We start from the raw sequence: 55,751 nt of genomic DNA, 5'->3' as shown, positions 1-55,751 counted from the left end.
GCTCCAGATACGGCATCGAGGAATTCACCGAGATCAAATATGTCTGCCTCGGCGGCGTTGCGTAAGACAGAGACGACAAGGAAAAAACCGCGGAGCCTAAACTCCGCGGTCTTTTGAGAGAACGGCAGGCGCTGCAGTTTTCACACGTTCCTGTCGAGCAGCCTCGTTGCGCGGGCCTCGATGCCTTTCGCGTCGAGTTCATAGTGTGCGTAGAGGTGAGTGGGCGGTGCGATCAGGCTGTACTCATCGTAGATGCCGTGACGGGTCAGCTTGACGGCTAGACCTTCACTCGCCAGCACCTCTGCAACCGCACCACCCAAGCCCCCAAGCACATTGTGCTCCTCGATCGTCAGGATCCGCGGACTTTGCGCCGCCGCTTCAAGAATGGCATCGCGGTCGATCGGTTTTACCGTCGCCATGTCGAGGAAGCCGACGCTGGCACCCGCAGCCCGCAGCGCGCGCGTCGCTTCGAGAGCGGGGTGCACGGTGGAACCGGTGGCAATGATCGTAAGGTCGGTTCCCGAATAATGAGAAATCGCCTTACCGATCGTGAACGGCTGGCGGTTGGCATAGACTTCGGGATCGCGCCCGCGCTGGATGCGCATATAGATCGGATGCGGATAGTCGTTCGCCGCCTTTATCACCTCCTTGAGCTGATTGCCGTCGGCGGGCGCGATTACCGTCAGGTTGGCGATCGACCGCATGATGGCGAGGTCCTCCGTCGCATGATGCGAGGTGCCGTAGAAGCCGAGCGAGATGCCGGCGTGGTGGCCGATCAGCCGAACCGGCAGCTTGGAATAGGCGACATCCATGCGGATCTGCTCGCAGCAGAGAAGCGCGAGGAACGATGCGAAAGTTGCGACATAGGGCTTCATGCCGACGGCAGCCATCCCGGCTGCGGCCGACACCATGTTCTGTTCGGAGATCCCGAACTGAATGAAGCGATCGGGATGGAGCGCATGAAATTTCGCAAGCCCGTTCGAGTATTGCAGATCGGCCGTGCCGGCCACGATCGGTTCGCCTGCGGCAACGAGTTCGATGAGGGCGTCAGAGAGCGCATCGAGGCCGGGCGTCACGGCGTTGAGCTGGCGGTATTGCCAGGACTTGTCGGAAAGCGGCTTGCTCATCTCAGATCTCCATCGCTTCGATTTCGGCAATTGCGCGCGCAGCATCCGAAGGATCGAGATAGCCGAGGTGCCAGCCCGGTTCGGTCTCCATGTAGGAGACGCCCTTGCCCTTGACCGTCTCGGCAACGATCATCACCGGACGGGTCCGCTCGCGATCGGACTTGAGCGTGCGAAACAGGGTTGCGACAGCAGCGACATCGTGGCCGTCAACGACATGGGTTTCCCAGCCAAACGCCTGCCATTTTTCGACGATCGGCTCGACGCCGATTATGTCGTCAACCGAGCCGTCGAGCTGGTAGCCGTTGCGATCGATGATGCCGATCAGCTTTCCGAGTCTGTTGTGGGCGCCGAAAAGGGCAGCCTCCCAGACCTGGCCTTCCTGCAGTTCCCCGTCGCCGATCATCACGTAAGTGCAAAAGTCCTTGCCCAGCATCCGGCCGGCGAGCGCCATTCCGCAACCGGCCGAAAGTGCGTGGCCGATCGAACCCGAGCTGAAATCGATACCGGGCACCTTTGTCATATCAGGATGGTCGCCGAGCGGATTGCCGAGGCGGGTGTAACCGTCAAGGACGTCGCGATCGATGAAATCGAGGTCGGCGAGAATGGGAAAGAGCCCGACGGCAGCGTGCCCCTTGCCCATCATGAAACGGTCGCGATCCTCCCATTTCGGTTCACCGCGCCTCAGGTCCATGGCGTCGTAGTAGAGTGCCGAGAACAGCTCCGCCGCGGAGAAGACGGAGGTGTAGTGCCCGACCTTCGCGATTTCGATCAGCCTAATTGTCTCGAGGCGACAGAATTTGGCGCGGTCCTTGAGGAATGCAATCTCCTCGTCATTCGGTCTGAGGCTGTTTCGGCCCCCGGTTGTTTCGATCCTGCTTGGTTGGGTCACGTGCTGTCCTCGTCCTCAAGGTGGGTCGCCCCACGGGATGCTTGATCACGAGGTCTGTTTTAGCTGGAGAAACGCGCGGCCGCCCGCACGATTAGCTGAAAACAATCTTCAACTATTCCAAAGAAATGAACGGGTTGGCTCATGTTACTTAGAGAGGGACGCAAGTGAAGGCGGCGGTTTTCTCAAGGAGGTAAGCAATGAAAGACGGGATGTTTGTTTTCGACGCGGCGGTCCATACGCAGGACTTCGGCGACAACCAGATCAAGCCGGGAAGCGATGGCAGGCGCGTCAAACTGCTGCGCTCGCAGATCGCCGGATTCATTAACCTGACAGGTCGCCGCGGTCCGCCACCGGAAACCGAAACCTTCTCGAACCCCGATCTCGAATGGGGCAACAAGATGCTGTTTGAGAACTCTGATACCGACATGGCGAGCGCCTGCTCCGTGCCATTGTTTTCGCACTGGCGGGCGGGGCTCGGCCCGGTCGAACTTAGCGATGCCTTCGCGAAATCGAATCCGAAGCGCGTGGTGCTGACCGGCGGCGTCGACCCGGCCTATCATGGTCTTGATTTCGCGCTCGAAGAGATGGAGCGCCAGGTCAAGGAACTCGGCGCAGTCAGCATGAAGTTTTATCAGTATCAACGCCGCGGCTGTTCCTGGCGCGCGGATGATCGCGATATTGCCTATCCCCTTTGGGAGAAGGCGATCGAGCTTGGCATCAAGATGGTGCAATTCCACAAGGGCTTCCCGCTGGAACTGGGGCCTGTCGAAGCCTTCAAACCCAACGACATTCAATATGCTGCGGCGGATTTTCCCGAGCTCAACTTCGGAATTCACCATCTTGGCGATCCCTACGTCGACGAGACGATCTCGATCGCCAGCCGTTTCGACAACATCTACCTGATCCTGCCTCTCTGGTTTAACCAGTACTACCTTCAGCCCTGGAAGATGTTGGCGCGGCTTGGAGAAGCGCTGCTCTACGTCGGCTCTGATCGTATCTGCTACGGCTCGGAGGCCTTCATCTGGCCGCACATGCAGACCTATATCGATACGCTCGCCAACCTCGAAATGCCGGAGGAACTGCAGGAACGCTACGGCTATCCGGAAATCACCCGCGAGATGAAGGAAAACATCCTCGGCAAGGCGTTTGCCCGCGGCATGGGCATCGATATCGAAGCCAAGAAGATCGAGCTGGGGCTGGTCGCATGACTGCCCGGCCCACCATATCACCGGACGCGCTTGAGGCCGCCTTCGCGCGCATCCGGCCGCTGATCCTTGGCCACGGCGGCGATATCGAAATCGCCGATATCAGCCCGGAGGGCGTCGTCAGCATCAAGCTCGTCGGCGCGTGCAAGGCCTGCCCCAACATGGCGATGACCTATGTCGGTCCGATCCGCACCTATCTCATGGAAGTGGACGGCGTGGCGGAGGTCCGCTGCGAGCAGGTCAATGCGAGCCTCAAGACGCTGGATCGACTGGCGCGTCGACTGGGATCGAGACCGCTCATCGTCTGACAAGGCAAGGAATTGTGGAAAGACTGAAACCGCGTTTCGCAAGGAGCGCGGTTTTTCTGTGTCCTTCGCCGCTTGCTTGATGTTCCAACCGCCAAACGCAAAACGGCGCGCCCGGGGGCGCGCCTTGGAGTTTTTCGAGTTGGCTCTGTGCTCAGGGAATGATGCGTTCGGCGCGCAGCCGGTCGAACACGTCGACGAAGGAGCGCTCCGTGTCCTGCGTTTCAGTGAAGCCGAGCGCCCTGGCCTTTGCCATCGAGTGGACGCATTCCATCGGGCGACCGAGGTCGAGGTCGGTGTGCCATGCGGAGGCGAGGCGGTCGAGCTTGTTCGGCTGAAGGCCGTGGTCGCCGACAAGGCGGGCCCAATCGTTGCCGAGATCTTTCATCTGTTCGGCAAGGCAGTTGTACTGCCCAGGGTACTCCGCCACCGGGATCTCGAAGTAGTCGGCGATCGTCTGCCAGAGCTGTTCCCAACGAAAGACATCACCATTGACCGCGTTGAATGCTTCGTTGCGGGCGTTCGGCTCGGTGCCGGCCCAAACGATCTGCTTGGCGAGGATACGCGCATCGGTAATGTCGTTGAGGCCGCGATAAGCTGTCGGGCTTCCGGGGAAGCGGAACGGCCTGCCGGTCGCCTTGCAGATGGAAGCGTGTGTGGCAAGCGTCGCGCCGATGTTCATCAGGTTGCCGACCGCATAGCCGATGATCGTATGGGAGCGATGTACAGACCAGCCGAAGTCGTACTCGGCGGCATAGGCCATGACGATGTCTTCGAGCTCGTAGTAGAAGTTCTTCTTCGGCAACCGCGGCGCCGTTTCACGGAATGGTGTGACCGGCTGGACCTTGCCGTAGTCCTCGAAAGGGCCGAGATAATGCTTCGTGCCGGTGACGACGCCGACGTGCTGCAGGCAACCCTTGTCCTTGAAGGCGTCGAGAACATTCTTCAGCATGTCGCCGTTGAGGCGAATGTTTTCGTCCTCGTTCGACCCCAGCGTCCAGGAGCAATAGAAGACATGCGTCGGTGCAAGGTGCGAAAGGGCGGCAATCGCCTCGTCCCGCTTCAACAGATCAACCGCGTGCGGCTTGATGTACGACGATCCCAGCGGTGGCCGGCGTGAGGCGCCGTGGATCTCCCAGCCGCCGAGGTCTCTGAGATGTTCGGCAACGTTCAGCCCGACGATTCCCGTTGCACCGACGATCAATGCGCGTTTTTGATACATGGATTCCTCCCTTTGTGATGTGTGGGCGAGAGGATGACGCTTTACCCTCTGGTCAGGTAGGCTGGCTTGGGGAATAACTGAAGTGAATAGAATTCACGAATGGTATTTGGGATGCAAAACCGCGCTCTCGAGATGGAAGTCTTCGTGACGATCGTCGATGCTGGTAGCTTCTCGGCGGCGGCCCGCATCTTTTCGATGTCGCCATCGGCCATCAGCAAGCTGGTCACGCGGCTTGAAAAGCGTCTCGGCGTTCAGCTCGTTGTCCGCTCGACCCGCAGCTTTCGACTGACCATTGAGGGCAGCGATTTCTACACGACGTCACGGGCCATCGTACAGGAAATCGCCGAGGCCGAGGCAAAGATCGCGCGCAAGGCCGAGGCCATCGGCGGGCTTCTGAAGGTCAGCACCAACCTGCCGTTCGGCACGCATGTGCTCTCGCCTTTGGTCGTCCGGTTTCTCGACGAAAACCCGGGCATGCGCATCGATCTCGAACTCAGCGACGAACCCGTCGACCTGATTGCGGAGAAGACAGATATCGCGATCCGGACGGGCGTTCTGCGCGATTCTTCGTTACGTTCCCGTCGGTTGCTGGATTCACAAAGGCACATCGTCGCCTCGCCAGACTATCTGGCCCGGCATGGCGAACCGGCCCGGCCTGAGGAATTGCGTCAGCACGCGTGCCTGACCTTCGGTGGCCGTCCGCACCTCAGCACCTGGCAGTTCAAGGACCCTGCGGATGGTGCCTCGGTTCATGTCGACGTTGGCGGCCGGCTGCTCGTCAACAACGGCGAGTCCATGCGGCTGTTCGCGCTGCAGGGGGCCGGCATCGCCCGGCTTTCTGCGTTTCACATCGGTCGGGATCTTGCGGAAGGACGTCTCGTCCGGCTGCTCGTTTCCTGGGATGCCGGAGAGACCGAGCCGATCTCCGCGATCTATTCGGCTCAGACGCATGTGCCGCAGAGAATTCGCAGGTTCCTCGATTTCCTAGCACGGTCGATATAGGAAATTATCAATTGATAAATTATCACTTGATCAGTTTTGGTGATGGTGTTACCTCTTATGTCAGCTCAGGGAGAGAGCATGGGAGGTTCCCGGCCGTCGTTCGGGTCGGAGCCAAGTCTGATTTTCAAAGCATTAGGACTGACACCACTTATGTGTCAGAGCGATAGGCTATGGCAAAAGCAGCACGAAAATACCTCGACGCGGCTGACCGCGAGCAGCAGATCCTCGAGTTTGCGATCGATTTCGTCGCCCAGAGAGGACTACGGTTTACGACGCGGGAACTGGCCGATGCGCTCGGCGTCTCACAGCCGCTGCTCTACCGGTATTTCAAGAACCGCGACGACCTGCTCCAGAAGATCTACGACGAAGTGTATCTGAAGCGCTGGGATCCGGGCTGGAACGAGCTGCTCGCCGATCGTTCGATTTCGATCCGTGAACGCCTCGTCCTTTACCTGCGGGCCTATACGGCTGCGATCCTCGACGAGCGCTGGATCCGGATTTTCATCGCATCGGCGCTTGAAGACCCGCAGATCACACAGAAATATCTCGGGCTGCTGCACGAAACGACCTTTCCGCTGATCTTCGCCGAGATTGCCGCGGAAGCTGGCGTTGCCGTTCCGTCCGGTCCGAAGGCTGACGAACTGGTGCTTGAGATCGTCTGGGGCTTTCACTCGAGCTTCTTCTACATGGGCGTGCGCAAATACGTCTACCGCAACAAGATACCGGATGATCTCGACCCGATCATCCGCGCGCGCGTCGAAGTGTTTGTTACTGGCCTTGCCGCGAGCATGGGCAATCTCGGACAGTTCCTGCCCGAGGTGGAGGCGGGCCAATGAATAGTATCCAGGACCTCCGCGTCTTCTCGGAAATCGTCAAGTCGAACAGCTTTTCGCTCGCCGCCTCGAAGCTTGGCCTGTCGCCGGCAACCATGAGTGGGCGGCTGAAGGCACTCGAATGTCACTTCGGCGTCGCCCTCCTGAAGCGGACAACGCGCTCGCTTTGCCTGACGGAGGAGGGGCGCTACCTCTTCGAAACATCGCAGGGGATCCTCGAGGACTTCGAGCGGCTCGACAAGACAATGCGTCAGCGCAAGAAAAACCCGAACGGAACGGTGACCATCGCCGCGCCAACGGAATTCGGACGGAAGTACCTGATCCCATTGACCAGCGAGTTCGGCGCCGCGCATCCCGAAATCGGCTTCCGCCTCATCCTTGGTGATGACGACGTCAATCTGGTCGACGACGATTGCGATATCGTCATTCGCTTCGGTACGGTGCCAGATAGCGCACTGACCACCCGCAAGCTCGGCGAAAACCCGATGGTGATCTGTGCAGCGCCCGACTATTTGGCGCGTATGGGGGCACCGGATGCGCCGTCCGATCTCGTTGTCCATAACTGTCTGGTCTATCTCGACGGCAAGACCGCTGCTGACAAATGGGGTTTTGCCGTCGAAGGTGAACCGACGCTCGTGCGGGTCAGCGGCAACCGCATCGTCTCCGACCGGCAGGCGCTGATCGATCTCGCCAAGGCCGGACAGGGCCTCATTCGCGTGTCGTCCTGGGATGTCGCGCGCGAACTGGAAGAAGGAACGCTGGTCGCAGTCCTCAGGGATTTCGACTGCGACCCCGAGATCATCCATCTCCTGTCTGAACCGAGACATCGCCTGCCTCTGCGGACGGCCGAGTTCATCGATTTTCTCCTGCAGCGCGTGAAGCGCCTGAGCCGTAGCGCCGAGCTTTGCAGGACCGAGTATCCAAGGCTGCGCGGCGCCGCCTGATCGCGTTCCACATCATCCTAACTTCCGACGGTGCGCCTTCCTGGCCACCGAACGACGACGCATGGAGATTTTTTAGAATGGATTATGGTCTTACCGGCAAACACGTGTTGGTGACGGGCGGTGCCACGGGCATCGGACGCGCTATTGCCTCGGTCTTTCTTGCCGAAGGCGCGGATGTCACCGTGAGCGGCATCAGCGCCGCGGAGGTTGGGGATACCATCGCGGCTCTTGGCCAGCGCTGCCGTGGGATCGCCGGGGATCTGACGGTCGAGGGGGAGGCCGAGCGCCTATATGCCTTCGCCTCCTCCCATCGCCCTGTCGATATCCTCGTCAACAGCATCGGCATCTTCGAAGTCCGCGATTTCTTCGAGACGACGGACGAGCACTGGTTTCGCTATTTCGATGTGAACGTCATGACCGGCGTACGCATGTCGCGGCTGGTGCTGAAGGAGATGCTGGCGCGCGGCGAAGGCAGCGTCGTCTTCATCAGCAGCGAAAGCGCCGTCAAGCCACAGCCCTGGATGGCCCATTACGGCGCCATGAAGACCTGTCTGCTCGGCCTGTCGCGGGCCCTTGCCGAGTTGACGAAGGGCACGCGGGTCAGGGTCAACACCATCCTGCCAGGGCCCACGAACACCGAAGCCGTTCGTCGCTATCACCAGGAAATTGCCGATGAGAAGGGCACGACCCGCGAAGCGGTCGTCTCCGACTACTTCGATGAAACCGAGCCGACCTCGCTTATCCGCAGAATGATCGAGCCGGACGAAGTCGCACGCAGCGTCGTGCATCTCGCAGCAAGCCCGCACCTCAACGGCATGGCGATGCGTGCGGAGGGCGGCACCATCCGGGCCATTCTCTGAGCCTTCTTCAGCGGCGCTGAAGAGTGAATTCAGGGCAACGTCCTCAATCGCAAGAGCCAATCGGTTTATCAATAAAATCAGCAGGTTTCGGGAGGTGCAGGTGAAAAGATTTGATCTTGGCGGCAAGCGTGCCTTCGTCACCGGTGCCGGCAGTGGTCTCGGACAGGCGATCGCCATTGCGCTTGCCGAGGCGGGTGCCGATGTCGCCTGCTTCGACCTGTCGGGTGCCGAAGGTCAGGACGTGACGCTGGCGGCGATCTCCGCCACCGGTCGAAGCGGCTTTGCCCTCGACGGTGACGTCACCGATCGCAGTTCGATCGAAGCCGCATTCGATCGTGCCGAACGGGAGCTCGGTGAGATCGACATCGCCGTCAACAGCGCCGGTATTGCCAATGTCAGCGCGGCCGAGACGATGCCGCAGTCCCAGTTTCTGAGGATGATGGACATCAACCTCAACGGGCTCTTCTGGTCCTGTCAGGTCGAGGGCCGCCGCATGCTGGAACGTGGTCGCGGCTCCATTCTCAACATGGCGTCGATCTGTGGCTCGACCGCGATCCGGGGTCTGGAACAGGCGCACTACGACGCAACGAAAGCGGCGGTGATCCGCCTGACGAAGAGCCTCGCAGCCGAATGGGCCGGGCGGGGCGTGCGCGTCAACTGCCTGAGCCCGGGCTTCATGGCAACGCCCATGAACAGCCGCCCGGAAGTGGCCGAGAATGTCCGCAGGTTCGCCGAGATGACGCCGATGAAACGCATGGGGCAACCACACGAAGTGGGCGGACCGGCGGTGTTTCTCGCAAGCGAAGCGGCCAGTTACTGCACCGGCGTCGATCTGAATATCGACGGCGGCTTTCTATCAATCTGACGACAGAGTGGGAGGAAAAATCATGTCGACAGTTCTGAAATTCACCAGCGTAGCAATCCTTGCCCTGTGGGCCGCATCACCGGCCCTCGCCAATCCCGTCAAGATTGGCTGGATCCAGGGCAACGCGGCCTTCCAGGCCGAACAACGCACGCAGGACGGCTTCAAGAAGTACCTGACCGACAACAACATCGACGATTGGGAAGTGACCTATCTCGACTCTGCCGGGTCTGCGGAGAAAGTCGCCAACAACATCGAGGATGCCGTCAACCGCGGTGTCGATGTCATCTACGTGACCTACGCGGACCTGCGCGCGTCCAGTAACGCGCTCAAGGGCGCAGAATCGGCACACATTCCGGTCTACACGGTCGACTCCGGCTGGATCCCGGGCTCGACCGCGGACATCACCACGAACAACTGGCAGATGTCCGCCGAGGTATCGCTGAGCCTGATCAGCCAGATGAAGGGCAAGGGCAACCTCATCATCATCACCACCGACAAGATCAAGCCGGTGCGTGAGCGTACCGATACGCTGCGGGCGATCCTGAAGGAGTATCCCGACATCAAGGTCATCGGCGAATACAATTTCGACGTGGCCAACTTCTACCAGGAAACGCTGAACGCCGTTCAGGACTTCGCCACGCGTTACGGCGAAGAAATCACCGCTGTCTGGACGCCCTGGGACGAGCCGGCACAGGCAGCGATCACCGCGCTCCAGGGCGCCGGATTGAACGTGCCCGTCTCGGGCATGGACGGCCACCCGGAGGCGATCAAGGCGATCTGCGAGCCCAACTCCATGTTCGTCGCCACCGGGCGGCAGCAGTTCGAGGAGTGGGGCGTCAATCTTGCGACCTATGCCAAGCGCGTCATGGTGGATGGTGACCATCCGAAGGAGGTCACCAACGGCAAGGACATCGTCTACTACGGTGCGACGCTCTTCACCAAGGACAACTGCAAGTGAACCGGCCGGGCGGGCGGTGCGACCGCCCGTCCATTTCGGAGGTGCAACATGTCGATTGTTCTTGAGAACATCACCAAGCAATGGCCCGGCACGCTCGCGCTCGACGGCGTATCCATCGAGATCGTCGAGGGCCGCGTGCACGGCATCGTCGGCGAGAACGGTGCCGGCAAGACGACCCTCGTCAGCATTTTGAGCGGCGCCGTCCAGCCGACGGCCGGCACGCTCAGCATGGCAGGCCAGCCGGTCGCTTTCGAAAATCCGGCGGCGGCCGTTGCAAACGGCGTCTCGCTCGTATCGCAGGAAGGCAGCCTGGTGCCGCACCTGACGGGCGCCGAGAACATCTGTCTTGGCTTCGAGCCGGTCAAAAGCCGCTTTTTCATCAACCGGCGCGAAGTTCAGCGGCAGGCGGAAGAGCTGGCGAAACAGTGGTTCCCGGAAACGGCAATCGCACTCAATCGCAAGGTCGATGAACTTCCCTATGCCGACCAGAAGGTCATCGAAATCCTGCGCGCGCTGCACTCGCGTCCAAAGGTCCTGATCCTCGACGAGCCGACGGCAACGCTGCCGGCCAAGGAAAAACAGAGCCTCTGGACACTGATCCGCCAACTGTCCGATGCCGGGATGGCGGTGGTTCTCATCAGTCACTTCCTTCAGGAGGTGGTCGATCTTTGCGACGAGATCACCGTCCTGCAGGACGGCCGCAAGGTGAGCCACCTCTCCAATGCGGGGCACGAGGTGACTGAACGCCAGCTGATCGACCTCATGCTCAATCGCGGGCAGACCGGCAATCAACATCGTCTGTTCGACAGCGCTCTTACGGAACGCAGCCTTGCCGACGACGCGGAGATCGTCGTCGATATCAAGGGCTGGCAGGGTGCGCGCTTCCTCATGGATGGCCTGGAAGTTCGCAGCGGCGAGATCGTCGGACTGATCGGACTGACCGGTTCCGGGCACTTCGAATTCGCCCAGTCGCTGTTTGAACCACGCCTTGCCACGGCGGGGGAGTATCGCTTCAAGAGCAAGGATGTCGGGCGCGCCAGCGTGCGCGACATGAAACGGCGCGGTGCTGCGCTCATCCCCGATCACCGGATGATCAATGCCATGATCGGCGACTGGACAGTTCGGGAGAACATGTCGATGGCGGGTATCCAGGAGACCAGCCTCAAGCCGTTCGGAGTGGTCCAGAACGGGCGCGAGCGCGCCGAGACCCACCGCCTGATCAAGCGATTGAACATCAAGACGTCGAGCGCGGAGACGAAGATCGTCGAGCTCAGCGGCGGCAACAAGCAGAAGGTCTCCGTCGCCAAATGGCAATTCGCTTCCGAGGGTAAGTACAAGCTCTTTGTCTTTCTCGAGCCCACCGAAGGCGTGGATGTCGGCGCAAAACGCGAGATCCATGACCTCATCGTCTCGCTCGCCGAACGCGGCGCGGCGGTCATCGTCGCCTCAAGCGATCTGCTCGAAATCGCCCATGTGGCCGACCGGGTCGTGGCGTTCAGGAACGGTCGGGATGCCGACCAGATCGCTCGCCGCGACTTCAGCGAAGCTGTCTTCATCAATGCAATTGCGGGGGTAACCCAATGACCATGACAACAACTCTTGCTCAGGAAAAAGCGTCCCGCCCGATGCGCATTGGCACACTGGTACAGAAGTACAGCACGCTTGCCGTCCTGGTCGTCCTTTTCCTGGCTTTCTCGATCGGCACGGACCGGTTCTTCACCGGCACCAATCTCGTCAACATCCTCCAGCAGATCTCGATGCTGACGATCGTCGCCGTCGGTCTGACCTTTGGGTTCGCCGCCAAGGAGATGGATCTTTCCGTCGGTTATGTCGTTGGGCTCGCCGGTCTGCTGGCACCCCTATTGATGGTGGCCGGTGTGCCGATCCCCTTGTCGATCGTCGGCGCGCTCGGAGCTGGCCTTGCCGTCGGCCTCATCAATTCTGCGCTCGTCGTCGGCGTCGGCGTTCCCTCGCTGATCGCGACGCTTGCGGCCGGTTCCATTCTGTGGGGCATCAACTTCATGATCTCTGGCGGTCGTGCGATCTATGGTGGCATTCCCCCCGAGTATCTGGCGGTGGGCCAGGGCAAGGTCGCAGGCATCCTGCCCTATCCGGCACTGATCATGTTGGTCGTCGTTGCCGCCTCGTGGTTCCTCATGGAGCGCACGACATTCGGCCGTTACCTTTATGCAGTCGGCGGCAATGCGCGGGCCGCCGAGCTTTCGGGCATCAAGGTCCGTTCCTACCGGGTCTATGGGCTGGCACTGAGTTCGCTCTTTGCCGCGATCTCCGGGATCATTCTTTCGGCCCGGCTTGGTTCCGGCCAGCCGAACGGTGGCGAAACCTATCTGCTGGACGGTCTCGCTGCCGTCTTCATCGGCATGACGATGCTTCGCCCGGGCACGGCGACCGTCATGGGGACGTTCTTCGGAGCGCTGCTAATCGGCATCATGAACAATGGCCTGAACCTGGTGGGCATGGACACCTACGTGCAGAGCATCGTCAAGGGCATCATCATCGTGATCGCCGTGTCGGTGGTCTCGCGGACGACGAAGCTGAAGCTTCTTTGACAGAACAGCTGTTGGTGAATGCCGAAGAAACCTTGACGCGCTCCTCGATTGCCGTGGCATCCTTGCTGCGGCCAACGCGGAGCATGTGGAGGAGACTGCAGTCATGAACCTGAACCTTAAAGACAAGGTCGTAATCGTCACGGGCGCGAGCTCCGGCATCGGGCTGGAGACGGCAAAGCTGTTCCTGTCCGAGGGCGCCCGCGTTCTGGGCGTCAGCCGTGATATGGCGCCGGTGAAGGATCTTGCTGCGCATGACCGTTGGCGGACATGCGAGGTCGACCTTGGAGAGAAGGGGGCAGGGGAAGCGGCCGCGGACACCGCGCTCAAAGCCTTCGGCCGCATCGACGTGCTTTTCAACAATGCCGGCATCTGTCCGACCCGCGGCGGCTTTCTCGAAGTCTCGGACGAGGACTGGGCGCAGACGCTCAATGTCAATCTCATGGGCTATGTTCGCATGGCGCGGGCCGTGCTGCCTGCCATGCTCGCGCAGAAGAGGGGCGTGCTTATCCATTGTGGTTCGGAAGCCGGGCGCATGCCGCACCCGCTGCTGCCGGACTACAGCACATCCAAGGCGGCGATCACGCTTCTGTCCAAGGCGCTTGCCCGGGAATTTACGCCGAAGGGGATTCGCTCGAATGTGGTCGCGCCTGCCCACATTCGAACCGAACTCTGGGACCGCCCGGGTGGCTTCCTCCATGCGCTCGCCGAGCGCTACGGCACGACGATCGACGGTGCAGTGGATGCGTTCCTTGCCGAATCCAGACTGCCCGCGGGTCGGCTTGGAGCCGCGCGCGACGTGGCCACTGCTGTTCTCTACCTGGCCTCGGATCTCTCCGAGTTCATCAGCGGCGATGTGATCAATATCGATGGTGGCGTTATTCCCACCACATGACGGAGGAACCGGAATGGTACCGATGGCGCAGAGCAATGTGTCGATGTCGAAGGCCTTTCGCGATGAGATCGCGAACGCGGACGAGCGTGTGGGACAAACACTGGTATCCGAAACTGACCTCGTGCGTGTCTGGCACATCAACCTTGCACCCGGCGAACGCCTTGGCTTTCACCGCCACGAACTGGACTATTGCTGGATCGCACTGACGTCAGGACGGTCTCGCTCCATGTACGCGGACGGCAACACCGTCGTTACCGACTACAAGGCCGGCGACTGCAAGGTGTTCGCCTTTGCCGCGGACGAGACGATGGTTCACGATCTGACGAACATTGGCTCCTCACAGCTTGCTTTTACCACAATCGAATTCAAGGGCTCGCTCAGGCGAGAGCATGACATGGTCGAACGACCAAGATAAACGTCGGCGATCTTAACTTCGTGTGACCCAAGGCGGACGTCTTGCGATGGGATGTTCCCGTTCTGTGCGTCCGCGATGATACTGGATTTTGTCATGCAGGCGCATTACATTGGCTTGTGAAGGAGATTTGTCATGGCCGCAAATGCACTGGTCCAGACGCGGATTGATGCTGACATCAAGGACCGCGCCACGGCTGTCCTACAAAACATGGGGCTAACTGTATCGGATGCTGTTCGTATCCTTCTGACGCGAACGGCGAACGAAGGCTCATTACCGCTCGAGATGGTCGGTAGCAGTGACGCCCACGATGCCTGGTTCCGCGCCAAAGTGTTGGAGGCTCTCGAGGATACGCGACCTGACTACGAGGATGCGGATGCTGAGGCTCGCTTTCGCGAGCGCCGGGCGGCAACTCTGCGAAAGGCCGGGGCTGGCGACCGATGAGGCTTGTCTGGGCGCAGTATGCGCTTGACGATCGGGACGCTATCTTCAGCTACATTGAAAGTGAAAACCCGAAAGCGGCGGTGCACGTCGATGAGGAGATTGCGCACGCAGTTCGGCGTCTCCTTGACTTTCCCGAAAGCGGCCGCCCTGGTCGAATTGAGGGAACGCGGGAGTTGGTAATTCCGCGCACTCCCTACATCGCCGCATACACGGTGACAGACGACCGCGTTCGCATTCTGCGCATTTTGCACGGTGCCCAGATATGGCCCTTTGAGCTCGGCAACGAGTGAATCCTACGCCAATTCTTTTGGCTGTCGGCGGTTCGATTCCTTTCAAGCCGAGAATAACGATCCTCGTTTAGTCTCGTGCTGAACCGATTTCGTCACTGAGCGCCACGCCCGCGCCACTATATGCGGCTTGGCGACGCCACTGCGATCCATCATCCTCGTGGAGGCGTCGGCGGTACGCAGATCGCTCGAATGGCTAATCGTTCGGCGTGTTTCAACACTGCAGCCGCGATGTTATTGTGAGAGCTGGAGACCACCGGTTTCAGTGTCGGTCCCGTTTCAACGAATGTCCCTGAAGCTTTTGTGGAAATAGCATCGGAGGTATGATCGTGCGAAAATTTCCAACCTTATTACTCTTTGCGGGAACGCTGGCCGCGATAGGCGGTGTGGGCATCGCTGCAAACGATAAAAAGACCATCCGTGTGCCGGATGGTCTCGGCTTCGCTGACTTCAAGGGTTACGAAAGCTGGGAAGTGGTTTCTGTTGCCGCCGTTGATCCTGCAGAATCGGTGATGGGCGGCGATTCCGGTACGGTTCTGAACGTCATCATGGCCAACCCGACGATGATTGAGGCCTATAAGAAAGGCGTTCCGGGCAATGGTACGAAATTCCCCGACGGGTCGAAGATTGCGAAAATCCAATGGAAGGCAACAAAAGATGCAGATTCACCATTTTCCGTGAACGTGCCGAACGCGTTGCGGAATGTTGCCTTCATCGAAAAGGACAGCAAGAGATTTGAGGCCAGTGGCGGGTGGGGATATGCCAACTTCAACTATGACGCGCCATCCGATTCGTTTGCGCCGGATGGAAATGGCTCCGACTGTGGGTTTACATGCCACACCGCCGTGGAGGCAAAAGACTATATTTTCCACGCGTATCAGAAGCGGTGACTTGTTTGAGAGCCCTTGATTGCCGGCGACACGACGTCGTGCGCCCGCTGATGCCACACGTAGAACAATGCGCACTATAGGACGGTCCCCCGTGTCGGAGACCGTCCTATGTAGTTAGTGGAAATTCCTGAAGGCCGTCCTCAACTCGGAGGTGAACAACTTCGGTTGTTCCCAAGCTGCAAAGTGTCCGCCCTTCAGAAGTTTGTTGTAATGAATCAAATTGGGATAGGCTTTGGTCACCCAACTGCGAGGAGCCTGATACAGTTCGTCGGGGAACGCGCTGACCGCTACAGGAACCGAGACGCCCTTGGGGCTGAAGTAAGCAAGCTTGTTCTCGCGATAGAGACGAGCCGAGGACACTGCCGTATTCGTGAGCCAGAATAGCGTCACGTTGTCCAGGACGTCGTCCCGGGTTAGCCCTTCGGTTTTTCCGTCAAACGACCGCTGAATGAGTTCCAGGCTAAGCGGATCGTGATCGAGCATAAAGGTCGCGAGTCCGACCGGAGAATCTGTGAGACCAGTCAAGGTTTGCGGTCGGGATGCCATGTAGAACGCGTACTGCACATTCTTGTAAGTAAACGAGAGCTGATTGTAAGCGTTCAGCTCGTCTGCGGTGAGACCGGAAGGGGCAGGCGCCCCGGTAAAGGCCGCCGTGTCGAGTTCGACGGGGACGGCCCCTGGCATGTTTGTATGAATGCCTAGCAGTCCCTTTGGTGCCTGGGCTCCGAGTTGATCGACAACGAGGGCACCCCAGTCCCCGCCCTGGGCCACAAACTTGTCGTAGCCGAGCCGTTTCATCAAAACTGTCCAAGCCCGAGCGATACGAGCCGGGTCCCACCCCGCCTCCGTAGGTTTTCCGGAGAATCCATACCCCGGCATGGATGGAATGATGACGTCAAACGCATCGGAAGCGTTGCCACCGTGTGCCGTAGGATTGGTGAGTGGGTCTATGATCTTCAGCTGTTCGATAATCGACCCCGGCCAACCGTGGGTGACGATGATCGGCAAGGCGTTCTTGTGCTTGGAACGGACATGGATGAAGTGGATATCCAATCCATCAATGTTGGTGACGAACTGAGGATAGGAGTTCAGCTTCTTCTCGATCTTGCGCCAATCATAATCGTTGGCCCAGTACTTCGCGAGCTTCTGAGCTGTATCCAGAGGGACACCCTCGGAATTGTCCGTGACGGTCTCCTTCTCCGGCAGGCGTGTCGCGAGAATGCGCTGACGAAGATCAGAAAGCTGTTCTTCCGTTGCCGTAAAGCGAAATGGTCGAATTTCTTCATTCGCCCCTGCTACAGCCTGACTGGGCAGGACACTTAATGCACCGACGATCGCTGCCGTTGCGAGGGTTATCTTCGATGATCGATTAGACATCATGTCTCTCCTGTTCACTATGTAGCGGATGCTATTAAAGCGGATGCGATATAAATGCTTTAGCGCGCTCGAATTGTCAATCGCATTTCGATTAAATCGCATGCGACTTAAGTTTTAGGGAGCGTTCCTTATGGCTTCTCTACGGAGCGCTATGAACCGGTGCGAGATCGCTCCAGAGGTCCTTAAAGGAGTGCGTGGGAAACGATCGAGCGATGTCACGGAGTGATCCCGTTTACGCGCGGCCGTCACAAAAAAATGAGCGGCGAATTACGCCTAAACTTTAGCTCGGATTTACTGGTAAGGAGACAGTGGTTTTCTCTATGTTCCGGTTTTGTGCGCCCAAAGTCGCATAATGTATCGCGTGGAATTATGCCCTCTGGCAGCTCAACCCTCAGATCAGCATGAACAACGGTTATCACTTTGATTCACCATTTAGTTCTGTGCATTGGCAGGGTCATGCAGTAGAGCCCCCGCCTTGTCAGCCGCTGCCCGCAGACGCTTGTCTCTGGTCCACAAGGTCGCTCGCTGATCAAGGAGAACCGAGGCCAGCAAGTGGGCATCTGTGTAACCAATGCCCATACTGAAAATAGCGTGGCGATCAATCATCATCATGACTTCGTCGTGCGTTGCGACGAACGCTTCGCGTTGAGCTGCCAGGAAAGCTATCACGCTACCCCGATCCCTAAGGCTGCCAAGTGCCAATTCACCAATCACGGCTGGATGGCAGAGGAGACGGTCGTCCTCAATAATCCTACGCAGCTCTGCATCGCCGTGCCGGAAATGATCAATCCAGATAGACGTGTCCGCAAGTATCACTTGGCCGCTACGCTCCTGCGGCGCGGGGCTGACTCTGCATCGGGCATGGTACCTCCGAGCGCGATGAGGCGTTTTCCCGACTCGACACGAACAAGCGTCTCCAACGCTTGGCGGACTAAAGCGGCGGTTTCTTTCGTGCCGGTTAGGGACCTAGCCCTTTCCATGAGCGTGTCGTCGAGGTTGATAGTCGAGCGCATCGTTTTGTTTCCTGATTCAAGTGTCTTGAAATAGCACCATTTGGTGATGAAATCTACGCTAAGTGTCCGCTTTGGTGCGTGCAAACTCGGCAATGTTGGCATCCTTGCCCTGTCTTGGAGCGGCCCAAGTGTAAAGTGAGTGGGCGGCCTAGCCGGCGATATGCGTCGACGTCTTACCCCTGAAATTCAAAAACTGCAGGAGCCGCGGGCTCGAATCCCATCAAGGCGAGGGATGGGAGACATCCGGACTTGCGAAGGTTCTTCGGCTAAATCCATACGGCCCGGGGAAAGGAGGCCGGACGTTAGCCTCGCATCGAGTATGTCCGGCAGAGGGGGATTCAATTCTGAAATTGCGGGGGAAATCCAGACGGTCCGGGGCGAACTAGACCGTCTGGAGCCGCGTCGTATCGCCTCCCACAGGACGCCAAACGCTGCGAAATTGAAACCCGCGAAAACGGGTATTGTTCCAACTGCTAATGTCTCATTGATATGTTGGTCGAACGCGCGTTAAAGCTATTGTAACTAGCCCAATTCCTTCATTCCATTTCGGCGCCGAAGAGTTCCGGGTCGTCTAAGATGTAGTCGAAGGCAACGCCATATTCGAGATCGAGTCTCTCATGCACAAGCGCCCAGCGGGCGCCGTCGGGCAGATCAAGGGCGTCGACCTCAGCCATTACGTCCCGTACTTCTTCCTTGGTTGGCCTGGGTCTCGTCGAAGTTTGTCTCCTCCTGATCTATTGAGCTTTGCCCCGCTTCTGTCGCTCCAGGCTGTCACGTAGGGCTGCCATGATGTCGACGACGTTGTCTTTCGCCATTGGCTCAATCTTGCGCTTACCCTTGGGCTTCAGCGACTTCTTTTTCGCAGAGATGAGTTCGAGCATTCGGTCCTGAATGGGGTCGGTGATGGGCACCCATTTCTTCGTTTGGGCCTTGATCAATTGCTTCATGAGGGGAGCTAGCCCGCCTTCTGGCTTTGCCTTGATGTTGGAGAAATACTCTTCCTCCGGCCTGACCTCGTCGCCATAGCGGAGCGTCCAGAGCACGATGCCTTCGCCCCGCGGTTCAAGCATAACCGCGCGCTCGCGTTGGCCGAAGACCAGCCGGGAAATGCCGACCACGTGCTCAGCTCGCATGGCGTCGCGGATAACAGCGAAGGCGTCTTCGCCGACCTTGTCGTTCGGCACCAGGTAGTGTGGCTTGTCCAGCCAGATCCACTCGATGGAATCTCGCGGCGTAAACATGTCGATCTCGATCGTCCGGACGCTTTCAAGCGCCACAGCATCCAGTTCCTCCTCCTCGAGGATGATGTAATCGCCTTCGCCGCGCTCGTAGCCTTTGACCTGGTCGTCAGGGTCAACTTCTTTGCCGGTTACGTTGTCGACATATCGTGAAGCTATTCGATTGCCCGTCGCGCGGTTCATGGTGTGAAAGCGGACCTTCTCTGCGTCACTTGTCGCCGGCGACAGCGCAACAGGGCAGGTAACCAGCGACAGCTTCAGATAGCCTTTCCAATACGGTTTAACGTCGGCCATGGATCAACCGGCTTTCTTACGGGCGGCGGCGGGCCGTGGTACCGGGGCGGCTCGAGCAGCTGCTGCAGCGGTGCGAGGCTTGGATGCGCGAGCCGAGCCGAACCCGGCGCTCATGCGCAGCGCTTCCATGAGATTGGTTGAGCGCTCGACCTTCGGCCGCTGCTTCACCTTGACTGTGCGGCCTTCCATCTTCGCTTTCACAAGTTCGGCCAGCGCGGCATCGTAGCGGTCGTCGAACGTTCGTGGATCGAAAAGGGCCGTCTTGCTTTTCACAATGTGCTTGGCGATGTCGAGCATTTCGCCCTCGATCTTGAGTTTAGGGATGTCGGCGAAGGCCTCCGTTGCGGAGCGGACCTGGTAGTCGAAGTTGAGGGTGGTCGCGATCAACCCGTCGCCGTGGGCGCGGATCAGAACGGTCCGGAGCCGGCGGAAGAGCACAGCTTGCGCGAGGGCGCCGACTTTGGATTCGCGCATCGCATCCCGGATCAAAACGAAGGTCTCTTCGCCCAATCGATCGGGCAGGAGGTAGTAGGGTTTGTCGAAATAGAGGTCGTCGATCTCGGTGAAGGGAACATAGGACTGAATGCGCAGGGTCTTGTCACTTTGAGGCACGGCGGCGGCAAGCTCGTCGGGTTCAAACAGCACGTACCGGCCATCATCGACCTCATAGCCCTTGATCTGATCCTCGCGCTCGACCACCTTCCAGGTCTTGATATCGACATACTCGCGCTTCACCCGGTTGCCCGTTTTTCGGTTGAGGGTGTTGAAGCTCACGCGCTCGGAAGTTGACGCGGCGCTGTGCAGCGCCACCGGGCAACTGATCTCGGCAAACTTCAGAAAGCCCTTCCAAAGAGCACGTCCAGACATGTCGCTTTCTCCCGGTGAACCCGGATTCAACGGAGGCAGATTACGTTTGTTCCCGCTAATACGCGAATCAATTGTGGCGTTTAGTGGGTTGTCGATAGTAGGATGAACCTATCCACGAGTATTGCGTTTGAGGAGTCTGGTGCACCAAGCCGAGCGTAGGGAGGGCGGTGCTATGAACACGAAGCTCCATATCGACGGATCGTTTCAGGCCATGCACAAGGCGCTGGAAGAGGCCAATCAGGCTTTCGAGAGCGGCGGCGCCGACCGGCATAGAGACGCGCTGCAACGGCTCGGTCGAGCGGTTATGAACTCGCTGGCGGAGATCATCGAAACCGACGGCGCCACGGATGGCTACCTCTACGACGCGGAAGGCATCGCCCAAGACATCGAGGCTTGTTACCAAAAGCTCATTGAGGAGGAGGAAGCGGCCGAGCCCGATAATGCCCCGCGGCAGTCCACTCATGGCACCATGAACTTCCGGCAGCAAGGGGCGGGTCGATGATCACTGGAACGGATTTGCTGGAAATTTCCCTCGCCCGCGTCAACATGGACCGCTCGGAACTCGAGGCTGCCGGCGTGATCGAGCCCGGCCATGCCGGCGACAAGGCGTGGTCGAACTTTGGACGCGACATGGACACCTTCATTTTGAAGCTGCCCCAGAGTCGCCGCGCAGCGTTGGCCTCCATGATCCAGCGTCGAGCAGATCACAAACGCTGAAAATTGGCCCCTGTGGGAGGGTCCAAGTTGCGACAGTGTCGTTGGGGACAAGACGTTGGAGGAGCACGATCTCTCGAAGAGCGTCGCCTATACCTGCGACGACACCTTCTCATTGGTGTCGCTGCTCTCGGCGGGCCTTGGCATCGCCTTTGCACCGGAGTGGACACTGGATCTGCCCAACCGCAACTTCGAGCTCAGGAAGGTGAGGGGCGTCGACTTCCTGATCGGGCTCGGAGTCGCCTGGAACAAGGACGGGTGGTACTGCCGAGCAGTTCGGAGGTTACTTTCCGACTGAGTCTGTAGCGAGGTCTCAGCGACCATAGTGCGGCCCCCTGCCCAAGGTCCCTTTTGCCTTCAAGCGTGGCCTTCTTCAATCTTCGGAAGAAACCATGCAAGAAGCCCTGAGCAGACGTAGTAGACCGTTTCGACGCCATAGCTGTCGGCCAGTATTCCGAGAAGCGCTGCGGCAATTCCGCCACGATCGCTCGGGCCAGTAACTGGTGGTTGGAAACGTTAATTGTCGACCCAGATCGCTTTCGTTTCGCAATGGGAATGCAACATCCCTATGAAGAGTTTCCTTGAAACCACATTCGAACCAGGCGACCTTCGAATGGTCGAAGCAGTGCTCGACGAGTGGCGTGGACATTCGTTGCTGCCGAGGGATCACCCCGATAGCGAACTCGCCGCAGCCATCCTGCTTTGCCTTTTTCGCGCGGGAAATGACACCGTCGCCAAGCTCCAAGCCGCGGCCAGCCAACACCGGGGTCTGATAGATCTAGCTGCAGCGGTGAGCCGAGACGGTCCTTGAAAAACGATGTCCCGACAGACGACGGATTGATGCGGGGTCCGCGAGGCCGTTAGCTTGCCCACGGGCGACGGCTGTCGTCAGTGACATTTCCTGTCCTCGACGTCCCGCGTGGCCCTTACTCTTCTGCAATGGTGGTCTGTTCCCGACACATCAGGTGCCACAAATTCCCGAGGCGTCTGAAAGCAAGGACATTTCATTTGTAAGTATATAAAAAAGATAGATTTGCTAGATTCACAGTCGCAATGAGTTACTCTCCATCTCACTTCAAGCAGGGCATCCCGCCCGATAACTCAAATCGACGAGTAAACATGACACAGATCGAGAATGCCTGGGGGGCCGCTCCGGGGGCGGGCTATGAAGCGCTGGCTGCAACATTTCGTCCGATTTTCGCGGAAATTGCTCGCCAGGCGCCCAAGCGCGATCTCGAGCGACATTTGCCTCACGACGCTATTCGAAGCCTGAAAGAGGCTGGCTTCGGCGCCGTTCGGCTACCGACAGCACACGGCGGCAGGGGAGCAAGCCTGCCACAGTTCTTCAACCTGCTCATAGAACTATCGGCGGCAGATTCCAATGTCACCCAGGCCCTGCGCGCGCACTTCGGCTACGCCGAGGACATCCTCAATTCGAAGGACGCCGAGCGTCGCTCGCTCTGGTTCGGTCGCATCGCCGGCGGTGAAACCGCCGGCAGCGCCTGGAGCGAAATCGGCGCGGCTGCGACGCTTGATCGTTTCTCCACCAACGTGGCGGAAAAAGACGGCCGGCTCCTCCTCAATGGCGCAAAATATTATACGACCGGTTCGCTTTTTGCCGACTGGATCGATGTCGGCGCTTCGGACGCGAACGGCGAGGGTATCGCGGTTGCCGTCAGGCGCGACGCCGAGGGCGTGGAAGTCGTCGACGACTGGGACGGCTTCGGCCAGACGCTGACCGCGAGCGGTACAACCACCTTCCGCAATGTGGCCGTCGAACCTGAAGATATCGTCGTCGACGATGAGCGTTTCAAATACAGCTCCGCCTTCTACCAGATCGTACATCTGGCCACGCTCGCCGGCATCGGCCGGGCGATCACGACAGATGTCGCCAAGGCTGTTGCCGAACGGCGGCGTACCTATACTCACGCGGCGGCGTCGCGCTCCAGCGAGGATCCGCAGGTGCTGCAGGTTGTTGGCCGTATTCGTGCAGCCGCCTATGCGGCAAGCGCCATTACATTACAGGCGGCAAGCAGTCTTGAGCGTGCCTATGAGGCGCATTTTATCGACGATCCCGAAGCAGAGGAGAAGGCAAACGCCATCGCGGAGCTCGAGGCCGCGCAGGCCCAGACGGTGGTGTCCGATCTGATCCTTGAAGCTTCGACCCTGCTTTTCGATGCGCTCGGCGCTTCGGCAACGAAGAAACCGGCGGGCCTCGACCGGCACTGGCGCAACGCCCGCACGCTCGCCTCGCACAATCCCCGGATCTACAAGCACCGCATCATCGGCGATTTCGCGGTCAACGGCACGCCGCCGCCCTATCAGTGGCGCATCGGCGCAAGCGCGGGCTGATGGTGATGGTCAGGCTCGAAAGCATTTCCAAAAGCTTCGCCGGCAAGGATGGTCCGGTGTCGGCGCTCGACAGGATTGATCTGTCGATCGCCAAGGGTGAGATCTTCGGCATCATCGGCTCGTCCGGGGCCGGCAAGTCGACGCTGGTGCGCCTTATCAACCTGCTTGAACGCCCGACGGGCGGTGAGGTCTTCGTCGCGGGTGAACGGGTCACGGATGCCAGGGGCGAGCGCTTGCGCGAACTTCGTCGCTCGATCGGCATGGTGTTCCAGCATTTCAACCTGTTGAGCGCCCGCACGGTCGCCCGCAATGTCGCCTATCCACTCGAGCTGACGGGACGATACGGCAAGGACGAGATTACAGAGAAAGTCGCCAGGTTGCTTGCCCGGGTGGGCTTGAGCGAGCATGCGCATAAATATCCGCGCGAGCTTTCCGGCGGCCAGAAACAGCGCGTCGGTATCGCCCGTGCCCTTGCCTGCGAGCCGCAGGTCCTGCTGTGTGACGAGGCGACGAGCGCGCTCGATCCCCAGACCACCGGTGCGGTGCTCGACCTACTGCGTCAGATCAACCGCGACCTCGGCGTTACCATCGTGCTCATCACGCATGAGATGGATGTCATCCGCAGGACTTGCGACCGGGTGGCCGTGATCGACCGCGGTCGTGTGGTTGAACAAGGGCCGGTCACTGATGTTTTCCTGCATCCGCGCCACCCGGCAACGCTGCGGCTGGTGCGCGAGGCAGAGCCGGACGGTGGGTCACTTGAGGCTATTTCCGCATCCGAGCTCGGCAGCTCGACAGTCCGGCTGACGTTTACGGGGCCGAACGCCCACAGGCCGATCCTCGGTCGCATCGCCCGGGAGAATGTCGTCGATTACGCCATTCTCGCCGGTCGCGTCGGCCACATCCGCGAAGCGCCCTATGCACAATTCATCGTCTCGCTGAGCGGCCGCGATATCGCCGGTGCGATCGCCGGCCTCAGGGCCAGTGGGGTCGATGTCGAACTGCAGGGTGGGCCGCAAACCGAGCAGACAGCGGTTACTTCACCTCGGGTCGGGGAAAGAGCGCTTCATGTCGTTTGAGAACATCTATTGGGGCGACATCGCAGCGGCGCTCGGTCAGACGCTGGCCATGGTCGGCGGCGCCCTGCTGCTGACCATTGTCGTCGGTCTGCCGCTCGGCATCCTGCTCTTCCTCACCGGGCGGCAACAGCTTTTCCAGGCTCCGGTCGCCTATGGCAGCCTCTCCTTCGTGCTCAACATTATCCGTTCGGTGCCGTTCATCATCCTGCTCATCGTGCTGATGCCGGTCACGGTCCTCGTTACCGGCACGTCCCTCGGCATCCGCGGCGTGATTTTCCCGCTGGTCGTCGGCACCTCTCCCTTCTTTGCCCGGCTCGTCGAGACGGCGCTGCGTGAAGTGGACCGGGGCATCATCGAAGCGAGCCTTGCCATGGGCGCCTCGACAAGCCAGACGATCTTGCGCGCCGTGCTGCCGGAAGCCCTGCCGAGCCTGTTTGCCGCTGTGACCGTCACGGCGATCGTGCTGGTCGACTACACCGCCATGTCCGGTGCCATCGGCGGCGGCGGGCTTGGCGACCTTGCGATCCGCTATGGCTATCACCGCTTTCAGACGGAAATAATGCTGGTCTGCGTCGCGATCCTCATCGTCTTCGTCCAGCTCATTCAGGCGGGCGGCAATCGGCTCGTCACCCATTTTTCCTGCAGATAACCTTTAGCTAGGAGGACAACATGCGCATCCTGAAGTCCCTAACCATCGCTGCCGGCTTTGCTCTGGCAGCCCTTGGTTCCGCCAAGGCGGACGAAACGCTCGTCGTCGGCGCCACGGCGATCCCGCACGCCGAAATTCTGGAGTTCGTGAAGCCGATCCTCGCCAAGGACGGTTTGAACCTCGATATCCGCGTGTTCACGGATTACATCCAGCCGAACGCCCAGCTCGTCTCCGGCGAGCTCGACGCCAACTACTATCAGTATCGACCGTTCCTGAACGACTACAACAAGCAGCGCGGTACCGAGCTGGTCCCGATCGTGCCGGTGCATATCGAGCCGTTCGTCGCCTACTCGACGAAGGTTGATTCAGCCGACAAGCTGGAAGACGGCGCGACCGTCGCCATCCCCAACGATCCGGTCAACGGCGGCCGCGGCCTGCTGCTCCTGCAGAAGCTGGGGCTGATCAAGGTGTCGGGCAAACCGGAACTGACCTCTCCGGAAGACCCGCTTCCGACCATAAAGGATGTGATCGAAAACCCGAAGAACCTGAAGATCGTCGAATTGGAGTCCGCGCTCCTGCCACGGGCACTGGGCGAGGTCGATCTCGCGGCCCTCAACGGCAATTATGTCTTCGAGGCAAAGCTCGACATCTCGAAGTCTATCCTCATCGATCGGGGCCAGGACGGCCATAACGTCTGGAGCGAGTATCTCGTCACCCGGCCCGAAACCAAGGATGACGCGCGTGTAGCAAAGCTTGCCAAGGCTTTGAACAGCGAGGAGACGCGCAAGTTCATCGAGGAGCGCTACAAGGGACAGGTCGCGGCAGCCTTCTGAGACATTCGGTCTCTCGACGCCGGGCTGCGCTCCATCGCAGCCCGGCCCATCTTCATCCCACCGCACGAACGGCAGAGCCATGACCACCGTAACGAACGCCAGCGCGAAATCCCTGACATCCGATCCCGTGCCTGGTGAGGCGGGCTGGCTGCCACATCCGCCCGTCCAGGCCGCCCACATTATCCGTGACGACGCAGAGGCGATCGCCGTTGCCGAACGGCTGAAGCCGTTGTTTGCCGCCGAGGCGAAGGAGCGGGACCGTGAACGACGCCTGCCTTTTGCGGAGGTTGACCTGTTTTCGCAAAGCGGGCTCTGGGGGATCACCATCCCAAGGGCCTATGGCGGCGCAGGGGTGTCGCAGGTGACGCTGGCAAAGGTGTTCGCCACGCTCGCCGCCGGCGATCCGTCACTGACGCAAATCGCGCAAAACAGCTTCGAAATCATCGACGTCATCCGCCAGACAGCAAGCGAGGAGCAGAAACGCGATCTTTTCGGTGCCGTGCTTGCGGGCAAACGCCTGGGCAATGCCTTCTCCGAATTCGGTGGCAAGAACGTCGAGGCCTTCGAGACGAAACTGGTGCGTTCGGGCAACGATTTCGTCGTGAGCGGCCGCAAGTTCTATTCCACCGGGGCGCTCTTCGCCCATCTCGTGCCGATCGTCGCCATCGATGAAGAGGGGCATGTCGTCGTTGCGATTGCCGATCGCGACGCCAAGGGGTTGGAGGTTGTCAACGATTGGTCGGCCTTCGGTCAGCGCACGACATCGAGCGGCACGGTCATCCTCGATGCAGTTTCGATACCGGCCAGCCGCGTTCTGCCCGCGCACATCGTCTATGAGAACCAGAGTGCTGTCGGTCCGCAGAGCCAGCTCATCCATGCGGCGATTGACGCGGGCATTGCGCGCGGCGCTATCGAGGCGACCATCGATCTCGTGCGCAACCATGCACGGCCGTGGATAGACAGCGGCTTGGACCGAGCCGCGGACGACCCCTATACCATCGCTACAATCGGCGATCTGAAGATCCGCCTGCACGCAGCGGAAGCCCTGCTGGAGCGGGCCGGCCGGCAGCTCGACGAGACCATTGCCGATGTCAACGACGAGACGATCGCGAGGGCGAAGATCGCCGTTGCCGAGGCCAAGGTGCTGACAACGGAAGTGGCCCTTGCCGCCGCCAACAAGCTGTTCGAGCTTGCCGGCACGCGCTCGACGCTCGGCGTCCACAATCTCGACCGGTTCTGGCGCGACGCGCGCACGCACACGCTGCACGATCCGGTCCGGTGGAAATTCCACGCCGTCGGCCAATATTACCTGAACGGCGTGCAACCGCCGCTGCATTCCTGGATCTGACGGGCCTTATGCCCAACTGTTGCGTGAGTGCGTGATGCCGAAAGAAATTCTCCTCAACGCATTCAACATGAATTGCGTCGGGCATATCAACCATGGCCTGTGGACCCATCCGCGCGACCAGTCGGACCGCTATCACCGGCTCGACTATTGGACGTCCATGGCGGCGACGCTTGAGCGTGGTCTGTTCGATGGCCTGTTTCTGGCGGATATCGTCGGGGTCTATGACGTGTACCAGCAATCCGTGGATCTGGCGCTGCGTGAATCCATCCAGCTTCCGGTCAACGATCCGCTGATGCTGGTCTCCGCCATGGCGGCCGTGACCAAGGGGCTGGGCTTTGGCGTCACGGTCAATGTGCATGCGGAAGAGCCCTATATTTTCGCGCGACGCCTGTCGACGCTCGATCACCTGACGGATGGGCGCATCGGCTGGAACATCGTGACCGGCTATCTCGACAGCGCCGCACGGGCGGTGGGACAGTCAGCACTTGGCGAGCACGACACGCGATACGATCGTGCGGACGAGTGCCTCGATCTTCTCTATGCGCTCTGGGAAGGCAGTTGGGATGACGACGCCGTGCTGGGTAATCGCAAGGCGCGGGTCTATGCGGACCCGGCGCGGGTCCGAAAGATCCGGCACGAGGGCACCTACTATCGCGCTGACGCTTACCACCTCAGCGAACCGTCGTGCCAGCGCACGCCGGTTCTTTACCAGGCTGGGACTTCAGGCCGAGGGCGCAAATTTGCGTCTCGCCACGCCGAATGCGTCTTCATCTCCTCGCCGGACACGACAGTTGCCCGCGCTGCTTCGCGCGCGATCCGCGAGGGGGCCGTCGGCGAAGGCAGACGCGTTGATGATGTCCGCATTTTCGCCGGTATCACCGTCGTGGTCGACAGGACGCAAAGGGCCGCCAGCGAAAAGTATGAAGACTACCTGCGCTACGCGAGCCCGGAAGCGGGCCTTGCCCACTTCTCCGCCGGTACCGGCATGGATTTCTCGCAATATGAACTCGACGAGCCGATCACCTACGGCAAGGGCAATTTCGTCCAGACATCCGTCGATCTTGCGCGCGAGCGCGGCTGGACGAAGCGCAGCATCCTGTCGGATATGGCACTCGGTGGACGGTATCCGCTGATCGTTGGCGATCCGAACCAGGTTGCCGATGCGTTGGAGGCCTGGATAGACGAGGGCGAGGTGGACGGCTTCAACCTTGCACGGACCGTTGCGCCGGAGAGTTACGAGGATTTCATTGATCTCGTGGTGCCCGTGCTGCAGGAACGGGGTCGCTACAAGACAGCCTATGGCGAAGGCAGCCTGCGCAACCGGCTATTCGGTGAGGGCAACCGGTTGCCGGCCAGGCATCATGGTGCCGGCTTTCGGCCCAATGGCACAGCGCGCGATGTGGAATGACAGAGGCTCAGGTTCGTCGCATCGTCGAAAAGATCGGGACCGGCCCCCGCGTCGCAAGGCGCATGAGGGAGCCGGAGCGCGTTACTTGGCGGCGCAGAGTTTTTCGCGGGTGGTCGACATCGCGGCCCAGGCGGAAAAGCCATAGGGCTCGATGATCTTGGCGAACTCGCCGGATTCCTTCAGCTTGGCCAACTCGACGTCGAATGCGTCCCGCAGCGCTTCGTCGCCTTTCTTGAAGGCGGCGCCGTCGCAATACACCGGCGCACCCTCGACCGGTGCGACAACCTCCAGGTTCGGATCGTTGGCCTTCGACATCAGATCGTGATCGAGAGCACGGGCAGTGAATAGACGTCGATGCGGCCGTCCTGCAGCATTTTCAGTCCGCTCTGGCCGTCTGGCACGACGATGACGCGATCGCGCGGCACACCCGCTTCGAGCGCCAGTTTCTCCTCCGTGCCGCCATCCGGCGCGCCGATCTTGACGTCGGCGTTGTCGGCGATGTCCTTGTAACTCATCAGCTTCAGCGGATTGCCCTTCTTCAGCGCGAAGGCTTCCGCGTCGCACAGCGCCGGCTCCGAATAGGCAACCGCCGCACACATGTCGAGAAGCTCCATTGCCGGCTTTTGCGCGGCCGGCCTTGCCATGCCCTTGGTCAGCATCGGAGTGAGCGTGACATTGTCGAGAACGCATTTATGCGGAAACAGATTGAAGTGCTGGAACACCATGCCGATCTTCCCGCGCATCCGCTAGAAATAGCGCTCGTCGGCAGCGACAAGGCCGCGGTGATGCCCTAACGATGATCGCTCATCTAAATCATGTTAATTGGAATAATAATATCATGACAATTATTCCGATTCCGCTCATGAATGAGGCAACTGCGTCAAATCGCAAGCAGCAGAGCTTCGGGACTTCCAAGCGCCAGAGAGGCGACGATGCCGAGGCCTTGACCCAATTCCTGCTCGCTCGTCGAGCCGAGAGAGATGCGCACAGCCGGCCGCCAGCCAAGGTCCGATGTGCGGAATGAGGAACCTGGCGCGATCGCCACGCCCCGAAGCCGCGCCTGCGAGACGAAGCCTTCCTCCGTATGGCCTTCCGGCAGGGGCAGCCAGATGTGCAAGCCCTGGGGATGCGAGCGATAGTCGAGATTGCCGAGTGCGTCGGCGGCAATGGCATGGCGCGCAGCCAGCGCCCGACGCTGCCAGTCGACCAGTTCCGATGCGGTTCCATCGCTGACCCAATGTGTGGCGATCTCGGCGATCGCCGGGGTCGCCATCCAGTTGGAGACGAGATGCCTATTGGCAACGGCCGCCACGTAGCGATCGGGGGCCGCAAGATAACCGATGCGCAGGCCGGGTACGGTGATCTTGGTGAAACTGGTTATGTAGAGCGTGCGCTCCGGCGCGAATGCTGCCACCGGCTTCAGTCCGGCATCGACGAGCGGGCCGAGGATGTCGTTCTCGATGATCGCGATGTCGTGCCGGCGGGCAACCTCGGCAAGGGCTGCGCGCCTTGCCTCGCTCATCAGTGTTGCCGTGGGATTAATGACCGACGGCTGCAGGAAGATAGCCCGGATGACGCCTTTGCGGCACGCCTCGTCCAGCGCTTCTGGGACCATGCCGTCCTGATCGATGGGCAAGCCCTCGAGATGGATGCCGAGATAGGTCGACAGCGGCACCAGCGTGTGGTGGCTGACCGCCTCGGTCGCGATCGTCGACCCGGGAGGTGCGACGCTCATCAGTGCCACGGTCATGGCGGATGTCGCGCCGTTGGTGAGGCTGATGTTGAGCGGCGAGATCTGGAGGCCGCAGCGCGCAAGCCATTCGGCGGCGACGCTGCGATGGCGCGGGAACGCCATGTGGGGGCGGAAGGAAAGCGCAGAGCTGGAAGGCAGGTTCTCCGCAAGCCAGCCAAAGGCGCCGCGCATCTTCTGCAGATGCAGCTGTTCGCAGACTGGCTTGAGGATCGACAGGTCGATCAGTTCACCAAGGCGCTCCGGTAGATAGGGTGGCTCCGGCTCCTTCGCCTGGCTCTGTACGAAGCTGCCGCGTCCGATCTCGCCCGATATCAATCCACGGCGGATGAGCGCATCGTAGGCGCGGCTGACCGTTTGCACAGACAGCCCAAGCTCGTCGGCGAGATGACGATGGGTCGGGAGGCGCTGCCCGTTCGATAGCTTGCCTTCCTGGATGGCGCGTGCGAACTGCTCGGCCAACGAGAGGTAGGCCGGGCGGCGGAGCTGGGCAGGGTCGGGGCGCCAATTTGTCATGATTTTACACTGCTGAAAATGAGGTCAATTGACAACGCCAAAATCAACACCCAATCTCTTTTTCCGGATTTGACATGAAACAGCACGCGTGAAAGCCCCCTAAATGAAACTCGACGCCATCGACTTGCGCATCCTTGAGGCGGTCCAGGAAGACGGGCGCATCACCAAGCTGGCGCTTGCGGAAAAGGCAGGGCTTTCCCCGACCCCCTGCTGGATGCGGCTTCGCAAACTGGAAAAGGCCGGCATCATCACTGGCTATCATGCCCGCGTCGCGGTGCGCCGCGTGGCGCCGGTGGCGAGCGTGATGATGGAGGTGACGCTCGGCAATCACCGGCAGGCCGATTTCGAACGCTTCGAGCGCGCTGTCGCAGCCATCCCCGAGATCACCGCCTGCTGGTCGGTCGGCGGCGGCGTCGACTATATCTTGAAGCTCGTCGCTGCCGACATCGACGCCTATCAGCGGCTGGTGGACGGACTGCTCGATCGCGAACTCGGCATCGACCGCTACTTCACCTACATCGTGACGAAGACGATCAAGGAAGAAACCGTTCTGCCGCTTGCCGCATTGCTTCCCGCATCGCCCTAGACCATCTCTCTGCCTTCGAGCTTAAATTCAGACAAATTCTCTCTTGGTCATGCGCTGAAGAGACAATCTCTCGCGCCCCTGCTGTCACCATCTCCGCAACACATGCCGAGGAGATGCCGATGACCGCCGTTTTCGCCCGCACGCCGTTTCACGACACGCTGCACCAGTTGAAAGATCGCCATCTGCTGCGCGAGCTTGCCTATGTCGGCGGGCGTTGGACTTCTTCCCGCCACGGCACGAGCTTTGCGGTCACCGATCCGGCAACGGGCGGTTCGCTCGCCCGGGTGGCCTCGCTCGACGGAGATGAAACGACGGCCGCCGTCGATGCTGCGGACCGGGCCTTTCTCGGTTGGCATGATCTTCTCCCACATCACCGCGCCGCGATGCTGCGCAAATGGGGCGAACTGATGCTTGCCAGCAGGGATGATCTCGCCTTGATCATGGCGCTGGAACAAGGAAAGCCGCTTGCCGAAGCGCGAGGCGAGATCGATTACGCCGCTTCCTTCCTCGAGTGGTATGCCGAAGAAGGAAAGCGTATGAATGCGGAAAGCGTCACCAGCCACCTTGCCGGCGCCGAGATGGTCGTGCGGCGGGAAGCGCTCGGCGTCGTCGGCATCGTCACGCCCTGGAATTTCCCTTCGGCGATGGTAACGCGAAAGGCGGCCGCTGCCCTTGCGGCCGGCTGCACGGTGGTCGCCCATCCTTCCTACGAAACGCCGCTCTCGGCGCTGGCGCTTGCCGAACTCGCCGAACGGGCCGGCATTCCGGCCGGCGTCTTCAACGTCGTCACCGGCAATGCCGCGACGATCGTCGGCCAGATGTGCGACGACAACAGGGTCCGTGCCATGAGCTTTACCGGTTCGACCGCGATCGGCCGTCTGATCGCCGCACAATGCGCCCCAACCATGAAACGTCTCGTGATGGAGCTGGGCGGCCATGCACCCCTCATTGTCTTCGCCGACGCGGATATCGAAAAGGCCGCCGATATCGCGGTCAACGCCAAGTTTGCGACCTCCGGCCAGGACTGCCTGGCCGCCAACCGCATCTATGTCGAGCGCCCGATCGTCGGGGCCTTCAACGCCGCTTTTGCGGCGCGCATCGCTGCGCTGAAAGTCGGCCCCGGGCTCAGCCCCGGCGTCGACATTGGTCCGCTGATGCATGAGCGCGCGGTCGCCAAGGTGGAGGAGCAGGTCGCCGACGCCTTGATGCGAGGGGCGACGCTTCTGTCCGGCGGGAAGCGGCACGACGCGGGGGCGCTGTTTTATGAGCCGACTCTTCTGACGGATGTCCCGGATGACGCCCTGATCATGCAAGAAGAGACCTTCGGCCCCGTTGCGGCCGTGACGGTGTTCGACAGCGAGGCGGAGGTCATCGCCCGGGCCAACGACACGGAATACGGTCTGGTCGCCTATGTCCTGACGGAGAATGGCAAACGGCAATGGCGCATGGGCCGCGCCCTGCAGTTTGGCATGGTGGCGATCAACCGTGTGAAGATCACCGGTGGGCCTGTTCCGTTCGGCGGCTGGAAACAATCGGGTCTCGGCCGCGAGGGCTCCAGGCACGGGCTCGAGGCTTTTACCGAGCTCAAATACCTCTGCATCGACACCGCGGCCTGATGTCGAAGGCGCGAGATCCATTCAAGACGACAGCATAAGGACAAAAGAAAATGCTCGACCGCAACAACGAACTGACCGCCTGGGATCGTGACCATTTCTTCCACCCGTCGACCCATATGGGCATGCATGCGCGCGGCGAAACACCGACGCGGGTCATCGCCGGCGGCGAGGGCGTCTACATCACGGATGTCAACGGTCGCACCAGCCTCGACGCGTTTGCCGGGCTCTACTGCGTCAATGTCGGCTACGGCCGCCAGAAGATCGCCGATGCGATCGCCGAGCAGGCGAAGAACCTCGCTTATTACCATGCCTATGTCGGGCATGGCACGGAGGCCTCGATCACGCTGTCGAAGATGATCATCGACCGCGCGCCGCAGGGCATGTCGCGGGTCTATTTCGGTCTTTCCGGCTCCGACGCCAACGAAACCAACATCAAGCTGATCTGGTACTACAACAACATTCTCGGCCGGCCGGACAAGAAGAAGATCATCTCGCGCTGGCGCGGCTATCACGGTTCCGGTGTCATGACCGGATCGCTGACCGGCCTTGCGCTGTTTCACAACGCCTTCGACCTGCCGCGCGCGCCGATCCTGCATACGGAGGCGCCCTATTATTTCCGCCGGCCGGACCGTTCGATGGACGAGGAGCAGTTTTCACAATATTGCGCCGACAAGCTGGAGGACATGATCCTTGCCGAAGGCCCTGAAACGATCGCCGCCTTCATCGGCGAACCGATCCTCGGCACCGGCGGCATCGTTCCGCCGCCCAAGGGCTACTGGCAGAAGATCCAGGTCGTGCTCGACAGATACGATATCCTGCTCATCGCCGACGAGGTCGTCACCGGTTTCGGCCGCCTCGGCACGATGTTCGGCTCCGATCACTATGGAATGAAGCCGGATCTGATCACCATCGCCAAGGGCCTCACCTCCGCATATGCGCCGCTTTCGGGAACGATCGTCTCCGACAAGGTCTGGCAGGTGCTGGTTCAGGGATCGGACGAACTGGGTGCGATCGGCCACGGCTGGACCTATTCCTCCCACCCGATCTGCGCCGCCGCCGGGATCGCCAATCTCGAACTGATCGACGAGCTTGGCCTTGTCGAAAATGCCGGCGTGACCGGCGCCTATTTCCGTAAGCAGCTTGCCGAGGCGGTCGGCGATCATGTGCATGTCGGCGAGGTTCGCGGCGACGGAATGATGGCGGCCGTCGAGTTCGTCGAAGACCGGGATGACCGGCGGTTTTTCGATGTGGGCCGGAAGATCGGACCGCAGGTGGCGGCAGCACTTGCCGAGCGCGGCGTTATCGGCCGGGCCATGCCGCAGGGAGACATTCTCGGTTTCGCCCCGCCGCTGTGCCTGTCTAGGGAAGAGGCTGACGTGGTGGTGAAGGCAGCAGCGGCAGCGATCGAAGAGGTGTTCGCACGATGACCGTCATGCCCGCGATGCCGAGCACGATGGGCGCGGTGCAACGCGTCGGCCACGGGGCCGCGATGGCAGCTGCGCGCAATACGTGGCGGTGGCGGCGCAGAACGCGCTCGTCGATACAGACCTGACCGATATCGAGCTCGCGACATTCTGCTGTGCCTATCTAACGGCAGAACGCGTGCTCGAGCGGGCCGGCCTTGCAGCCGGCGAGGCCGCGCCGGTGACCGGTGCATCGGGCGGGGTCGGCATCGCCATCATCCAGCTGAGCGCGTGCTCGATGCGATCCCGATTGCCGTAACGGGCCCGGGCAAGGAGCAACCCGTTCTTGCCATCGGTCCGCAGGTCGTGGTGACGATCATTTTGTCGATGCGGTCCGCAAGGCGGCGAAAGGCAGGCCGATCGATGTGGTCGCCGATCTCGTCGCCGGCCCGCTCTTCAACGAGCTTTTGAAAGTGCTCAGATCGGAGGGCCGATACACGACGGCAGGCGCGATTGGCGGGCCGGTCGTTCGGCTCGATCTGCGCATCCTGTATCTGAAACAACTCGAACTGCATGGCTCAAGTCAGGGCAGGCGGGCGCACATCCGCCTTCCATCGCGTGCAGGCGGATTTCATGGCCAAGGGCTTCGTCGGCAATCTCGTCTTCGTTCCAAATTGAGGCGCGACCCGACTGTTTGCAACGGTAGTCCATCCGCCAATTCTGCGGTTGTCACCAGTTGGTCCGGGACTGATTGCCACCGTGGCGGGCCTTGTCTGGCAGCGATTTCTTCGTTGCCATCGCGCCAGCGACAACAATGGCTGGGAGACCTTGTTGAACGCATGAATATTTATCCAGGCCTTTGACTGGAAAAAGCCATGTCCGGCACTATCTGCCGCGATGCTGCAGGGCTAGTTGTGGGCTCGAAGTGGCATCGGCTCGGGGAAATTGACAGACATGACGACTGCATCGGCGGAAAAGTCCGCTCCTTGGATTTATGCTCTCCTCGCGATCCTGGTCGTGTTGCCGTTCATAGCCGATCTCATGCTGCCTCTGGGCACCGCCGTCTGGGTCGTCTACATCCTGGCGGCTGCGGTATCCTTCTTTGCCTGGCGGCAAGAGGCGCCCATTATCGTGGCGGTCGTGTCGACCATCCTCATCGTCATAGGCTATTTTCTGGCCCCGAGCGGCGTTTCGGAAAGCCTGGCCCAGATCAATCGCTCTCTCTGCGTCGCAACCATATGGGTTCTGGCGGCCACCGGCTTTGCGTTCATCCGCAACAAGACCGAAGTGCGTCGGCAGGAATGGCTGCAAGCGGGCCAGGTGGGGCTCGCGAGCCGCATAGCCGGTGAACAGACGATCGAGCAGCTCTCCGATAATGTGCTGGATTATCTGACGTCCTTCCTCGGGGCCCAAAGTGCCGCGATCTTTATTGGCAAGGGCGCCACCTTCTGTCGCAAGGCATCGTTCGGCGTGCCCGACGACGCGCCGGTCCCGCAATCGGTCGCGATCGGAGACGGACTGATCGGCCAGGTAGCGAAGGACGGAAAGACCATCACGCTCTCGGCCGTCCCGGAAAATTATCTCTATGTCGGCTCGGCCCTTGGCCGTGCGGTTCCGCGCAATCTGCTGATGTTTGCCGCCGAGGATAACGGCGTCATCAACGCCGTTCTGGAATTCGGCTTCCTCAAGGATATCGATAGGGACGGCGCCGCGCTCGTCGAACGGCTGTCTCCCATGATCGGCATCGCCGTCCGTTCGGTGGAATATCGCGACAGCCTGCGGGACCTTCTTGAAGAGACGCGAGAACAGGCAGCCGAACTTCAGGCGCAAAGCGACGAGATGCGCGCCGCGAACGACGAACTCGAGGCCCAGAGCCGGTCCCTGCAGGACTCACAATCGCGGCTGGAACTTCAGCAGACCGAACTGGAACAGAACAACGCCCAGCTCGAACGCCAGACACGTGAACTCGAGGCACAGCGCGATGACCTCGCTGGCGCCAAACTGGTACTGCAGCAGCAGGCCCGGGATTTGGAGAAGGGGAGCCGCTACAAATCCGAATTCCTCTCCAACATGTCGCACGAGTTGCGGACACCGCTGAACTCATTGCTTATCCTTGCCCAACTGCTCGCTGACAACAAGGCTGGCAATCTGAGCGCAGAGCAGGTCAAGTTTGCAAACACGATCAAATCTTCGGGTAATGACCTGCTGCTGCTGATCAACGATATCCTCGACATTTCAAAGATCGAGGCCGGTCAGGTCGAGGTTCAGCCCCAGTCAGTCGCCGTTGCTGATATCGTTGGCAAGCTAAAGGGCATGTTCGAGACCACTGCCGTCGAGAAAGGTCTGAAGCTGCGCGTGGATATCCCATCCGAAACGCCGGCGACCGTCGTCACCGACCCGCTCCGACTGGAGCAGATCCTCAAGAACTTCCTCAGCAATGCGATCAAGTTCACGCACAATGGCGAAGTTGCGCTGGTAATCGAAAAGAGTGGAGGGCGCCATATCTCGTTCAGCGTTCGTGACACCGGGATCGGGATCTCCGAAGAGCATCAGCAGGCGATCTTCGAGCCGTTCCGGCAGGCCGACGGGACGATCAGCCGCAAATACGGCGGCACCGGTCTCGGTCTTTCGATTTCGCGCGAGCTTGGCACCATGCTCTCCGGCCGCATCGAGGTCGAAAGCCGGGAAGGGCAGGGCAGCACCTTCAGGCTGGTACTGCCTCTTGAACTCGAAACATCGGCGCAATCCCCGACGAGGACATCGGTCGTCGGCCAGCCTGTCATTGTACAGGCCTCCTCAGAGGCGCACGCTCCCAAAGACGTATCGACCAAACTGATCCCCGACGACCGCGCCAGGTTGACGGCCGGTGGCCGCGTGATGCTGGCCGTGGAGGACGACGCGACCTTCGCCGAGATCCTCTATGATCTTGCCCACGAACTCGGTTTTCAATGCATCGTTGCCGGCACCGCGGAAGACGGCGTCATTCTCGCCCGCCAATACCTGCCGCATGCGATCATCCTCGATATCGGTCTGCCGGACCATACCGGCCTGTTCGTGCTCGACAGGCTGAAACATGACCTGCGGACGCGTCACATCCCCGTGCACGTCGTCTCCGCTTCGGATTATGTCCGCCGCGCGCGTGCGCTGGGGGCAGCCGGATACACGCTAAAGCCGGTCAAGCGCGAGGAACTGGTGCAGGCGCTGGAGGGCCTCGAACACAAACTGCTCGAACCCGTGCGACGCGTGCTTGTCGTTGAAGACGATGCGACGCAGCTCGAGAGTGTGCAACTGCTCCTGAACTCGCGCAATGTCAGCACTGTCGGCGCCAAGACCGCAGCCGAATGCCTTGAGAAGCTGAGAGGCGAGACATTCGACTGCATGGTGCTCGATCTGACCTTGCCCGACGCCTCGGGCCTGGATGTTCTGGACGAACTGAGCCAGGACGCTTCGATCGCCTTCCCGCCTGTTATCGTCTATACCGGCCGCGACATCACCCCCGACGACGAGCTCCGTCTGAGGCGATACGCCAAATCGATCATCATCAAGGGAGCGAAGTCGCCCGAGCGCCTGCTGGACGAGGTCACTCTCTTCCTGCACCAGGTCGTTTCAACGCTTCCAAACCAGCAGCAGGAGATGCTCGCGAAATCGCTCAATCGCGATGAAGCGGTGCAAGGCCGGCGCATCCTGATTGTCGAGGACGACGTGCGCAACGTCTATGCCTTGACCAGCATCTTCGAAACCCATGGCGCAAGCGTCACCATCGCCAGAAATGGACTGGAGGCGTTGAAGGCAATTGACGAGGGCCAGAAGCAAGGCGCCGGATCACCCTTCGATCTCGTGCTCATGGACGTGATGATGCCCGAAATGGATGGATTGACTGCCGTTCGCGAAATTCGCAGGCGCCCGGGTCTGAAGGGCCTGCCGATTATCATGCTGACAGCCAAGGCCATGCCCCAGGATCAGCAGCAGTCGATCGACGCCGGCGCGAACGATTATCTGGCAAAGCCGCTCGATGTCGACAAGCTGCTATCCTTGGCACGGGTCTGGATCTCGCGATGACCGACGCTGTCCTATCCGCAAGCAGGATCGACGAGATCGAGCTTACCTTGCTGCTTGAGGCCATCTATCAGAAGAGCCACTACGACTTCAGAGGTTATTCCCAGGCGTCGCTGGCGCGAAGGATGGAGCAGGCGCGGGTTCATTTTGAGTGCAGCAGCCTGTCCATGCTACAGCACCTCGTACTCCATAAGCCCTCGGTATTTCGCGAATTGCTCAACTTCCTGACCGTGCAAGTGAGCGAACTGTTCCGCGATCCCGGATATTACCGCATGCTGCGCGATAAAGTGATCCCGCACCTGAAGACCTATCCTTCTCTGAAAGTCTGGATTGCCGGCTGCAGCGACGGAGAGGAGCTTTACTCGCTCTCCATCCTCTTTCGTGAAGAGGGTCTGGAAAGTCGCACCATGTTCTATGCGACGGATATCAACCCCGCTGCGCTGAAGAAGGCGGAGGCCGGTATCTACGCGCTCGACCGCATGGCCCACTTTACCGAAAATCACCGGTTGTCCGGTGGCAGGTCGTCCCTGTCCGATTATTACACTGCTGCATATGGCTCCGCCGTCTTCGACAAATCGCTGCGGGCTCGCACCGTATTCTCGGAACATAGCCTTGTCAGCGACCAGGTGTTTTCCGAAGTCCATCTGGTCTCTTGTCGAAACGTGCTCATCTACTTCGACAAGGCGCTGCAGGATCGTTCGATCGCCGTGTTCGATCACTCGCTCGTGCATGGCGGCTTCCTGGGGCTCGGCATGCAGGAGACCTTGAGTTTCTCGGCATACGCGGACCGGTTCGATATCTTTGCCCGGACCGAGAAAATCTACCGCAAACACATGCGGCACCATAGCAATGAAGGAATACGTCATGGCTGACCGTGACACCGTCAAGTTCCTGATCGTCGACGATCTGGAAGAAAACCTCGTTGCGCTCGAGGCGCTGCTTCCTCGGGACGGGCTGGAACTCATCCGGGCTACGTCCGGCCCACAGGCCCTTGAGTTGCTGCTCGTCCACGACATCTCTCTGGCGCTTCTCGACGTGCAAATGCCCGGCATGGACGGCTTCGAGCTGGCAGAGGTCATGCGCGGGCCCGAGCGCACCCGCAACATTCCGATCATCTTCCTGACAGCCTTGCCGGCCGATGAAGCCCGACGTTTCCGTGGATATGAAGCAGGTGCCGTCGATTACCTGCAAAAGCCGATCGATCCGATCGTCCTACACAACAAGACCGGCGTGTTCTTCGAATTGGCGCGTCAGCGAAACTCGCTTCGCGCGCATTCCACCAAGCTCGACCAGGCGCTCGAGCTGATTCAGGCCCATACGGACAACTCGCCGATGGCGTTCATTCAACTGGATTGCCAGTTTCGCGTGACGTCGTGGTCGAGGGGCGCCGAGCGTATGCTCGGCTGGGCCGCGCATAACGCAATGGGCCGTACATTTGCCGAACTCGATGTGTTCCGGCCCCAGGATGCTGAGCAGTTCGCGTCGTTGGCAGCGTCGCTTGTAGAAGATGACGCAACCGGAAGGGGTGTATGCGAGCTGGTCGCGCGCGATCGCAAGGGCACTTTGTTCACCGCCGAATGGTATCTCTCAGCGCTCTACGATGCGAAGGGCCGCTTAGTGTCGATGAGCGTCCAGGTTCTTGATGTTACCGGCCGCAAGCGTGCCGAAGAAACACAGCGCTTGCTGATTGGCGAACTCAATCACCGCGTCAAGAACACGCTGGCAACCGTCCAGGCCATGGCAGCTCATACGCTCCGGTTTACCGGTGATCCCGCTTCGTTCGCCGAGACGTTCGGCGGACGCATCCAGTCGATGTCTCGCGCGCATTCGATGCTAAGCGCGGCGACCTGGCGGGGAGCAAAGCTTCATGAAATCGTCGCAGACCAGTTGAGGCTCGGACTTATCGAGGAAGATCGCTTCACGTATGCCGGGCCGTCAGTCTATCTGAAGCCACAGGAAGCGCTTCACATCGCGATGATCGTGCATGAGCTCACCACCAACGCGGTCAAGTATGGCGCCTACTCGGTTGCCGAGGGCCGTGCCCGGCTCGACTGGCAACTCGACGCCGGTTTGCTCTATCTGCGATGGGTTGAGGAAGGCAAGCAGCGCCTTGCAGCGAAGGCTCCGAAGGGATTTGGAACTACGTTGATCGAGCAAAGCGCACGAGCAGGTGGCGGATCCGCCCACATGACGGTCGCGGCGAACGGCATCGAGTGGCATATCAAGCTGTTAATTGAGGACATGCCTGAAAGCCTGGTAGGACAATCGACGCTCGCGGCGGGAAATGAACTCGATCGGATCGCGGTCACGCGAGACGCGTTGCCTTCGAAAAGACCACGCCGAGCGCTGATCATCGAGGATGAGCCCCTTGTGGCTCTCGATATTGCCACGCTGCTGGAAACGGACGGCTTCGAAATTGCCGGCATCGCCGCGAGCATCGACGAGGCGCTGAACATGATCAGCCATGTCGACGTCGACGTCGCGCTCCTCGACGGAAACTTGCGTGGCCAGGCTGTCGATGCCGTGGCCTCTGCGCTGCAGGACAAGAAAATCTCCTTCGTGTTCGTCAGCGGCTACGGCCGGGAGAACCTTCCGACGAGGTTTGCGGGCGTTCCCGTGGTCGCCAAGCCATTCAGCGACCAGCAGCTTATCGAGACGACCAAAAGTGCGATGGCCGCTGCGATGGCCACTTAAAAAAGTGGGGGGAGTTGACGCGGTGACGTAACAGCTTCTTGGGTGTGTGTCCCTTTGTCGGCCGCCGGCGGCACCCTGAGCGGCAGACCGCGTCCCCTCGTAGTAACATGATAAGGTTCCATAATGCTGATTATGCGATCGCTCTGTGTGGCCGGGCGGATTCCATTTTCAAATGCGACAAATGCAAATTGGCCATCGTTTCAGGACGATGGATGTGGCCCGCTCATTTGTGCAGTTGAGTATGGATGAACGTTGCAGGATTGCGCGTTGGCGAGCCGCTGGCCTTAGTTGCAGTCAGGCGCACAGGCTCTTCGCATTGCTGGATCGGTGAACACCTTCGACTACCTGCATGCGACAAAGGCTTATCTGCAGCAATGGTGACCTGGTGTTACTCCGGCCAGACCAGGCCTGCCGGAGAATAGGCCCAATCTATGCCACGGCTCAGAGGACGAGTGCGCTGGTCCTGTTCTCGATCAAGCGAACGAGGTTCAGCGCCGTCATTTCCGAGGATTTCGGATTGGTTGCAAGCGGACGGTTCTGCAGGCGGATTTCGAGCGTGCCGAAGGGGCCGCGGGCGCAAATGCTGTGCATGTTTTCCACGGCTTTGGGGTCGGCGACGAGGCGCACGCGCGTGCGATCCATGCCGATGCCGGCGAGTGAGGTGGTCGCTGCCACATTGGCATTTTGCGGAAAGGCTGTCGCCGCCTCGGCCGCCGAGCCCTCGAAGAAGGCTTCCGCCTCCTGCAGTTCTGTCAAGCGACAGAGCTTCTCGGCCGGCGTGCCGAGCCAGGCCCGCGCGGGTTTGGTGATGACGTGCTCCACGCTGTCCAGCCCCAACCGCGACGCCGCCGAGAGGGCATCGATGCCGCCGAGCGCGCCCGGCGGAATGATCAGTTTGCTGCCATTTCGCCGCGCCAGCTCGACGAGTTCGTCGAGCACAGCGACATCCACCAGGGCGGAGGTTGAGGTGACGGCGAAATCCATGCCTGCCGCCAGCGCAGCGCGGGCGAACGGCAACACGCTTTCGCGGCTTGCGGCTTCGACAACCAAGGTCGCGCTGGTCGCAGCCAATGCCTCGGGGCTCGATAGATGAACCGCCCCCTCCGGCATGGTCCCTTCGACTTCCTTTGGATCGCGCACCGCGATCCCAACTATGCGGGCACTCGCACCCCTCGCCTTCAGAAGTGCTGCGACCCGCTGGCCTATGGCGCCCCAGCCGACGAGGCAGATGGCTTCGACTGTCGACATAAAGGTTCCCCTGTCTTGGTGCCGGATCAGAGCGTCACCCAGCCCTCGGGCGGGGTTTTTCCGGGGTGTACGGTGCCGCATTTCGGGCACGTGCGCAGCTTCTCGTCCGCGTAGAAAGCCTGGTAGATCGGCGGCAGGTCGTCGACGATGGATTCGAGGTCTACCTCCGCCCGGTGCACGAGCTCGGTGCATTCGAAGCAGTACCATTCGACCGCGTCGAGCAGGCCTTCCGGTCGCGTCGGCTCGATAACGAGACCGATCGAACCTTCCATCGGCCGCTGTGGCGAATGGCGCACATGCGGCGGCAGCAGGAAGATGTCGCCCTCGCGGATCGGCACGTCGTAGAAGTCCTTGCCGTCATAGAGCTTCAGCACCATGTCGCCCTTGAGCTGGTAGAAGAACTCCTCGACGGGGTCGTCGTGGTAGTCGGTGCGCTTGTTGGGGCCACCGACGATGGTCACCATCAAATCGGCATCCTTCCAGATCTGCTGGTTGCCGACCGGCGGCTTCAGCAGGTGCTTGTGCTCGTCGATCCACTTCTGCAGGTTGAAGGCTTTCAGCTTGGTCATGGTTTTCCTCCCTCTCCCGTTTAACCCAATTTCAGACCGCACTCTTCAAAGGCGGCTCGGGTCAGTCTCTTTTCCTCGTCCGTCAGCTCCAACAGGGGGCGGCGAACCGCTCCACCCACCTGGCCGAGCAGTTCCTGCCAGTACTTTTGGTGCGCATGGGGCTTTTCCGCCGGCTTGGTCTTGCGGAAGGCGTCGCGAACACCTTGCAGGCTCGCGCTAACGGCGCGTGCCTCTTCGGCCTTTCCGGCTAAGGCGAGTGCTGTGTATTCGGCCATCCGGCGGTCCGTCTTGGTCTGGAGCGTGTAGGGCGGCGAGGAGCAGAGATAAAGCTGCCAGCCCAGTTCCAGCACGTTATCCAGCCATTCCTCTTCCGAAGCGGTCGAGACGAGGATGCGGTCGCCGGCAAGCGCGGTCAGCTTCTTGTAGAGGTCGCGGGGCACGGAATACTTGATCGCCACCACCGTCTCGATATCGGCAAGCCGGTTGCACAGTTCCGGGCTCATCAGGTAGCCGCTGTCGGGATGCGACCACAGCGCCATGCCGATATCCACCTTGGATGCGATGGTCTCGTAATAACGCAGCAGCGTCTCATCCTGCTCCTTGAAGAAGTGCAGGATCGGCGCATGCACGACGATATAGTCGGCGCCACACGCCTGCGCGTGCCGGGCAAGATCAATCACCACGTCCATGTTCTGATCCGAGCAGGACATGATGGTCTGCGCCCGGCCGCCGGCCGCATTCACCGACAGATCGAACATGCGCTTGCGCTCGTCGACCGACATGGAGAAGAATTCGCCCTGCTTGCCGGCGATAAACAGGCCGTCGATGCCAAGGTCGGAAATCCAATGCTCGACGTTTCGGCGGTAACCCTCCTCGTCGATCGCGCCATCGGCAGTAAACGGCGTGTTCGCCGCCGCCCAGATGCCGCGCATGGTGGCACGGGAATGAGCCTTTGCATCTTTACGCTGGTATTTCATGACGCTCCCTGTCGCATGTCCTTCCGGCGGCGCGTGAAGCAGGCCGTCCCGGTCTCTGTTGTCACCATTTAGCGCAGGAGAATCTTATTCATAAAGGCGCATAGTTCGTATATATTCATGCTCAAATCAGTATGGATGACCCGATGCTCAATCTCCGTCAGATCAAGTGTTTCCAGGCCGTGGTCGAACTCGGCAACTTCTCCCGCGCTGCCGAACGATTGCGCACCAGCCAGGCCGGCATTTCGCATGCGATCCGCGACCTCGAGGCGCTGCTTGGCGCGCGGCTCTTCGACCGCACGACCCGACGTGTCGAACTGACCGAAGCCGGCCGCGTCTTTGCCGCCGGAGCCTTGCCGGGGCTGGCGGAAATTGAGCGCGCCGTCGATGCGGTGCACGACCTCGGGCAGTTGAGGACCGGCCTCGTGCGCATCGCCGCCCCACCCTTCCTCGGTGCGACGGTGCTGCCGCGCCTGTTGCAGGAGGTTGCCGCGACCCATCCGAACCTCAAGCTGAGGATAGAGGATGTGGTGACGGACCTCATCGCCCCACGGGTGCGCAGCGGCCTTTGTGATCTCGGCGTCGGCACGTTTGCCAGCGACGAGGACGGTCTTGAGATTCAACGCGTGCTGCGTGACCAGCTGATGGTTTTTGCGCCCGAGGGCCACGCCATCTGCGCGAAGGCCGAAGTGGCCTGGTCGGCGCTCTCCGACCAGCCGATCATCACGCTGACACGCGAAAGCAACATCCGCCTTCTGACCGAAGTTGGTTTCGAAAGCGCCGGAGTGCCGCTGCGCCCTTCCCTGGAAGTGCACCAGATCAACACGGCCCTTTCCCTCGTCGAGCGAGAGGCAGGGCTTGCCATCCTGCCGACCTATGCCTTTACCGGCCTGAACGGCCGGAAGATTTCAGCCCGTCCGTTGGTCGAGCCGTCGATCGCCCGAGACGTGGCCGTCATCACAGCGCGTGAGCGCACGCCCTCCCCTGCGACGCTCGCGGTCCGCACAGTGCTGCGCAAGGTGCTGCGCGACATGATTCCGGTGATCGGTTGACGAAACGCAAAGAGGCCGAAACCGTCACGGTAACGGTTTCGGCCTCAGTTTCTCTCGGCTGCTGCGCGCGGCCGCTCAGGCGATGCGCAGCGAAACGTTCTTCACGACGGTATAGTGATGCAGGCCTTCCGCGCCACCTTCACGGCCAAGGCCGCTTTCCTTGACGCCGCCGAACGGCGTTTCGGCGACGGAGGCCTCAAGCGTGTTGATCGATAGGTTTCCGGCCTCGATGCCCTGGATGAGGCGATCGACATTGGCAACAGAGTTCGTGAAGGCATAGGCGGCCAGACCAAAGGGAAGCGCGTTCGCTTTGGCAACAGCCTGCTCCACTGAAGAAACCGGATTGATCAGGGCAAGCGGGCCGAAAGGCTCTTCGGAAAGCGCACGGGCATCATCCGGCAGATCGGCAATCGCGGTCGGTGCGAAGAAGTAGCCCTTGCCATCGAGGCGCCCACCGCCGCAAAGCACGCGCGCGCCCTTGGAACGCGCATCGTCCACAAGCTCCTGGAGGGCCGCGATGCGACGATCATTGGCGACCGGCCCCATCTGGGTCGCGGCATCGAGGCCGTCGCCGACCTTGATGGATTGCGCCTTTTCCTGGAAGGCGACGGTAAAGCGATCGTAGAGCGCCTCGTGCACGAAGAACCGCGTCGGCGAGGTGCAGACCTGGCCGGAATTGCGGTACTTGCGGGTCGCACAGGCAATGCCTGCGGCAACGGGATCGGCATCCTCGCAGACGATGACGGGCGCATGCCCGCCAAGCTCCATCAGTGCCGGCTTCATGACCTGCGAAGCGAGCGTCGTCAGGTGCTTTCCAACCGCGGTAGAGCCGGTGAAGGCGACCATGCGGATGCGCTCCTGCGGGATGAGATACTCGGAAATTTCGGCAGGATGGCCGAAGACGAGGTTGAGCACGCCGGCCGGCAGGCCGGCATCGTGGAACGCACGGGCGATGTGCACGACACCCGTCGGCGTCTCCTCCGAAGCCTTCATGATGATGGAGCAGCCGGCGGCAAGCGCCCCGCCGATCTTGCGGGCAGGCTGGCTCATCGGGAAGTTCCACGGCGAGAAAGCCGCAACCGGGCCGATCGGTTCATGCAGCACCATATAGCGTATACCCGGCGCGCTCGGGATGACCCGGCCATAGAGGCGCACGCATTCGCCCGCGTCCCATTCGAAGAACTCGCAACCGCGGATGACCTCGGACCGAGCCTCGGAGAGCGGCTTGCCGTTCTCCAGCGTGATCGAGCGGGCGATCTCTTCCGAACGTTCGCGCAGCAGTTGCGCTGCGTTCAGGATGATTGCCGCGCGCGCTGCGGGGGATGTCCGGCTCCAGATCTGAAAACCCTGCCAAGCGGCATCGGTCGCGTCGGCGAGATCCGTCTCGCGGGCGACAGCGACCTTGCCGATGACCTCCTCATTGGCTGGGTTGATGACGGCGAGCGTCTCGGAGGTCGCCCTCCATTTGCCACCGATATAGAGCTGAGCATGCGTTTCCTGAGCCATGAGATTGCCTTTTCGCCAGTCCTTTGGAAGGCCGAGCCTTCCTGTCCAGCAATGGATGCAATCAGCGGTCTGATATAACAATCCACATAGGTTGAATGAATTGATATCGAAATGTGATAAGTCTTCAGCCAGCCAACAAACGCGAAAAGGCGCCTTCCCGGCCGGGAAAGCGCCCTCTTCATCCTTCCTACCGTTCGCCGATCAGGTCACCGCACTGCGCACCGCGAAGCGGGCATCGCGCCATGCCCCGGTTTCCATCACCTCGTGCAGCACGTCCACGGCGTTCCAGACATCTCTGAAACTCGTGTAGAGCGGCGTGAAGCCGAAGCGGATGGTGGCGGGTGCGCGGAAATCGCCGATGACGCCCCGCTCGATCAGGGCCTGCATGATTTCATAGGCCCCCTCGTGTTCGAAGGAGACCTGGCTGCCGCGCACAGTACCATCCCTTGGTCCGACCAGTTTCAGGCCAAACGCGCCGCAGCGGGCCTCGACGAGCTTGATGAAGAGATCGGTAAGCGCGATGCTCTTCTTGCGGATCACCGCCATGTCCACCTCGTCCCACAGGTCGAGGGCTGCCGACAGCGCCCGCAGCGACAGGATCGGTTGCGTGCCGGAGAGGAAGCGCAGGATGCCCGCACCGCCGTCGTAGCCGCGCTCGAAGCCGAACGGGCGGGCATGGCCCCACCAACCGCTGAGCGGCTGGCTGACCTTTTCCTGGTGACGCTTGGCCACATAGATGAAGGCGGGCGCGCCGGGGCCACCGTTGAGGTACTTGTAGGTGCAGCCGACGGCGAAATCGACGTTGCAGCCGTCGAGTTCCACCGGCAGCGCGCCGGCGGAATGGCAGAGGTCCCAGACGACGAGTGCGCCGGCCGCGTGGGCGCGCTTGGTCAGCGCCTCCATGTCGCGCAGCGCGCCGGTCTTATAGTTGACGTGGTTGATCAGGACTACGGCGACGGTTTCGTCAATCAGGTCCTCGATCCGGGGCGCATCGACGCCCTCCAGCCGCATGACCGTGCTGGGGCGCGTCGCCATCACGCCTTCCGCCATGTAGAGGTCGGTCGGGAAGCTCCCGCTTTCCGCCACGATGACCTTGCGCTCAGCATTGAGGCCGAGTGCTGCATGCAACGCCTTGTAGACGTTGGCCGAGGTGTGGTCGGTCACGGCCGTCTGGCCGGGTGCGGCGCCGATGAGGCGGCCGACGCGGTCGCCGAGCGTCAGCGGCAGCGCAAACCAGCCGGCCTTGTTCCAGCTGCGGATGAGATCCTGACCCCATTCGAGCTTCGCGGCTTTTTCGATCTCGGCATAGGAGGCGAAGAGCGCCGCGCCCAGCGAATTGCCGTCGAGATAGGTTACGCCCTCCGGCAAATCAAAGCGGCTCTTGAAGCCTGCGAGCGGGTCGTCGCGGTCCAGCGCCTCGACGGCAGGAATATCGATCTTCATAGGGGCAGTCCTTCTATTCACGAATGGCTTCGCGGGCTGGCATGGGCCCGCGGCTACGCTTGAGGGTCGGCAGGGCGAGCATGGCGAGCACGAAGAGGCCGGTCGCGAGCTTCAGGTCGGTCGGCGGCATTCCGGCTGCCAGGCACAGAGAGACAAGCTGGTAGTAGACGATGGCGCCGACGAAGGGGGCGGCAAGCTGGCGGCGGATGGTCTGCTTGCCGACGATGGCTTCGCCGATCATCAGGGCGGCTAGGCCGTTGATCAGCGTACCGATCCCCATGTTGACGTCGGCAAATCCCTGCGATTGCACCATGAGCGCACCACTGGTCGCTGAGAAGGCCCCGGCAAGGCCGACGCCACCGATGGTGGCGGCCCAGATGCTGATGCCCTGCGCTTCCGCCATGTCCGGGTTGGAGCCGACGGCGCGCATGGCCGTGCCGCGTTCGGTCCGGAAATAGAGGTTCAGCAGACAATAGACGGCAATACCGAGCAGGCCCGCGACGACGATCTTGCTGACAGGAAAGCCCGGCTCGACGAAGGGAATACCATCAAAAATGGTCGGCGTGCCGTAGACCGAGAGGTTGGACTTGCCCATGAGCCGCAGATTGATGCTGTAGAGCATGGTCATCATCAGGATGCCGGCCAAGAGCGTATGGATACGGAAACGCAGATGCACGAAGGCCGTGCAGCTTCCGGCCAGGAACCCGGCGGCCATGGCCGCGAGGATGGCAAGCCAGCCCGGCGCGCCGCCGGCCAGCGACAGTGCGCAGACGCAGCCGCCGAGCGGGAATGCGCCTTCGCTGGTCAGATCCGGAAAGTTCAGCGTGCGGAACGGCAGCATGATGCCGAGCACGATGAAGGACAGGATAAGGCTTTGCGCCAGCGTGACCGGCACAAGCGCGATGAAGTTCGAGATAACAGTGTAAATGGTGTCCATGTCGGTCTCAGCTCGCCAGCAGCATTCGATCGGTCTTCAATCCGAAGTGACCGATAAGTTTCGGGATCGTGACCTCGGCCTTTTCCGCGCCGGTGATTTCAAGCCGTGTCCTGCCGGCATCGAGCATCACCACGCTATGGCCGAAATCGACAGCGTGCTGCATGTTGTGCGTCACCATCAGCGTTGTGAGGTTGAAGGCCTCGACCGCGCGCACCGTCGCCTGCATCACGATATCGGCCGTGCGCGGATCAAGCGCGGCCGTATGCTCGTCGAGAAGCAGGAGATCAGGCTGGTCGCACGTTGCCATGATCAGAGAAAGCGATTGCCGCTGGCCGCCCGAAAGCAGCTCGACGCGTGTTTCCAGACGGTTCTCCAGTCCGAGATTCAGTGCGGCGAGGCGTTCGCGGTAGCTCGCGAGCCGCTTGGCGTTGAGGCCACGGTTGAGGCTCAGCTTCTTGCCGCGCAATTCGGCAAGCAGCATATTCTCCGCTACCGTCATCGAGGCAGCCGTGCCCTTCATCGGATCCTGGAACACCCGGGCGACACGGCTTGCGCGCTTGTGCACCGGCAGCGCCGTGACATCGTCTCCGTTGATCAGGATCTTGCCGGAATCGAGCATCAGTGCGCCGGAAATGGCGTTCAACATGCTGCTCTTGCCGGCGCCGTTCGATCCGATGACGATGGCAAAGTTGCCGGTCGGGAGCGTCAGACTGAGGTCGTTGAGGGCGATCTTCTCGTCGGGCTGTCCCTTGTAGAAGACCTTACGTGCAGATCGGATTTCGAGCATCCGTTCCTCCTCTGAGCAATTCCAGCAAATGCGTCTCAGCGGCTTTGCATCAGGAATTGTGAAAAAAACAAAAGGGTCGAGCGCTCCTGGCGCTCAGGCGGACGGTGCTCAGCGCACCGACCGCCGATGGCGTCAGGTCACTCGACGATGCATTTGCAGTCGGCGAGCGAAGCCGGGATCTCGATGCCGAAGGCAGCCATCGCCTTCTTGGAGATCAGCGCTTGGTGATCTTCAACGGCAGGGCGCACGGGGGCGATGGACTTCGGGTCCTTGCCCTTCAACACTTCGGCCGCGATCTTGCCTGCATTCTCGCCGACCTGTTCGTAGTTGACGGCGAAGCTTGCCGGTACGAAGCCTTCCAGCACCGCGGTATCGACGGCGTTGACGACCGGAATGCCAGACTGGCGCGCGGCCGACGCAACCGCGGCGATGGCCGGCTGGATCATGTTGGAGGTCGGACCGTAGATGACGTCCACCTTGCCGGCGAGCGAGGTAATGCGCTGCTGGATGTCATTGAGATTGTCGACGCCGACTTCGACGACTTCGAAGCCCTGTTCGGGTGCGATCTTGCGAACGGTTTCGAGCAGCGCCACGTCATTGGCCTCGCCCGGATTATAGGGAAGGCCGAGGCGCTTGGCGTTCGGCAACAGCTTCTTGGTGAAGGCAAGCACCGCAGCCATGTCCTGGCTGTCGGTCGCACCGGAGATGCCATCGTCCCCGCTTTCGGAGGACGGGACGAGCTTGGCGGCTACCGGATCGGTGACGGCCGTGAAAACGACCGGAATGCCGGAGCCGGCGAGTGCCTTCTTGGCAATCTGCGAAACCGGCGTGGTGACGGTGTAGACGAGCTTCGGTTGTTCGGCCTGCAGCTTCGCGATCATCTGCGGCACGAGCGAAGCGTCGAAATTGGTGTGGCTTTCCGTGTAGACGACGTCCTTGCCCTCGACGAAGCCGTTTTCCGCGAGCGCCTTCTTGAAACCGGCGATCGCTGCATTGAGTGGCGGATGTTCGCCGAAATTGGCGATGCCGATGCGGATCGGATCGGCGGCGGCCGAGCCAGTCGCTGCGAGCATCAGGCCGACGGCCATCAGGCTTGTGATAAGTTTCGATTTCGTGGTCGCCATGTGTTCCTCCTCCAGCTGTCGCAATGACAGCACGACGAGGGATGAGGAAGCGCAGCCGCACGGCAAAGTCAACGAGATAGTATACAATTATCGCGATTTGCGATTATCATATACTTTTCTCGAATATATGATGCCACCTATCGAGGTGCCACTTTTTGGGGAGTGCAAGTGACCGAAGAGCAAGAGAACGGTACAAAAACAGAGGCCGCCTACCGGATTTTGCGGACTGAGATCCTCATGACCCGGCTGCAGCCGGGGACGCCGTTGCGGGTTGATCTCCTGAGCAAGACCTACGATGTCGGGCGGACGCCGCTGCGCGAAGCCCTTTCGCGGCTGGAGGCGGAGCGCCTGGTCGTGGCCATCTCCAATCGCGGGTTCACGGTCGCACCCGTCTCGCGGGCCGAGTTGGAGGATCTGACGAAGGCGCGCAGTGTCGTCGAAATCCCGTTGCTGCTGGAAGCCATGGAGCGCGGCGGTTCCGAATGGGAATCGGCCATCGTCACCGCGCATTACCGCCTGTCGCGCTGCAAGACGATCCTCGAGGACTCCTCCGACCTTTCCGTCGATGCCTGGATGGAACGGCACGAGGCATTTCACGCCGCCCTGCTCAGCGCGGCGCAATCGAGCTGGCTGATGCGCTTCCGCGCAACCATTTCGGACCAGCTCCAGCGCCACTACCGCTTCCTGGCCTTCGCCCCCGCCCTGAGGGCTGCCGCCGGCGAGACTGACGGATACGAGGAGGCCATGGCTGCGCTGCATAAGGCGCAGTCGATCGGGCCTCATACCGACCTGATGGAGGCCGTGCTTGACCGCAACGCCGAGCGCGCCCGTCTGCTGATGGACGAGCATTTCGGCTATCCGCTTGAAGTCTACGCCGTCGAGGAAGGGGAAGCGGCAGCGCTTGCAGCGCGCAAGAAAGGAGCGCGCACGCGCACTCATAAGAAATCCGCATGAATTAATGCCGATTAAGGCGATTGTTATAGGGAAAGCGGTTCTATTTCATACCGGCCAGCAAACGGGAGCGGCGTGATTACTGCGGGCATGAGGAAGCCTGCGCAATCCACTGACACAACAAAGGAATTCGGAATGCGACGCCGTGCGGTGTTCGCTGCCGTCCTGTCGTTTGCCTTGCGCCGCGACCGCCTTGGACGCAGGCATATCACCGATATTGCAGGAGGAGACGGACATGCCGAAAAGGCTGATTATCACATACTCGATTTTGTGTCTGGCGACGGGCTCTGCCCTTGGTGCCGGCTGGGAAAAGGACGTGCCGACGGAGATCAACATCCAGGATCCCCACCTCAAGCGCTGGTCGGAGCTGACCTATGACAAGCTGCCGCCGGCGCTGACCCCTGGAAAGGATTACGGCATGGACCCGGCAACGGGCAAGTTCAACGCGCCGCGCGCCACCGCACTGGGCGCATCGCCGAACTTCCCGGGCCAGCTCGACCATTGGGATGACAAGACCTACAAGAGCAATGTCGAGGAAATCGCCTTCTACCCGCACATCACGTCGCCGTGGCATGCCTGGCCGGACGTCGCGGATTTCAACGGCAAGCGCTACATGTACCTGCATGACCGCGATTACATGCGGGTGCTCGACATCACCGACCCCGCAAAAGCCAAAGTCGTCTATTCCAAGGGCGGCGTCTGGGGACCGGAAGGTTCCAGCGAGGATTGGGACGCCAAGACGGTGCAGGACTATTTCGGCGGCATGACCATCGCCTGGAGCGAGAAGCTCCAGAAGAACGTCGTCGTTGCCTCCTACGAGATCGGCCGTTTCGGCATCCTCGACAACAAGCGCACGCAGCCTGACGTCGTCGAGACGCTGCGCCAGTACAATTCGCTCAAGGGCTTCAAGGTCTACGAGATGAACGGCCCGCTGCCGAGCGACTGGAAGCTGATCGCCACCCGCACGACCGACATCAATAACCCCGACGCGCCCATCGGCAAGCAGCAGGGCTCCGGTTCGCTCGACGCGCCCGCCTGGTTCGGCGGCAAGTACATGTATCTCTCGGCGGCGCCCGACGACAGCTACGCCTTGACCGAATACCCGGACTACCTGCATTCGCCGGGGTACCAGGCCTGGGACATGACGGACCCGGCCAATCCTCTTTTCGTCAGCCAGGTCACCGTTCCTGGCCAGGTTGTCGGGGACAAGGCCAGCGAGGATGCCTACCTGATGAACCCGCGCGCCGGCAACCGCACGTCCTGGATGGGGTCGCGCATGCCGCTGTTCCTGCCGAAGCCCGTGGAAAAGGGTGGCACGATCGGTTTCGGCGCCATGGGCGGTCTCGGCTTCTACACCTTCGACCTCACCAAACCCGGCACGCCGGAAATGCTCGGCCATCTGAGCATTCCACCGAGCTTTGCCGGCACCGAGTTCGACAATGCCGATACCAGCCAGTACGAGCGCACCGGCTATGTCTTTGCTAACGGCTACCCGATGAACTCCAACTGCTACGAACCCTACAAGGACGTGCTGGTCATCGACGCCAAGGATCCGAAGGAGCCGAAGGTGGTCGCCACCTTCCCGCGTCCGACCCCGCCGGCAGAGGCCGAATTCACCGACTATTGCCAGCGGCGCGGCAGCTTCGGTCCGAAGCGCTCCGGCACGACCCACCAGCCGGGCCACAGCCGCGAAGGCATCCTGCCCTATGCCTTCTACAACGCCGGCCTGCAGATCTTCGACGTCAAGGATCCGAAGGATCCGAAGATCGCCGGTTACTACGTACCGCGTTTCCCCAAGCCTGAGGAAATGCCTGATTACACCTATGAGAATGCCAGTTTCGCGGTCTTCACGGAGTATGACCGCAACATCATCTGGCTGATCAGCATCGACGGCATTCGCGCCCTGAAGACGCCTCTTCTCGGTGAGCCGAAGACCGGTCTTACCGGCGAAGTCTGGCCGCCGCGCGGATAACCGCTGACAGGGCCGGCATCGCAACCGACGCCGGCCCATCCTCTGCCATTCCATCCGACCCCAATCAGGATCTGCTTGTCCGGCGCGCCGTGGACGGAGCCGGCGAAGCTTTCCCGATTTTCTGAAACCAATGAGAGAACCAACTCAAGATGAACAAGCAATCCAGTGCGACGTCGCCTTTCCTCCTGAAAGGTGCCGCAGCAGCGCTCTGTGTGATGGCCGGCATGCAACCGGCAATGGCCTCGGACGCGGAACCCGTCGAATATGTTCGCGTCTGTGATGCCTATGGCAACGGCTTCTTCTATGTACCGGGCACCGAAACCTGCCTGAAGATCAGCGGTTACCTGCGCCACGAGGTTGCTGCCGGCGACGATGTCTATTGGGGCGGCTCGCTCGATGGCTTGCCGGGCAAGGCACGGGCCACGCTGCGCTTCGACGCCCGCAACGAAACCGAGTTCGGAACGCTACGTTCCTATCTGGAGACCCGTTTCGAGCACAAGGCATCGGGAGAGCGTATCTATATTTCGGAAGGTGTCATCGAGCTTGCCGGCTTCTCTGTCGGGATTGCCGATTCCCTTTTCGCGAACTGGACCTGGGGTGCCGGCAACGTCATCTACGACGACGTCATCTACTATTCCGGTGACCGCACGATGCAGGCGAGCTACACCCACGACTTCGGAGGCGGATTCTCCGCTATGGTCGGCGCCGAGGAAGGCAACGGCTCCTGGGAACTCGAGACGGTCGATGCGTCGGGCGTGGCAAGTCGCGAGTGGTTTGACCTGCGGGCCGACAGGATTCCGCACCTCCTCGGTGGCGTCAAGTACGAGCAGGACCGGTTCACGCTCTTCGGCATGGCTGCCTATGACACCCGCTATGACGCCTGGGCCCTCAAGGCACGCGTCAATCTCGAGGTCAGCGACGCGCTCTCCTTGTTCGTCATGGGCGCCTACCAATCCGACCCAAGCCAGCCCAACTATTATGGCAGCTGGTATGGCGATTGGGCGATGTGGGGCGGATTTTCCGCAGAGGTCAGCGAGAAGGCCACCATCAACAGCCAGATCTCCTTCGAGGAGGACGGCACGTGGAACGCGGCGCTTAACGTCGCCTACGAAGTCGTACCGGGCTTCAGGATCACGCCGGAACTTGACTACACCGCCTTCCGTGGCTTCCGCGGACACGAAGACGCCTTCGGCGGCGTCGTGCGTTTCCAGAGAAACTTCTAAACATGCGAATATGCGTCGGCGGCGACATCGCCGCCGACGCATGTCTATGCTCGACAACGAGCGCGACGAATGATGTGGCTGAAATCGGCACGACGATGCCGGTGCTCCGTTCAGCCATCGCTGCATCGCCAATCGTTTTCATTGTCATCGAAACCATCGGGCAGCCGCCGGGGCTGTCCCTTGTCCGACGACGCAGCTGCGGCAAGCCTAGGATCAAGACCCGGGCAACACAGGCGGAGGGGGCATGTGCAGGAGCGGCGTCGTTTCGCGTCTGCCGTCAGATGTGCCGCCTCGCCAGTCCAGTCAAATGGCATGCACTCGATCAGAAACGCACATGAGCACCTTCCTTCGCACCAACCGTCTGCTCGCCTTCACTTTCGATGCCGTAGAGCAGCGAGAAGTCGAAATCCCAGTTGAGGTCGTTGGAGATGTTCAACCCGGCGCTGACTGTGCCGAAAGCGCCGATA

At 60.8% G+C, this 55,751-nt stretch carries 54 protein-coding genes and 2 pseudogenes (1 of these 56 only partly in view); 36 read left to right on the top strand and 20 right to left on the bottom strand.

Going from position 1 to position 55,751, the window contains the following annotated elements; genetic code table 11:
- Positions 1-140 precede the first annotated feature (140 nt).
- A complete protein-coding gene (locus tag LPJGGPFB_RS26585; RefSeq protein WP_173422879.1) occupies positions 141-1,127 on the bottom strand; it encodes a transketolase family protein in 987 nt (328 codons plus the stop codon).
- Position 1,128: 1 nt separating this feature from the next.
- Positions 1,129-2,016 carry a transketolase gene (locus tag LPJGGPFB_RS26580; RefSeq protein WP_327795899.1) on the bottom strand — a complete coding sequence of 296 codons (888 nt, stop codon included), beginning with the start codon at positions 2,014-2,016 and terminating at the stop codon, positions 1,129-1,131.
- A 197-nt stretch (positions 2,017-2,213) separates the two neighbouring features.
- On the opposite strand from LPJGGPFB_RS26580, the gene LPJGGPFB_RS26575 reads away from it, so the two are divergent.
- Both LPJGGPFB_RS26575 and LPJGGPFB_RS26570 read left to right on the top strand, forming a co-directional pair.
- Positions 2,214-3,224 (top strand): amidohydrolase family protein, encoded by a 1,011-nt coding sequence (locus tag LPJGGPFB_RS26575; RefSeq protein ID WP_173422878.1) that lies wholly within the window; start codon positions 2,214-2,216, stop codon positions 3,222-3,224.
- Positions 3,221-3,529 carry a NifU family protein gene (locus tag LPJGGPFB_RS26570; RefSeq protein ID WP_173422877.1) on the top strand — a complete coding sequence of 103 codons (309 nt, stop codon included), beginning with the start codon at positions 3,221-3,223 and terminating at the stop codon, positions 3,527-3,529. Before LPJGGPFB_RS26575 ends, LPJGGPFB_RS26570 begins: the two co-directional genes overlap by 4 nt.
- Positions 3,530-3,680: 151 nt before the next feature.
- Here LPJGGPFB_RS26570 and LPJGGPFB_RS26565 read toward each other — a convergent pair whose 3' ends face one another.
- Entirely contained in the window at positions 3,681-4,748 is a 1,068-nt protein-coding gene (locus LPJGGPFB_RS26565; protein ID WP_173422876.1) for an SDR family oxidoreductase, read from the bottom strand.
- Between the two features lie 111 nt (positions 4,749-4,859).
- Between LPJGGPFB_RS26565 and LPJGGPFB_RS26560 the strand changes: the two genes are divergently transcribed.
- The 13 genes from LPJGGPFB_RS26560 (at position 4,860) to LPJGGPFB_RS26500 (ending at position 15,705) form a co-directional block, all read left to right on the top strand.
- Positions 4,860-5,750, top strand: coding sequence for a LysR family transcriptional regulator (locus LPJGGPFB_RS26560; protein ID WP_234903061.1), 891 nt, complete (start codon positions 4,860-4,862; stop codon positions 5,748-5,750).
- Between the two features lie 170 nt (positions 5,751-5,920).
- Positions 5,921-6,586 carry a TetR/AcrR family transcriptional regulator gene (locus LPJGGPFB_RS26555; RefSeq protein WP_173422874.1) on the top strand — a complete coding sequence of 222 codons (666 nt, stop codon included), beginning with the start codon at positions 5,921-5,923 and terminating at the stop codon, positions 6,584-6,586.
- Positions 6,583-7,527, top strand: a complete 945-nt coding sequence (locus tag LPJGGPFB_RS26550) for a LysR family transcriptional regulator (protein WP_173422873.1) — start codon at positions 6,583-6,585, stop codon at positions 7,525-7,527. Before LPJGGPFB_RS26555 ends, LPJGGPFB_RS26550 begins: the two co-directional genes overlap by 4 nt.
- 77 nt (positions 7,528-7,604) lie before the next feature.
- Positions 7,605-8,387 carry an SDR family NAD(P)-dependent oxidoreductase gene (locus tag LPJGGPFB_RS26545; RefSeq protein WP_173422872.1) on the top strand — a complete coding sequence of 261 codons (783 nt, stop codon included), beginning with the start codon at positions 7,605-7,607 and terminating at the stop codon, positions 8,385-8,387.
- A gap of 100 nt (positions 8,388-8,487) precedes the next feature.
- Positions 8,488-9,252, top strand: coding sequence for an SDR family oxidoreductase (locus LPJGGPFB_RS26540; RefSeq protein ID WP_173422871.1), 765 nt, complete (start codon positions 8,488-8,490; stop codon positions 9,250-9,252).
- 22 nt (positions 9,253-9,274) lie between these two features.
- Positions 9,275-10,210: a sugar ABC transporter substrate-binding protein gene (locus LPJGGPFB_RS26535; protein ID WP_173422870.1), complete on the top strand. Its 936-nt coding sequence runs from the start codon at positions 9,275-9,277 to the stop codon at positions 10,208-10,210.
- A 48-nt stretch (positions 10,211-10,258) separates the two neighbouring features.
- Positions 10,259-11,794 carry a sugar ABC transporter ATP-binding protein gene (locus LPJGGPFB_RS26530; protein WP_173422869.1) on the top strand — a complete coding sequence of 512 codons (1,536 nt, stop codon included), beginning with the start codon at positions 10,259-10,261 and terminating at the stop codon, positions 11,792-11,794.
- Positions 11,791-12,780 carry an ABC transporter permease gene (locus tag LPJGGPFB_RS26525; RefSeq protein ID WP_173422868.1) on the top strand — a complete coding sequence of 330 codons (990 nt, stop codon included), beginning with the start codon at positions 11,791-11,793 and terminating at the stop codon, positions 12,778-12,780. Before LPJGGPFB_RS26530 ends, LPJGGPFB_RS26525 begins: the two co-directional genes overlap by 4 nt.
- Before the next feature lie 103 nt (positions 12,781-12,883).
- Complete coding sequence (locus tag LPJGGPFB_RS26520; protein WP_173422867.1) at positions 12,884-13,672, top strand: SDR family NAD(P)-dependent oxidoreductase; 789 nt, start codon at positions 12,884-12,886, stop codon at positions 13,670-13,672.
- Between the two features lie 13 nt (positions 13,673-13,685).
- The gene (locus LPJGGPFB_RS26515; protein WP_173422866.1) at positions 13,686-14,087 is read left to right on the top strand and encodes a cupin domain-containing protein; all 402 of its coding nucleotides are present in this window, start codon (positions 13,686-13,688) and stop codon (positions 14,085-14,087) included.
- A gap of 132 nt (positions 14,088-14,219) precedes the next feature.
- A complete protein-coding gene (locus LPJGGPFB_RS26510; RefSeq protein ID WP_173422865.1) occupies positions 14,220-14,528 on the top strand; it encodes a type II toxin-antitoxin system RelB/DinJ family antitoxin in 309 nt (102 codons plus the stop codon).
- Entirely contained in the window at positions 14,525-14,818 is a 294-nt protein-coding gene (locus LPJGGPFB_RS26505) for a type II toxin-antitoxin system RelE/ParE family toxin (RefSeq protein ID WP_173422864.1), read from the top strand. Before LPJGGPFB_RS26510 ends, LPJGGPFB_RS26505 begins: the two co-directional genes overlap by 4 nt.
- Positions 14,819-15,138: 320 nt before the next feature.
- Entirely contained in the window at positions 15,139-15,705 is a 567-nt protein-coding gene (locus LPJGGPFB_RS26500) for a cytochrome P460 family protein (RefSeq protein WP_173422863.1), read from the top strand.
- A 114-nt stretch (positions 15,706-15,819) separates the two neighbouring features.
- Here the strand turns inward: LPJGGPFB_RS26500 and LPJGGPFB_RS26495 are convergent, their stop codons facing one another.
- From LPJGGPFB_RS26495 to ku (LPJGGPFB_RS26470), 6 genes are all read right to left on the bottom strand, one after another.
- A complete protein-coding gene (locus LPJGGPFB_RS26495; RefSeq protein ID WP_209792942.1) occupies positions 15,820-17,082 on the bottom strand; it encodes an epoxide hydrolase family protein in 1,263 nt (420 codons plus the stop codon).
- A gap of 432 nt (positions 17,083-17,514) precedes the next feature.
- Positions 17,515-17,898, bottom strand: a complete 384-nt coding sequence (locus tag LPJGGPFB_RS26490; protein ID WP_173422861.1) for a PIN domain-containing protein — start codon at positions 17,896-17,898, stop codon at positions 17,515-17,517.
- Complete coding sequence (locus LPJGGPFB_RS26485; RefSeq protein WP_173422860.1) at positions 17,895-18,095, bottom strand: type II toxin-antitoxin system VapB family antitoxin; 201 nt, start codon at positions 18,093-18,095, stop codon at positions 17,895-17,897. Before LPJGGPFB_RS26485 ends, LPJGGPFB_RS26490 begins: the two co-directional genes overlap by 4 nt.
- Before the next feature lie 536 nt (positions 18,096-18,631).
- Positions 18,632-18,769: a hypothetical protein gene (locus LPJGGPFB_RS26480; protein ID WP_173422859.1), complete on the bottom strand. Its 138-nt coding sequence runs from the start codon at positions 18,767-18,769 to the stop codon at positions 18,632-18,634.
- Positions 18,770-18,829: 60 nt separating this feature from the next.
- Entirely contained in the window at positions 18,830-19,627 is a 798-nt protein-coding gene (ku, locus tag LPJGGPFB_RS26475; RefSeq protein WP_173422858.1) for a non-homologous end joining protein Ku, read from the bottom strand.
- Positions 19,628-19,630: 3 nt separating this feature from the next.
- The gene (gene ku, locus LPJGGPFB_RS26470) at positions 19,631-20,494 is read right to left on the bottom strand and encodes a non-homologous end joining protein Ku (RefSeq protein ID WP_173422947.1); all 864 of its coding nucleotides are present in this window, start codon (positions 20,492-20,494) and stop codon (positions 19,631-19,633) included.
- 172 nt (positions 20,495-20,666) lie between these two features.
- Here ku (LPJGGPFB_RS26470) and LPJGGPFB_RS26465 point away from each other — a divergent pair, with 172 nt between their 5' ends.
- The 10 genes from LPJGGPFB_RS26465 to LPJGGPFB_RS26420 all read left to right on the top strand — a co-directional run bounded on the left by LPJGGPFB_RS26465 (position 20,667) and on the right by LPJGGPFB_RS26420 (position 28,877).
- On the top strand, positions 20,667-20,996 hold the full coding sequence (locus LPJGGPFB_RS26465; RefSeq protein ID WP_173422857.1) for a hypothetical protein: 330 nt from the start codon (positions 20,667-20,669) through the stop codon (positions 20,994-20,996).
- Positions 20,993-21,211 carry a hypothetical protein gene (locus LPJGGPFB_RS26460; RefSeq protein WP_173422856.1) on the top strand — a complete coding sequence of 73 codons (219 nt, stop codon included), beginning with the start codon at positions 20,993-20,995 and terminating at the stop codon, positions 21,209-21,211. Before LPJGGPFB_RS26465 ends, LPJGGPFB_RS26460 begins: the two co-directional genes overlap by 4 nt.
- A gap of 10 nt (positions 21,212-21,221) precedes the next feature.
- Positions 21,222-21,506 (top strand): LysR family transcriptional regulator substrate-binding protein, encoded by a 285-nt coding sequence (locus tag LPJGGPFB_RS26455; protein ID WP_268833772.1) that lies wholly within the window; start codon positions 21,222-21,224, stop codon positions 21,504-21,506.
- A gap of 222 nt (positions 21,507-21,728) precedes the next feature.
- Positions 21,729-22,019: a hypothetical protein gene (locus tag LPJGGPFB_RS26450; protein ID WP_234903060.1), complete on the top strand. Its 291-nt coding sequence runs from the start codon at positions 21,729-21,731 to the stop codon at positions 22,017-22,019.
- Positions 22,020-22,327: 308 nt separating this feature from the next.
- Entirely contained in the window at positions 22,328-23,560 is a 1,233-nt protein-coding gene (locus LPJGGPFB_RS26445; RefSeq protein ID WP_173422855.1) for an acyl-CoA dehydrogenase family protein, read from the top strand.
- Between the two features lie 5 nt (positions 23,561-23,565).
- Positions 23,566-24,639, top strand: coding sequence for a methionine ABC transporter ATP-binding protein (locus LPJGGPFB_RS26440; RefSeq protein WP_173422854.1), 1,074 nt, complete (start codon positions 23,566-23,568; stop codon positions 24,637-24,639).
- Entirely contained in the window at positions 24,629-25,288 is a 660-nt protein-coding gene (locus LPJGGPFB_RS26435; protein WP_173422853.1) for a methionine ABC transporter permease, read from the top strand. Before LPJGGPFB_RS26440 ends, LPJGGPFB_RS26435 begins: the two co-directional genes overlap by 11 nt.
- A gap of 20 nt (positions 25,289-25,308) precedes the next feature.
- Positions 25,309-26,121 (top strand): MetQ/NlpA family ABC transporter substrate-binding protein, encoded by an 813-nt coding sequence (locus LPJGGPFB_RS26430; RefSeq protein ID WP_209792935.1) that lies wholly within the window; start codon positions 25,309-25,311, stop codon positions 26,119-26,121.
- Positions 26,122-26,200: 79 nt separating this feature from the next.
- Positions 26,201-27,469, top strand: a complete 1,269-nt coding sequence (locus LPJGGPFB_RS26425; RefSeq protein WP_173422852.1) for an SfnB family sulfur acquisition oxidoreductase — start codon at positions 26,201-26,203, stop codon at positions 27,467-27,469.
- Between the two features lie 34 nt (positions 27,470-27,503).
- Positions 27,504-28,877, top strand: a complete 1,374-nt coding sequence (locus tag LPJGGPFB_RS26420; protein ID WP_173422851.1) for an LLM class flavin-dependent oxidoreductase — start codon at positions 27,504-27,506, stop codon at positions 28,875-28,877.
- An 81-nt stretch (positions 28,878-28,958) separates the two neighbouring features.
- Here LPJGGPFB_RS26420 and ehuB read toward each other — a convergent pair.
- Both ehuB and ehuR read right to left on the bottom strand, forming a co-directional pair.
- A pseudogene (gene ehuB / locus LPJGGPFB_RS26415) lies at positions 28,959-29,479 on the bottom strand (ectoine/hydroxyectoine ABC transporter substrate-binding protein EhuB); the annotation flags it as partial.
- 278 nt (positions 29,480-29,757) lie between these two features.
- Positions 29,758-31,143, bottom strand: coding sequence for a MocR-like ectoine utilization transcription factor EhuR (ehuR, locus tag LPJGGPFB_RS26405; RefSeq protein ID WP_173422850.1), 1,386 nt, complete (start codon positions 31,141-31,143; stop codon positions 29,758-29,760).
- Between the two features lie 103 nt (positions 31,144-31,246).
- Here ehuR and LPJGGPFB_RS26400 point away from each other — a divergent pair, with 103 nt between their 5' ends.
- The 7 genes and pseudogenes from LPJGGPFB_RS26400 to LPJGGPFB_RS26370 all read left to right on the top strand — a co-directional run bounded on the left by LPJGGPFB_RS26400 (position 31,247) and on the right by LPJGGPFB_RS26370 (position 41,498).
- Positions 31,247-31,729, top strand: coding sequence for an Lrp/AsnC family transcriptional regulator (locus LPJGGPFB_RS26400; protein WP_173422849.1), 483 nt, complete (start codon positions 31,247-31,249; stop codon positions 31,727-31,729).
- Positions 31,730-31,848: 119 nt separating this feature from the next.
- Positions 31,849-33,345 (top strand): NAD-dependent succinate-semialdehyde dehydrogenase, encoded by a 1,497-nt coding sequence (locus LPJGGPFB_RS26395; protein ID WP_173422848.1) that lies wholly within the window; start codon positions 31,849-31,851, stop codon positions 33,343-33,345.
- A 50-nt stretch (positions 33,346-33,395) separates the two neighbouring features.
- On the top strand, positions 33,396-34,772 hold the full coding sequence (locus LPJGGPFB_RS26390; protein ID WP_173422847.1) for an aspartate aminotransferase family protein: 1,377 nt from the start codon (positions 33,396-33,398) through the stop codon (positions 34,770-34,772).
- Positions 34,762-35,426, top strand: a pseudogene (locus tag LPJGGPFB_RS26385) (zinc-binding dehydrogenase); the annotation flags it as partial. The gene LPJGGPFB_RS26390 and the pseudogene LPJGGPFB_RS26385, both read left to right, overlap by 11 nt.
- Before the next feature lie 276 nt (positions 35,427-35,702).
- Complete coding sequence (locus tag LPJGGPFB_RS26380) at positions 35,703-38,807, top strand: response regulator (protein WP_173422846.1); 3,105 nt, start codon at positions 35,703-35,705, stop codon at positions 38,805-38,807.
- The gene (locus tag LPJGGPFB_RS26375; RefSeq protein WP_173422845.1) at positions 38,804-39,676 is read left to right on the top strand and encodes a CheR family methyltransferase; all 873 of its coding nucleotides are present in this window, start codon (positions 38,804-38,806) and stop codon (positions 39,674-39,676) included. The genes LPJGGPFB_RS26380 and LPJGGPFB_RS26375 overlap by 4 nt, the downstream gene beginning before the upstream one ends.
- The gene (locus tag LPJGGPFB_RS26370; RefSeq protein ID WP_345791080.1) at positions 39,654-41,498 is read left to right on the top strand and encodes a response regulator; all 1,845 of its coding nucleotides are present in this window, start codon (positions 39,654-39,656) and stop codon (positions 41,496-41,498) included. Before LPJGGPFB_RS26375 ends, LPJGGPFB_RS26370 begins: the two co-directional genes overlap by 23 nt.
- A 441-nt stretch (positions 41,499-41,939) precedes the next feature.
- On the opposite strand, the gene LPJGGPFB_RS26365 is transcribed toward LPJGGPFB_RS26370, so the two are convergent.
- Genes LPJGGPFB_RS26365 through LPJGGPFB_RS26355 form a run of 3 tightly spaced genes read right to left on the bottom strand, consistent with a single transcriptional unit; the run spans position 41,940 to position 44,292 of the window.
- Positions 41,940-42,746: an aspartate dehydrogenase gene (locus LPJGGPFB_RS26365; protein WP_173422843.1), complete on the bottom strand. Its 807-nt coding sequence runs from the start codon at positions 42,744-42,746 to the stop codon at positions 41,940-41,942.
- 26 nt (positions 42,747-42,772) lie between these two features.
- The gene (locus tag LPJGGPFB_RS26360) at positions 42,773-43,315 is read right to left on the bottom strand and encodes a 3-hydroxyanthranilate 3,4-dioxygenase (RefSeq protein ID WP_077502360.1); all 543 of its coding nucleotides are present in this window, start codon (positions 43,313-43,315) and stop codon (positions 42,773-42,775) included.
- A gap of 20 nt (positions 43,316-43,335) precedes the next feature.
- Positions 43,336-44,292 (bottom strand): dihydrodipicolinate synthase family protein, encoded by a 957-nt coding sequence (locus tag LPJGGPFB_RS26355; RefSeq protein WP_173422842.1) that lies wholly within the window; start codon positions 44,290-44,292, stop codon positions 43,336-43,338.
- 143 nt (positions 44,293-44,435) lie between these two features.
- Here LPJGGPFB_RS26355 and LPJGGPFB_RS26350 point away from each other — a divergent pair, with 143 nt between their 5' ends.
- Positions 44,436-45,341, top strand: a complete 906-nt coding sequence (locus LPJGGPFB_RS26350) for a LysR family transcriptional regulator (RefSeq protein WP_173422841.1) — start codon at positions 44,436-44,438, stop codon at positions 45,339-45,341.
- Positions 45,342-45,416: 75 nt separating this feature from the next.
- Here LPJGGPFB_RS26350 and LPJGGPFB_RS26345 read toward each other — a convergent pair whose 3' ends face one another.
- The 5 genes from LPJGGPFB_RS26345 to LPJGGPFB_RS26325 all read right to left on the bottom strand — a co-directional run bounded on the left by LPJGGPFB_RS26345 (position 45,417) and on the right by LPJGGPFB_RS26325 (position 51,138).
- The gene (locus LPJGGPFB_RS26345; RefSeq protein ID WP_173422840.1) at positions 45,417-46,847 is read right to left on the bottom strand and encodes an NAD-dependent succinate-semialdehyde dehydrogenase; all 1,431 of its coding nucleotides are present in this window, start codon (positions 46,845-46,847) and stop codon (positions 45,417-45,419) included.
- A 201-nt stretch (positions 46,848-47,048) separates the two neighbouring features.
- Entirely contained in the window at positions 47,049-48,290 is a 1,242-nt protein-coding gene (kynU, locus tag LPJGGPFB_RS26340) for a kynureninase (RefSeq protein WP_173422839.1), read from the bottom strand.
- A 13-nt stretch (positions 48,291-48,303) separates the two neighbouring features.
- Entirely contained in the window at positions 48,304-49,227 is a 924-nt protein-coding gene (locus tag LPJGGPFB_RS26335) for an ABC transporter permease (RefSeq protein WP_173422838.1), read from the bottom strand.
- A 7-nt stretch (positions 49,228-49,234) separates the two neighbouring features.
- On the bottom strand, positions 49,235-50,014 hold the full coding sequence (locus LPJGGPFB_RS26330; RefSeq protein WP_173422837.1) for an ABC transporter ATP-binding protein: 780 nt from the start codon (positions 50,012-50,014) through the stop codon (positions 49,235-49,237).
- Positions 50,015-50,151: 137 nt separating this feature from the next.
- On the bottom strand, positions 50,152-51,138 hold the full coding sequence (locus LPJGGPFB_RS26325) for an ABC transporter substrate-binding protein (protein WP_173422836.1): 987 nt from the start codon (positions 51,136-51,138) through the stop codon (positions 50,152-50,154).
- A 168-nt stretch (positions 51,139-51,306) separates the two neighbouring features.
- Between LPJGGPFB_RS26325 and LPJGGPFB_RS26320 the strand changes: the two genes are divergently transcribed.
- From LPJGGPFB_RS26320 to LPJGGPFB_RS26310, 3 genes are all read left to right on the top strand, one after another.
- Entirely contained in the window at positions 51,307-52,092 is a 786-nt protein-coding gene (locus LPJGGPFB_RS26320) for a GntR family transcriptional regulator (protein WP_173422835.1), read from the top strand.
- Positions 52,093-52,324: 232 nt separating this feature from the next.
- A complete protein-coding gene (locus tag LPJGGPFB_RS26315; protein WP_173422834.1) occupies positions 52,325-54,061 on the top strand; it encodes an LVIVD repeat-containing protein in 1,737 nt (578 codons plus the stop codon).
- A 149-nt stretch (positions 54,062-54,210) separates the two neighbouring features.
- Positions 54,211-55,284, top strand: a complete 1,074-nt coding sequence (locus tag LPJGGPFB_RS26310) for a porin (protein WP_173422833.1) — start codon at positions 54,211-54,213, stop codon at positions 55,282-55,284.
- Between the two features lie 322 nt (positions 55,285-55,606).
- Here the strand turns inward: LPJGGPFB_RS26310 and LPJGGPFB_RS26305 are convergent, their stop codons facing one another.
- Positions 55,607-55,751: the final stretch of an autotransporter outer membrane beta-barrel domain-containing protein gene (locus tag LPJGGPFB_RS26305; RefSeq protein ID WP_173422832.1), read on the bottom strand. It continues 488 nt past the right edge of the window; 145 of the gene's 633 nt are visible here — the last part of the coding sequence; its start codon lies beyond the right edge, outside the window — the gene reads right to left on this strand; the stop codon is at positions 55,607-55,609.

Origin of the sequence: Ensifer adhaerens, assembly GCF_013283195.1 — a bacterium.
Taxonomy (GTDB): Bacteria; Pseudomonadota; Alphaproteobacteria; order Rhizobiales; family Rhizobiaceae; genus Ensifer; species Ensifer adhaerens_G.
This window is presented reverse-complemented; position numbering and strand designations above follow the sequence as displayed.

What these genes read in the sequence shown, in the direction of transcription:
- LPJGGPFB_RS26585 (WP_173422879.1), bottom strand. Translation starts at nt 1,127, where the DNA reads ATGAGCAAGCCGCTTTCCGACAAGTCCTGGCAATACCGCCAGCTCAAC.
- LPJGGPFB_RS26575 (WP_173422878.1), top strand. Translation starts at nt 2,214, where the DNA reads ATGAAAGACGGGATGTTTGTTTTCGACGCGGCGGTCCATACGCAGGAC.
- LPJGGPFB_RS26570 (WP_173422877.1), top strand. Translation starts at nt 3,221, where the DNA reads ATGACTGCCCGGCCCACCATATCACCGGACGCGCTTGAGGCCGCCTTC.
- LPJGGPFB_RS26565 (WP_173422876.1), bottom strand. Translation starts at nt 4,748, where the DNA reads ATGTATCAAAAACGCGCATTGATCGTCGGTGCAACGGGAATCGTCGGG.
- LPJGGPFB_RS26560 (WP_234903061.1), top strand. Translation starts at nt 4,860, where the DNA reads ATGCAAAACCGCGCTCTCGAGATGGAAGTCTTCGTGACGATCGTCGAT.
- LPJGGPFB_RS26555 (WP_173422874.1), top strand. Translation starts at nt 5,921, where the DNA reads ATGGCAAAAGCAGCACGAAAATACCTCGACGCGGCTGACCGCGAGCAG.
- LPJGGPFB_RS26550 (WP_173422873.1), top strand. Translation starts at nt 6,583, where the DNA reads ATGAATAGTATCCAGGACCTCCGCGTCTTCTCGGAAATCGTCAAGTCG.
- LPJGGPFB_RS26545 (WP_173422872.1), top strand. Translation starts at nt 7,605, where the DNA reads ATGGATTATGGTCTTACCGGCAAACACGTGTTGGTGACGGGCGGTGCC.
- LPJGGPFB_RS26535 (WP_173422870.1), top strand. Translation starts at nt 9,275, where the DNA reads ATGTCGACAGTTCTGAAATTCACCAGCGTAGCAATCCTTGCCCTGTGG.
- LPJGGPFB_RS26530 (WP_173422869.1), top strand. Translation starts at nt 10,259, where the DNA reads ATGTCGATTGTTCTTGAGAACATCACCAAGCAATGGCCCGGCACGCTC.
- LPJGGPFB_RS26525 (WP_173422868.1), top strand. Translation starts at nt 11,791, where the DNA reads ATGACCATGACAACAACTCTTGCTCAGGAAAAAGCGTCCCGCCCGATG.
- LPJGGPFB_RS26520 (WP_173422867.1), top strand. Translation starts at nt 12,884, where the DNA reads ATGAACCTGAACCTTAAAGACAAGGTCGTAATCGTCACGGGCGCGAGC.
- LPJGGPFB_RS26515 (WP_173422866.1), top strand. Translation starts at nt 13,686, where the DNA reads ATGGTACCGATGGCGCAGAGCAATGTGTCGATGTCGAAGGCCTTTCGC.
- LPJGGPFB_RS26510 (WP_173422865.1), top strand. Translation starts at nt 14,220, where the DNA reads ATGGCCGCAAATGCACTGGTCCAGACGCGGATTGATGCTGACATCAAG.
- LPJGGPFB_RS26505 (WP_173422864.1), top strand. Translation starts at nt 14,525, where the DNA reads ATGAGGCTTGTCTGGGCGCAGTATGCGCTTGACGATCGGGACGCTATC.
- LPJGGPFB_RS26500 (WP_173422863.1), top strand. Translation starts at nt 15,139, where the DNA reads ATGATCGTGCGAAAATTTCCAACCTTATTACTCTTTGCGGGAACGCTG.
- LPJGGPFB_RS26495 (WP_209792942.1), bottom strand. Translation starts at nt 17,082, where the DNA reads ATGTCTAATCGATCATCGAAGATAACCCTCGCAACGGCAGCGATCGTC.
- LPJGGPFB_RS26485 (WP_173422860.1), bottom strand. Translation starts at nt 18,095, where the DNA reads ATGCGCTCGACTATCAACCTCGACGACACGCTCATGGAAAGGGCTAGG.
- LPJGGPFB_RS26480 (WP_173422859.1), bottom strand. Translation starts at nt 18,769, where the DNA reads ATGGCTGAGGTCGACGCCCTTGATCTGCCCGACGGCGCCCGCTGGGCG.
- ku (WP_173422858.1), bottom strand. Translation starts at nt 19,627, where the DNA reads ATGGCCGACGTTAAACCGTATTGGAAAGGCTATCTGAAGCTGTCGCTG.
- ku (WP_173422947.1), bottom strand. Translation starts at nt 20,494, where the DNA reads ATGTCTGGACGTGCTCTTTGGAAGGGCTTTCTGAAGTTTGCCGAGATC.
- LPJGGPFB_RS26465 (WP_173422857.1), top strand. Translation starts at nt 20,667, where the DNA reads ATGAACACGAAGCTCCATATCGACGGATCGTTTCAGGCCATGCACAAG.
- LPJGGPFB_RS26460 (WP_173422856.1), top strand. Translation starts at nt 20,993, where the DNA reads ATGATCACTGGAACGGATTTGCTGGAAATTTCCCTCGCCCGCGTCAAC.
- LPJGGPFB_RS26445 (WP_173422855.1), top strand. Translation starts at nt 22,328, where the DNA reads ATGACACAGATCGAGAATGCCTGGGGGGCCGCTCCGGGGGCGGGCTAT.
- LPJGGPFB_RS26440 (WP_173422854.1), top strand. Translation starts at nt 23,566, where the DNA reads ATGGTCAGGCTCGAAAGCATTTCCAAAAGCTTCGCCGGCAAGGATGGT.
- LPJGGPFB_RS26435 (WP_173422853.1), top strand. Translation starts at nt 24,629, where the DNA reads ATGTCGTTTGAGAACATCTATTGGGGCGACATCGCAGCGGCGCTCGGT.
- LPJGGPFB_RS26430 (WP_209792935.1), top strand. Translation starts at nt 25,309, where the DNA reads ATGCGCATCCTGAAGTCCCTAACCATCGCTGCCGGCTTTGCTCTGGCA.
- LPJGGPFB_RS26425 (WP_173422852.1), top strand. Translation starts at nt 26,201, where the DNA reads ATGACCACCGTAACGAACGCCAGCGCGAAATCCCTGACATCCGATCCC.
- LPJGGPFB_RS26420 (WP_173422851.1), top strand. Translation starts at nt 27,504, where the DNA reads ATGCCGAAAGAAATTCTCCTCAACGCATTCAACATGAATTGCGTCGGG.
- ehuR (WP_173422850.1), bottom strand. Translation starts at nt 31,143, where the DNA reads ATGACAAATTGGCGCCCCGACCCTGCCCAGCTCCGCCGCCCGGCCTAC.
- LPJGGPFB_RS26400 (WP_173422849.1), top strand. Translation starts at nt 31,247, where the DNA reads ATGAAACTCGACGCCATCGACTTGCGCATCCTTGAGGCGGTCCAGGAA.
- LPJGGPFB_RS26395 (WP_173422848.1), top strand. Translation starts at nt 31,849, where the DNA reads ATGACCGCCGTTTTCGCCCGCACGCCGTTTCACGACACGCTGCACCAG.
- LPJGGPFB_RS26390 (WP_173422847.1), top strand. Translation starts at nt 33,396, where the DNA reads ATGCTCGACCGCAACAACGAACTGACCGCCTGGGATCGTGACCATTTC.
- LPJGGPFB_RS26380 (WP_173422846.1), top strand. Translation starts at nt 35,703, where the DNA reads ATGACGACTGCATCGGCGGAAAAGTCCGCTCCTTGGATTTATGCTCTC.
- LPJGGPFB_RS26375 (WP_173422845.1), top strand. Translation starts at nt 38,804, where the DNA reads ATGACCGACGCTGTCCTATCCGCAAGCAGGATCGACGAGATCGAGCTT.
- LPJGGPFB_RS26370 (WP_345791080.1), top strand. Translation starts at nt 39,654, where the DNA reads ATGAAGGAATACGTCATGGCTGACCGTGACACCGTCAAGTTCCTGATC.
- LPJGGPFB_RS26365 (WP_173422843.1), bottom strand. Translation starts at nt 42,746, where the DNA reads ATGTCGACAGTCGAAGCCATCTGCCTCGTCGGCTGGGGCGCCATAGGC.
- LPJGGPFB_RS26360 (WP_077502360.1), bottom strand. Translation starts at nt 43,315, where the DNA reads ATGACCAAGCTGAAAGCCTTCAACCTGCAGAAGTGGATCGACGAGCAC.
- LPJGGPFB_RS26355 (WP_173422842.1), bottom strand. Translation starts at nt 44,292, where the DNA reads ATGAAATACCAGCGTAAAGATGCAAAGGCTCATTCCCGTGCCACCATG.
- LPJGGPFB_RS26350 (WP_173422841.1), top strand. Translation starts at nt 44,436, where the DNA reads ATGCTCAATCTCCGTCAGATCAAGTGTTTCCAGGCCGTGGTCGAACTC.
- LPJGGPFB_RS26345 (WP_173422840.1), bottom strand. Translation starts at nt 46,847, where the DNA reads ATGGCTCAGGAAACGCATGCTCAGCTCTATATCGGTGGCAAATGGAGG.
- kynU (WP_173422839.1), bottom strand. Translation starts at nt 48,290, where the DNA reads ATGAAGATCGATATTCCTGCCGTCGAGGCGCTGGACCGCGACGACCCG.
- LPJGGPFB_RS26335 (WP_173422838.1), bottom strand. Translation starts at nt 49,227, where the DNA reads ATGGACACCATTTACACTGTTATCTCGAACTTCATCGCGCTTGTGCCG.
- LPJGGPFB_RS26330 (WP_173422837.1), bottom strand. Translation starts at nt 50,014, where the DNA reads ATGCTCGAAATCCGATCTGCACGTAAGGTCTTCTACAAGGGACAGCCC.
- LPJGGPFB_RS26325 (WP_173422836.1), bottom strand. Translation starts at nt 51,138, where the DNA reads ATGGCGACCACGAAATCGAAACTTATCACAAGCCTGATGGCCGTCGGC.
- LPJGGPFB_RS26315 (WP_173422834.1), top strand. Translation starts at nt 52,325, where the DNA reads ATGCCGAAAAGGCTGATTATCACATACTCGATTTTGTGTCTGGCGACG.
- LPJGGPFB_RS26310 (WP_173422833.1), top strand. Translation starts at nt 54,211, where the DNA reads ATGAACAAGCAATCCAGTGCGACGTCGCCTTTCCTCCTGAAAGGTGCC.